Annotated in this window: 47 protein-coding genes (1 of these 47 running past the window's edge); 16 read left to right on the top strand and 31 right to left on the bottom strand. The window is 67.2% G+C overall.

Translation table 11 applies throughout. The annotated features are described in order from the left end of the window. Positions 1 to 57 precede the first annotated feature (57 nt). The 8 genes from purL to ABIE57_RS02205 form a co-directional block, all read right to left on the bottom strand. Positions 58 to 2,223: a phosphoribosylformylglycinamidine synthase subunit PurL gene (purL, locus tag ABIE57_RS02240; protein ID WP_354537351.1), complete on the bottom strand. Its 2,166-nt coding sequence runs from the start codon at positions 2,221 to 2,223 to the stop codon at positions 58 to 60. A gap of 71 nt (positions 2,224 to 2,294) precedes the next feature. Then, positions 2,295 to 2,804, bottom strand: coding sequence for a hypothetical protein (locus ABIE57_RS02235; protein ID WP_354537350.1), 510 nt, complete (start codon positions 2,802 to 2,804; stop codon positions 2,295 to 2,297). Next, positions 2,801 to 3,886: an ABC transporter ATP-binding protein gene (locus ABIE57_RS02230; RefSeq protein ID WP_354537349.1), complete on the bottom strand. Its 1,086-nt coding sequence runs from the start codon at positions 3,884 to 3,886 to the stop codon at positions 2,801 to 2,803. The genes ABIE57_RS02235 and ABIE57_RS02230 overlap by 4 nt, the downstream gene beginning before the upstream one ends. A gap of 82 nt (positions 3,887 to 3,968) precedes the next feature. After that, a complete protein-coding gene (gene fabZ, locus ABIE57_RS02225; protein WP_354537348.1) occupies positions 3,969 to 4,433 on the bottom strand; it encodes a 3-hydroxyacyl-ACP dehydratase FabZ in 465 nt (154 codons plus the stop codon). A 64-nt stretch (positions 4,434 to 4,497) separates the two neighbouring features. Beyond that, on the bottom strand, positions 4,498 to 5,088 hold the full coding sequence (locus tag ABIE57_RS02220) for an OmpH/Skp family outer membrane protein (RefSeq protein WP_354537347.1): 591 nt from the start codon (positions 5,086 to 5,088) through the stop codon (positions 4,498 to 4,500). Position 5,089: 1 nt separating this feature from the next. Further along, on the bottom strand, positions 5,090 to 7,426 hold the full coding sequence (bamA, locus tag ABIE57_RS02215) for an outer membrane protein assembly factor BamA (protein WP_454283697.1): 2,337 nt from the start codon (positions 7,424 to 7,426) through the stop codon (positions 5,090 to 5,092). An 82-nt stretch (positions 7,427 to 7,508) separates the two neighbouring features. Continuing rightward, positions 7,509 to 7,634 carry a hypothetical protein gene (locus tag ABIE57_RS02210; protein ID WP_354537345.1) on the bottom strand — a complete coding sequence of 42 codons (126 nt, stop codon included), beginning with the start codon at positions 7,632 to 7,634 and terminating at the stop codon, positions 7,509 to 7,511. Between the two features lie 95 nt (positions 7,635 to 7,729). Then, positions 7,730 to 8,875 (bottom strand): pyridoxal phosphate-dependent aminotransferase, encoded by a 1,146-nt coding sequence (locus tag ABIE57_RS02205; RefSeq protein ID WP_354537344.1) that lies wholly within the window; start codon positions 8,873 to 8,875, stop codon positions 7,730 to 7,732. 61 nt (positions 8,876 to 8,936) lie between these two features. On the opposite strand from ABIE57_RS02205, the gene ABIE57_RS02200 reads away from it, so the two are divergent. After that, positions 8,937 to 10,271, top strand: a complete 1,335-nt coding sequence (locus tag ABIE57_RS02200; protein ID WP_354537343.1) for a M48 family metalloprotease — start codon at positions 8,937 to 8,939, stop codon at positions 10,269 to 10,271. A 5-nt stretch (positions 10,272 to 10,276) separates the two neighbouring features. Further along, positions 10,277 to 11,023, top strand: coding sequence for a DsbA family protein (locus ABIE57_RS02195; protein WP_354537342.1), 747 nt, complete (start codon positions 10,277 to 10,279; stop codon positions 11,021 to 11,023). 6 nt (positions 11,024 to 11,029) lie between these two features. Here ABIE57_RS02195 and ABIE57_RS02190 read toward each other — a convergent pair whose 3' ends face one another. Genes ABIE57_RS02190 through ABIE57_RS02175 form a run of 4 tightly spaced genes read right to left on the bottom strand, consistent with a single transcriptional unit; the run spans position 11,030 to position 14,973 of the window. Continuing rightward, the gene (locus ABIE57_RS02190) at positions 11,030 to 12,337 is read right to left on the bottom strand and encodes an HlyC/CorC family transporter (RefSeq protein WP_354537341.1); all 1,308 of its coding nucleotides are present in this window, start codon (positions 12,335 to 12,337) and stop codon (positions 11,030 to 11,032) included. 53 nt (positions 12,338 to 12,390) lie between these two features. Further along, positions 12,391 to 13,323 carry a site-specific tyrosine recombinase XerD gene (locus tag ABIE57_RS02185; RefSeq protein ID WP_354537340.1) on the bottom strand — a complete coding sequence of 311 codons (933 nt, stop codon included), beginning with the start codon at positions 13,321 to 13,323 and terminating at the stop codon, positions 12,391 to 12,393. After that, entirely contained in the window at positions 13,320 to 14,837 is a 1,518-nt protein-coding gene (locus ABIE57_RS02180) for a hypothetical protein (protein ID WP_354537339.1), read from the bottom strand. The genes ABIE57_RS02185 and ABIE57_RS02180 overlap by 4 nt, the downstream gene beginning before the upstream one ends. Further along, positions 14,824 to 14,973 (bottom strand): hypothetical protein, encoded by a 150-nt coding sequence (locus tag ABIE57_RS02175; RefSeq protein WP_354537338.1) that lies wholly within the window; start codon positions 14,971 to 14,973, stop codon positions 14,824 to 14,826. Before ABIE57_RS02175 ends, ABIE57_RS02180 begins: the two co-directional genes overlap by 14 nt. A 111-nt stretch (positions 14,974 to 15,084) precedes the next feature. On the opposite strand from ABIE57_RS02175, the gene ABIE57_RS02170 reads away from it, so the two are divergent. Further along, positions 15,085 to 15,645: a shikimate kinase gene (locus ABIE57_RS02170; RefSeq protein WP_354537337.1), complete on the top strand. Its 561-nt coding sequence runs from the start codon at positions 15,085 to 15,087 to the stop codon at positions 15,643 to 15,645. Beyond that, positions 15,642 to 16,748 (top strand): 3-dehydroquinate synthase, encoded by a 1,107-nt coding sequence (gene aroB / locus ABIE57_RS02165; protein ID WP_354537336.1) that lies wholly within the window; start codon positions 15,642 to 15,644, stop codon positions 16,746 to 16,748. The genes ABIE57_RS02170 and aroB overlap by 4 nt, the downstream gene beginning before the upstream one ends. A 25-nt stretch (positions 16,749 to 16,773) precedes the next feature. On the opposite strand, the gene arsB is transcribed toward aroB, so the two are convergent. Together arsB and tyrS are read right to left on the bottom strand one after the other, a co-directional pair. Further along, positions 16,774 to 17,826, bottom strand: coding sequence for an ACR3 family arsenite efflux transporter (gene arsB / locus ABIE57_RS02160; protein ID WP_354537335.1), 1,053 nt, complete (start codon positions 17,824 to 17,826; stop codon positions 16,774 to 16,776). 126 nt (positions 17,827 to 17,952) lie between these two features. Next, positions 17,953 to 19,200 carry a tyrosine--tRNA ligase gene (gene tyrS / locus ABIE57_RS02155; RefSeq protein ID WP_354537334.1) on the bottom strand — a complete coding sequence of 416 codons (1,248 nt, stop codon included), beginning with the start codon at positions 19,198 to 19,200 and terminating at the stop codon, positions 17,953 to 17,955. A gap of 63 nt (positions 19,201 to 19,263) precedes the next feature. On the opposite strand from tyrS, the gene ABIE57_RS02150 reads away from it, so the two are divergent. The 4 genes from ABIE57_RS02150 (at position 19,264) to ABIE57_RS02135 (ending at position 22,770) form a co-directional block, all read left to right on the top strand. Further along, positions 19,264 to 20,385, top strand: a complete 1,122-nt coding sequence (locus ABIE57_RS02150; protein ID WP_354537333.1) for an anhydro-N-acetylmuramic acid kinase — start codon at positions 19,264 to 19,266, stop codon at positions 20,383 to 20,385. Next, entirely contained in the window at positions 20,369 to 21,109 is a 741-nt protein-coding gene (locus ABIE57_RS02145) for a maleate cis-trans isomerase family protein (RefSeq protein ID WP_354537332.1), read from the top strand. Before ABIE57_RS02150 ends, ABIE57_RS02145 begins: the two co-directional genes overlap by 17 nt. 24 nt (positions 21,110 to 21,133) lie before the next feature. Next, positions 21,134 to 22,276, top strand: coding sequence for a trans-sulfuration enzyme family protein (locus ABIE57_RS02140; protein WP_354537331.1), 1,143 nt, complete (start codon positions 21,134 to 21,136; stop codon positions 22,274 to 22,276). Between the two features lie 158 nt (positions 22,277 to 22,434). Further along, on the top strand, positions 22,435 to 22,770 hold the full coding sequence (locus tag ABIE57_RS02135; protein ID WP_354537330.1) for an aspartate aminotransferase: 336 nt from the start codon (positions 22,435 to 22,437) through the stop codon (positions 22,768 to 22,770). Here ABIE57_RS02135 and ABIE57_RS02130 read toward each other — a convergent pair. From ABIE57_RS02130 to ABIE57_RS02105, 6 genes are all read right to left on the bottom strand, one after another. Continuing rightward, positions 22,764 to 26,999, bottom strand: coding sequence for a translocation/assembly module TamB domain-containing protein (locus ABIE57_RS02130; protein ID WP_354537329.1), 4,236 nt, complete (start codon positions 26,997 to 26,999; stop codon positions 22,764 to 22,766). The genes ABIE57_RS02135 and ABIE57_RS02130 overlap by 7 nt on opposite strands. A 1-nt stretch (position 27,000) precedes the next feature. Beyond that, positions 27,001 to 28,785, bottom strand: coding sequence for an autotransporter assembly complex protein TamA (locus ABIE57_RS02125; protein WP_354537328.1), 1,785 nt, complete (start codon positions 28,783 to 28,785; stop codon positions 27,001 to 27,003). A gap of 105 nt (positions 28,786 to 28,890) precedes the next feature. After that, complete coding sequence (locus tag ABIE57_RS02120) at positions 28,891 to 31,989, bottom strand: efflux RND transporter permease subunit (RefSeq protein WP_354537327.1); 3,099 nt, start codon at positions 31,987 to 31,989, stop codon at positions 28,891 to 28,893. Next, positions 31,986 to 33,095: an efflux RND transporter periplasmic adaptor subunit gene (locus ABIE57_RS02115; protein ID WP_354537326.1), complete on the bottom strand. Its 1,110-nt coding sequence runs from the start codon at positions 33,093 to 33,095 to the stop codon at positions 31,986 to 31,988. The genes ABIE57_RS02120 and ABIE57_RS02115 overlap by 4 nt, the downstream gene beginning before the upstream one ends. 87 nt (positions 33,096 to 33,182) lie before the next feature. Then, positions 33,183 to 35,282 carry an ATP-binding protein gene (locus ABIE57_RS02110; RefSeq protein WP_354537325.1) on the bottom strand — a complete coding sequence of 700 codons (2,100 nt, stop codon included), beginning with the start codon at positions 35,280 to 35,282 and terminating at the stop codon, positions 33,183 to 33,185. Positions 35,283 to 35,292: 10 nt separating this feature from the next. Continuing rightward, positions 35,293 to 35,814 carry a putative pterin-binding protein gene (locus tag ABIE57_RS02105; protein WP_354537324.1) on the bottom strand — a complete coding sequence of 174 codons (522 nt, stop codon included), beginning with the start codon at positions 35,812 to 35,814 and terminating at the stop codon, positions 35,293 to 35,295. A gap of 173 nt (positions 35,815 to 35,987) precedes the next feature. On the opposite strand from ABIE57_RS02105, the gene ABIE57_RS02100 reads away from it, so the two are divergent. The 4 genes from ABIE57_RS02100 (at position 35,988) to eno (ending at position 40,083) form a co-directional block, all read left to right on the top strand. Next, on the top strand, positions 35,988 to 36,599 hold the full coding sequence (locus tag ABIE57_RS02100; RefSeq protein WP_354537323.1) for a response regulator transcription factor: 612 nt from the start codon (positions 35,988 to 35,990) through the stop codon (positions 36,597 to 36,599). A 107-nt stretch (positions 36,600 to 36,706) separates the two neighbouring features. After that, positions 36,707 to 37,579: a DMT family transporter gene (locus ABIE57_RS02095; RefSeq protein WP_354537322.1), complete on the top strand. Its 873-nt coding sequence runs from the start codon at positions 36,707 to 36,709 to the stop codon at positions 37,577 to 37,579. A gap of 94 nt (positions 37,580 to 37,673) precedes the next feature. Continuing rightward, positions 37,674 to 38,462: a hypothetical protein gene (locus ABIE57_RS02090; protein ID WP_354537321.1), complete on the top strand. Its 789-nt coding sequence runs from the start codon at positions 37,674 to 37,676 to the stop codon at positions 38,460 to 38,462. Positions 38,463 to 38,808: 346 nt separating this feature from the next. Continuing rightward, the gene (eno, locus tag ABIE57_RS02085; protein WP_354537320.1) at positions 38,809 to 40,083 is read left to right on the top strand and encodes a phosphopyruvate hydratase; all 1,275 of its coding nucleotides are present in this window, start codon (positions 38,809 to 38,811) and stop codon (positions 40,081 to 40,083) included. A gap of 172 nt (positions 40,084 to 40,255) precedes the next feature. Here the strand turns inward: eno and pgi are convergent, their stop codons facing one another. The 4 genes from pgi to ABIE57_RS02065 form a co-directional block, all read right to left on the bottom strand. Further along, complete coding sequence (gene pgi, locus ABIE57_RS02080; protein ID WP_354537319.1) at positions 40,256 to 41,836, bottom strand: glucose-6-phosphate isomerase; 1,581 nt, start codon at positions 41,834 to 41,836, stop codon at positions 40,256 to 40,258. Between the two features lie 4 nt (positions 41,837 to 41,840). Continuing rightward, positions 41,841 to 42,518: a 6-phosphogluconolactonase gene (gene pgl, locus ABIE57_RS02075; RefSeq protein ID WP_354537318.1), complete on the bottom strand. Its 678-nt coding sequence runs from the start codon at positions 42,516 to 42,518 to the stop codon at positions 41,841 to 41,843. Beyond that, positions 42,515 to 43,969: a glucose-6-phosphate dehydrogenase gene (gene zwf / locus ABIE57_RS02070; protein WP_354537317.1), complete on the bottom strand. Its 1,455-nt coding sequence runs from the start codon at positions 43,967 to 43,969 to the stop codon at positions 42,515 to 42,517. The genes pgl and zwf overlap by 4 nt, the downstream gene beginning before the upstream one ends. Before the next feature lie 73 nt (positions 43,970 to 44,042). Beyond that, positions 44,043 to 44,501, bottom strand: a complete 459-nt coding sequence (locus ABIE57_RS02065; RefSeq protein WP_354537316.1) for an Lrp/AsnC family transcriptional regulator — start codon at positions 44,499 to 44,501, stop codon at positions 44,043 to 44,045. A 128-nt stretch (positions 44,502 to 44,629) separates the two neighbouring features. Here ABIE57_RS02065 and ABIE57_RS02060 point away from each other — a divergent pair, with 128 nt between their 5' ends. Then, positions 44,630 to 44,836, top strand: a complete 207-nt coding sequence (locus ABIE57_RS02060) for a DUF6356 family protein (protein WP_354537315.1) — start codon at positions 44,630 to 44,632, stop codon at positions 44,834 to 44,836. 17 nt (positions 44,837 to 44,853) lie between these two features. Here ABIE57_RS02060 and ABIE57_RS02055 read toward each other — a convergent pair whose 3' ends face one another. Further along, positions 44,854 to 45,519, bottom strand: a complete 666-nt coding sequence (locus tag ABIE57_RS02055) for an HAD-IA family hydrolase (RefSeq protein ID WP_354537314.1) — start codon at positions 45,517 to 45,519, stop codon at positions 44,854 to 44,856. A gap of 138 nt (positions 45,520 to 45,657) precedes the next feature. Here ABIE57_RS02055 and glmU point away from each other — a divergent pair, with 138 nt between their 5' ends. Further along, complete coding sequence (glmU, locus tag ABIE57_RS02050) at positions 45,658 to 47,010, top strand: bifunctional UDP-N-acetylglucosamine diphosphorylase/glucosamine-1-phosphate N-acetyltransferase GlmU (RefSeq protein ID WP_354537313.1); 1,353 nt, start codon at positions 45,658 to 45,660, stop codon at positions 47,008 to 47,010. Between the two features lie 2 nt (positions 47,011 to 47,012). Next, the gene (gene glmS / locus ABIE57_RS02045; protein ID WP_354537312.1) at positions 47,013 to 48,842 is read left to right on the top strand and encodes a glutamine--fructose-6-phosphate transaminase (isomerizing); all 1,830 of its coding nucleotides are present in this window, start codon (positions 47,013 to 47,015) and stop codon (positions 48,840 to 48,842) included. Positions 48,843 to 48,847: 5 nt separating this feature from the next. Here the strand turns inward: glmS and ABIE57_RS02040 are convergent, their stop codons facing one another. Beyond that, the gene (locus ABIE57_RS02040) at positions 48,848 to 49,258 is read right to left on the bottom strand and encodes a hypothetical protein (protein WP_354537311.1); all 411 of its coding nucleotides are present in this window, start codon (positions 49,256 to 49,258) and stop codon (positions 48,848 to 48,850) included. 104 nt (positions 49,259 to 49,362) lie between these two features. Here ABIE57_RS02040 and moaA point away from each other — a divergent pair, with 104 nt between their 5' ends. Then, positions 49,363 to 50,373, top strand: coding sequence for a GTP 3',8-cyclase MoaA (gene moaA / locus ABIE57_RS02035; RefSeq protein ID WP_354537310.1), 1,011 nt, complete (start codon positions 49,363 to 49,365; stop codon positions 50,371 to 50,373). A gap of 373 nt (positions 50,374 to 50,746) precedes the next feature. On the opposite strand, the gene der is transcribed toward moaA, so the two are convergent. From der to ABIE57_RS02010, 5 genes are all read right to left on the bottom strand, one after another. Beyond that, the gene (gene der, locus ABIE57_RS02030) at positions 50,747 to 52,195 is read right to left on the bottom strand and encodes a ribosome biogenesis GTPase Der (protein ID WP_354537309.1); all 1,449 of its coding nucleotides are present in this window, start codon (positions 52,193 to 52,195) and stop codon (positions 50,747 to 50,749) included. A gap of 48 nt (positions 52,196 to 52,243) precedes the next feature. After that, positions 52,244 to 53,587, bottom strand: a complete 1,344-nt coding sequence (locus tag ABIE57_RS02025) for a PQQ-like beta-propeller repeat protein (protein WP_354537308.1) — start codon at positions 53,585 to 53,587, stop codon at positions 52,244 to 52,246. Positions 53,588 to 53,608: 21 nt separating this feature from the next. Continuing rightward, a complete protein-coding gene (locus ABIE57_RS02020) occupies positions 53,609 to 54,295 on the bottom strand; it encodes a tetratricopeptide repeat protein (protein ID WP_354537307.1) in 687 nt (228 codons plus the stop codon). A gap of 69 nt (positions 54,296 to 54,364) precedes the next feature. Beyond that, positions 54,365 to 55,579, bottom strand: a complete 1,215-nt coding sequence (locus ABIE57_RS02015) for an NADP-dependent isocitrate dehydrogenase (RefSeq protein WP_354537306.1) — start codon at positions 55,577 to 55,579, stop codon at positions 54,365 to 54,367. Positions 55,580 to 55,861: 282 nt separating this feature from the next. After that, on the bottom strand, positions 55,862 to 55,898 hold the 3' end of the coding sequence (locus ABIE57_RS02010) for an NADP-dependent isocitrate dehydrogenase (protein WP_354537305.1). The gene runs 2,162 nt beyond the window's last position; the window shows 37 of its 2,199 coding nt (coding positions 2,163–2,199); its start codon lies off the right edge, out of view; it ends in the stop codon at positions 55,862 to 55,864.

Genomic DNA, 55,898 nt, shown 5'->3' with positions numbered 1-55,898 from the left:
TTGACCGGAGGATCTCTTTCGCCAAAGATCACCACCTTCGCAGGGCGGGGCGCGCGCCTAGCCGAATACCGCCCCGAACGTGCCGCGATAAAGCGCCGACAACTCCGCCAGCGGGGCCTCGCTGCGCCCCAGCCGCACGCTGTCGCCGGTAAAGCGGCCCACGGAGGAGAGCGGCACCCCCGCGCGACCTGCCTCGGTCATCAGCGCCTCGGCCTGATCGAAATTGCACGCGATGAGATAGCGGCCCTGATCCTCGCCAAAGAGCGTCGCCATGTCGTCCGCGTCAAGATGGACACCCACACCCGCCGCCTCGGCCATCTCGAAGGCGGCAAGGGCCAGCCCGCCATCGGAAAGGTCGGTGCAGGCGCGAATGAGCGTGTGATGGGCGCGGATGAACTCGCCGTGGCGGCGCTCGGCCTCCAGATCCACCGGCGGCGCGTCTCCCTCGGCGCGGTTGAACACTTCGGCCAGAAGGGCCGATTGTCCCAGATGCCCACGCGTCTCGCCCAAGAGCAGCGCGACATGGCCCTCGCGCGCCTGCCCGAGAATCGCCGTCTCGGGATCGCGGATGATCCCCACCGCGCCGATGGTCGGCGTGGGCAGGATCGCGGCCCCGTCGGTTTCGTTATAGAGCGAGACATTGCCCGACACGATCGGCATGTCGAGCGCCGCGCAGGCCGCCCCTATGCCCCGGATGGCCCCCACGAACTGCCCCATGATCGCGGGCTTTTCGGGATTGCCGAAATTGAGGTTGTCGGTGGTGGCCAGCGGCACCGCGCCGACGGCGGTGAGGTTGCGATAGGCCTCGGCCACCGCCTGTTTGCCGCCTTCTTGCGCGTTGGCGGCCACGTAGCGCGGTGTCACGTCCGAGGTGAAGGCCAGCATCTTGCCCGATCCATGCACCCGGATCATGCCCGCGCCAAGGCCGGGTGTGCGCACCGTGTCGGCCATGACCATCGTGTCATATTGCTCGTAGACCCATTGGCGCGAAGAGTAATTGACCGACCCGATCAGCGCCCGGAGACCGTCGATAGGCTCGATGGCGGGGACGGTGGCCGGATCGAGCGGCGCGGGTGGCGTGGCCTCGACAAAGGGCCGGTCGTATTCGGGCGCGGACGAGGCAAGCTTTGACAGCGGCAGGTCGGCCTTGACCGCATTGCCATGCAGGATCAGGAACCGGTCCTCCGGGATGGTCTCGCCGACGATGGCGAAATCGAGATCCCACTTCTCGAAGACTGCCCGCGCCTCGGCCTCTTTTTCCGGGCGCAGCACCATGAGCATCCGCTCCTGGCTTTCCGACAGCATCATCTCATAGGCGCTCATGCCCGTCTCGCGCTGTGGCACCGAATCAAGCGTGAGCCGAATGCCAAGCCCGCCCTTGTCGCCCATCTCCACCGCCGAACAGGTCAGGCCCGCCGCCCCCATGTCCTGAATCGAGATGACGGCCCCGGTCTGCATCAGCTCGAGGCACGCCTCCATCAGGCGCTTTTCGGTGAAGGGATCGCCGACCTGAACGGTCGGGCGCTTTTCCTCGATCGACTCGTCGAATTCGGCGCTGGCCATGGTGGCACCGCCCACCCCGTCGCGTCCTGTCTTGGCCCCGAGATAGACCACCGGCATGCCGACACCGCTGGCCGCCGAGTAGAAAATCGCATCCGCATCCGCGAGACCCGCGGCAAAGGCGTTGACCAGACAGTTGCCGTTATAGGCCGGATCGAACCGCACCTCGCCGCCCACGGTCGGCACGCCGAAGCAATTGCCATAGCCGCCCACGCCCGCGACCACGCCATGCACAAGCTGGCGCGTCTTGGGGTGGTCGGGCGCGCCGAAGCTCAAGGCGTTCATCGCCGCGATGGGGCGCGCGCCCATGGTGAAGACATCGCGCAGGATGCCGCCGACGCCGGTCGCGGCGCCCTGGTAAGGCTCGATATAGGAGGGGTGGTTGTGGCTCTCCATCTTGAACACCACCGCCTGCCCGTCGCCGATATCGACGACGCCCGCATTCTCGCCCGGTCCGCAAATCACCTGTGGCCCGGTGGTGGGCAGGGTGCGCAGCCATTTCTTGGAGGATTTGTAGGAACAATGCTCGTTCCACATGGCCGAGAAGATGCCAAGTTCGGTGAAGGACGGCTCGCGCCCGATGATTTCGAGGATGCGGTCGTATTCCTCGGGCTTGAGGCCATGCGCGGCGATCAGATCGGGGGTGATGGTCGGGTCCTGCATGGCTGCGCTCCTTCGGGGGGCCTGATGCGCGGGTCTTTAAAGCAAGGCCGGGGCAGGGGGAAGGGGGCCGCTCAGGGGGCGAGGTAACGCTCGAGCACGATGGCGGGCATGGCCCCGCGCAAGAGACGGTCGCGCATGACATAGGACGGGGCCATGTCAAGCCCGAGGCGGGCGGCGAGAGCCGCGTCGCGGTCCATGTCGAAAAGGCTGACCCGCAGGCCAAGCCGCGCGGCCAGCGCGCGCAACTCGGCCTCGGCCTGCCCGCATTCGGGGCAATCGGGCGCGGTGAAGAACGCGATGCGGGGCACACCCCCCTCGGGGCCGAAACCGGGCAGGTCGGGGCCAAACAGGAGCGGCGCTTCGCGCGCCAGAAGGTCGAGATCATCGGCCACAGCCCCGGCGTAGATATCCATCGGTGCGGGGTCTGATGCCACCAGCGGCCCGAGGAGCGCGGGCGTGTCGATCAGCACCTCGCGGATCGCCTCGCCAAGGGGGGCGCGGCTCTGGCGCGGCTCGGCCCCGAGCGGCACGCCTGCCAGCACCCCGATGAGCAAAGCCGCGATGGCTGCGCGCCCGCTCATGCCTTCACGGGAAAGACGAAACAGCGGTCGCGCCGGATCATCAGCCAGAGCACGGTGCCCGGCTTGGGCAGGAACACGTTGGGCACGCTTGCCTTGAGCACCGAGCCGTCGTGATCCATGCGGAATTCCAGCAGGCTCTCGGAGCCCATGAAGCGCGCGCGCTCGACCACGCCGCGCGCGGGCGTGCCGTCAATGGGCGTGGGGTTGGGGCCATGCCCGCTGCGGTCAAAGTCGATGCGGATATGCTGCGGGCGGATGACGATTTCCACCTTCAGACCGTCCGGCGCGCCGGGCACGAGAAACTGACCGAAGGGCGTTTCGGTCAGCGCGTTGCGCACGGTGCCGCGAATTACGTTGATCTCGGAGAAAAACGCCATCGCGCTGCGATCCACCGGCGCGTTGTAGACATTGTAGGGCGCGCCCTGCTGCACGATGCGCCCGTCGCGCATGAGCGCGATCTGATCGGCCATGCGCATCGCCTCGTCGGGCTCGTGCGTGACCAGAAGAACGGCGGTGTCCTCCTCGCGCAGGATATCGAGGGTCTGGTCGCGGATGCCGTCGCGCAGGCGGTTGTCGAGGCCCGAAAACGGCTCGTCCATCAGCATGATGCGCGGGCGCGGGGCCAGTGCGCGCGCCAGCGCCACGCGCTGCTGCTCGCCCCCCGAAAGCTCATGAGGGAAGGCGTCGACATGGTGCGACAGATGCACCCGCTCAAGCAATTCAAGCACCCGCGCGCGTTTTTCGGGCCGCGAGGTGCGCAGGCCAAAGGCCACGTTCTCGGCCACGCTCAGATGCGGGAACAGAGCGAAATCCTGGAACATGAGGCCGATCTGACGCCGCTCGGGCGGGATGCGAAAGACCGTGTCGCAGATCAGCTTGCCATCGACATGGATCTCGCCGCTGTCCTGCATCTCGACGCCTGCGATCATCCGCAGTGTCGTGGATTTGCCACAGCCCGAGGGGCCGAGCAGGCAGGTCACCTGACCGGGCATGACCTTCAGCGAGACGTTGTCCACCACCCGCCTGCCATCATAGCTGCGCTTGAGGTTCCTGATCTCTAACCGGGGGGGCGGGGTCTGCACCGGGGCCTCTTTCCTGATCCGAGCGATTTCGTCGGGTTTTGCCGTCGATAGCAAGCCGCGTGACGTCTTGCAAGCGGATGGCTCAGGCGGCGGGCATGTCCATCATCGCGGTGAATTCCGCCTCTGCCGCCAGCTCGTCGCCGACCATGGCCCGGCCCGCGAATTTCCAGACCTTGCCGCCCGGCTTGCCGCGCCTGGTCTCCATGTGAAGCTCGAGCACGTCGCCGGGCACCACCATGCGGCGGAACTTGGCCGCCTCGATCGCCATGAAATAGACCAGCATGTTGCGATCCGCGAGATCGAGCCCAACCCCCACCATGATTGCCGAGGTCTGCGCCATGGCCTCGACAATGGTCACCCCCGGCATGATCGGCTTGTCCGGGAAATGGCCCTGGAAATGCGGTTCGTTCATCGTCACGCATTTGATCCCGCGCGCGGATTTATAGCCGTCGATATCCACCACGCGATCCACCAGAAGGAACGGATAGCGGTGCGGGATGATCCGTTGGATGAGGTGGATATCGGCGGTTTTCAACGGGTCGGTCATGGCGGCTCCTCTCGGCTTGACGTGGTCCTTGACCTAGCAAGCGGCGCGATGCGCGGCAAGCGCGCTACTGAGGCGGGACGGGGGCAAGGTTGTCCTCGCTCTCGGTCAGTGGCGGAGGCGCCACCGGCCCGGAACCGATTCGCGCGTCGATCCGTGCGATGGCAAGATCGGTGATGTCGGCCACCTCTGCGCGCAGGATGACACTGCGCACATCGAGCAGGACCGCCGCGTCGGCCTCTGTCAGAACCTCGCCCAGAACCGGTTGCACCACGCGCATGAACTGGATGGGCGCGAGATCCCGACGGCGTTCGAGGTCGCGCGAGAGCGTCTCGCTCTCGCGGCGCAATTCGCTCACCTTCTCGTCGAAGGCGTTCGCCATGTCCCGAAAGGCCTCGGGGGCCATTGTGGCACGTTGTTCGGTCAGGGTGCGCTCCTCGGCCTCGAGCTCGGCAGCGACACGCTCATTGCGGGCAATGAGGTTGTCGCGCGCCGCCTCGATATCTGCCTGAAGGCGGCGGCCATAGGCGCTTTCGTTCAGGAGCCGGTCGATGTCGATCACGAGCACATCGCTCTGAACCACACCGAGTTGCTGAGCGTGCCCGCCGGTCCCGCCAAAGATTGCAAGCACCGAAAGCAGGATCACAAGGGCGCGCATATCAGAAATCGGTGCGCGCCGAGAGGTTGAAGCTCTGCTCTACATCGCTCGATTCGGATTTCAGCACGTTGGAAAAGTCCATCCGGATTGGCCCGAAGGGCGAATCCCAGAACAGCGACAGACCGATCACATGGCGCGGCTCGAACCCGGAGGAGGACAGCGTGTTGCCGGGTGCCACCGACCCCTTGTTGTCGATGCCCCAGATCGAGCCGATGTCGTAGAAGGCACCGCCGGTGATGCCGAATTCCGAGGGGAGCCCAAGGGGAAACTCGGCCTCGAATTTCAGTGCGGCGAAGAAGTCGCCGCCGAGTTGTTCGGTGCTGCCGCCGGGGGTCAGTTCGGCCGGACCGAGACCGTTGGTCTCGAAACCGCGGATGATCGGATTGGAAAAGCGGTTGATGAAGCGGCTGCCCTGCCCGCTGTTGAAATGGATCGCTCCGCCCTCGAGAATGGCGCGCAATGTCACCTCCTCGCGGAACACGTCGGTCTCTGCAACGGCGCGCGCGGTGGTCTTGATGAACTCGTTGTCACCGCCGAGACCGGCGAATTCCTGACCGAAGGACAAAAGCACCCCGGCCTTGGGATTGAGCCCCTTGCGGCGGGTGTCGAAGGTAAATTCGTAGCCGACCGAGCTTGTCCACAAGGCCCCCTGGTTGACCTCGTTCTGCAAGATGCCGGAGGTGCCGTTATAGTCGGACATGTCGTTGTAAGACACGTTGTAGAACACGCCAAAACGCGTGTTCTCGCCGGTCGGGAAGGTCAGGCTGGGGCGGAAGATACCGGTCGCGGTATCGAACAGGCTGTTGTCGCTGTTGGTTTCCCGAAAGGCGAAATCGAGACCGAGGGCCACGTCTCTCCCCAGAAAGGCCGGTTCGACGAAGCCGATATTGTAGTTGACGTTATCGGCGGTGCCGAAAATGTTGAAGGTGAGTTGCTGTCCGCGCCCGAGAAAGTTGCGCTCGGAAAATCCGAACTGAAGCCCGAGGCCGTTATCGGTCGAAAAGCTGGCCCCGACCGAGACCGTTCCGGTCGTCGTTTCCTCCACCTCGGCCTTGATGATCACCTGATCCGGGCGCGTGCCTTCGCGGGCGTTCACGTCGACATTCTCGAAGAAGCGCAAGGCGCGGATACGTTCGGCGGCCTGCCGGACCGCGCGGGGGTTGAACGGATCGCCTTCGGCGGTCTGGAACTGACGCCGGATGACACGGTCGAGCGTGGTGGTGTTGCCCTCGATGTCGATACGTTCGACAAAGACGCGCGGCCCGCGTTGCAACACGAATTCCACGTCCAAGGTCAGATCGCGGTCATTGCGGGTGATGCGCGGCTCGATCCGCAGGAAATCGATCCCGTTCTTGACGGCAAGCAACTCCATCCGCGTGATGGAGTTTTCCACAAGCGTGGGCGAATAGACAATGCCGGGGCGGATCTTGAGCGTGTCATGATATTCTTCGGCCTCGACGCCGGCATATTCGCTGACCGTGGTGATCTGTCCAAAGCTGAATTGCTGGCCTTCCTGCACGGTGAAGGTGAGGAAATAGGCGTCGCGCTCGCGGGCAAGCTCTGCATTGACGCCGGTCACGCGGAAATCGACGAAGCCGCGCGAGTTGTAGAAATCGGTCAGCACCTGGCGGTCGAAATTCACCCGGTCCTCGACAAAGCTGTCGCGTTGGATGAAGGCGCGCAAAAGCCCGGTCTGCTTGCTCTGGAGCACCCGCCGGAGGCGACGATCCGAGAATTCGCGGTTGCCGGAAAAGCCGATGCGTTCGATCTCGATTCCGCGCCCCTCGAAGATCTCGAAGACCAGATCGACACGATTGTCGCTGCGGCGGATCACCTTGGGGGTCACGCGCGCCGCAATCCGTCCGTTCTGGGAATAGGCCTCGGAAATCGTCGCCGCGTCACGCTCTGCGAGTGTCGGGCTGAACACCTGCCGCGACCGGCTCTGGATGAAGCCCGAAAGATCCTCGTCCTTTATCTTGTTGTTGCCCTCGAACGCGATGCGGTTGATCGTCGGAAACTCGGTCACCTTGATGACAAGACGGTTGCCGCGCGGCTCGACCTCGACGGTTTCAAAGAGGCCGGAGGCGAGGATGCGCTGCGAGGCGTCGTTGAGTTGTCCCGCGCTCACGGTTTCGCCGCGCTCGATGCCCGCGAAAGACAGGATTGTCGCCCCCTCGATCCGCTGGTTGCCCTCGATGACCACCTCGGTGAAGCGGAAATCCTGCGCCTGTGCGGGTGCTGCGGCACCGAACAGAGCCAGCGAAACCAAAAGCCCCAGGATCGCAGTGAGGCGCGTTGAAAAAGACGCCCGGCAGCGCGCCGCATGAATTCCGTTCATAAGTCAAACCCAGTCAGACATCCCATTGACCGAAGTCACTACCCCGTCTGTCAGGGCTTGTCAAAACGCGAATGCGCGCGGCTCAGAGCGTGCTCAGATAGCCCGCCGCGAGCAGCGCGACGACGAGGGTCGCCACAAAAAGCAGCAGATCGGCATTCAGCCGGAAAAGCACGTGGACCCCGCGATAGCCGTCCTTGATCGTCCGCATGAGTCACTCCTTTCGGTCATGTCTTGGCCAGCCTCACGATAGCGCCGGGAAATGGCACTATTTGGCAAGGCATGTGGCAGGAATGTGGCGGCGGTTCAGCCGCGTGCGGCCATGAAGGCGGCAAGGCGTGCCAGCCCTTCCTCGATATCGGCGGTGCTGCGCGCATAGGAAAAGCGCAGCGTGCCCGCGCCGCGCGCAGGGTCGAAATCAAGCCCCGGCGTCACCGCCACGCCTGCCTTGTCGAGAATCTCGGCGGCCAGCGCGCGGCTGTCATCGGTCAGGTGGCGCACATCCGCATAAACGTAAAACGCCCCGTCGGGTGGCGCGATCCGGTCGAACCCGGCCTTTGGCAGCCCGTCGAGCATAAGCGCGCGATTGGCGCGGTAGACGGCCATGTTGCCCTCCAGCTCTTCGGTGCAGTCCATCGCGGCAAGCGCCGCGATCTGGCTGGCATGGGGCGGGCAGATGAAAAGATTCTGCGCCAGCCGCTCGATGGTGCGGACATGGTCCTCGGGCACCACCATCCAGCCGATGCGCCAGCCGGTCATGGAGAAATACTTGGAGAAGGAATTGATCACGTAACAGTCGTCGGTGATCTCGAGCGCGCTTGTCGCGCGGCCCTCGTAGGTGATGCCGTGATAGATCTCGTCGCTGATGAAGGCCGCGCCCCCGGCTTGCGCGGCACCGATCAGCGCGGCGAGGGCCGCCCGGTCGAGCATCGTGCCGCTCGGGTTGGCGGGGCTGGCCACCAGCAGCCCGGCCAGATCGCGGCCCGTCAGATCGCCTGGCGCGGGTTGCAAGCGGTTTTCCGCCGAGGTCTCGATATCCACCGCCACCAGATCGAGCGCGCGCAGGATCTGGCGATAGCTGGGATAGCCCGGCGCGCCAATGCCGACGCGCGCACCGGCGTCGAACAGGGCCGTGAACGCAAGGATGAACGCCCCCGACGAGCCGGGTGTCACCACCACGCGCGCCGGGTCGAGATCGACGCCATGCCAGTCGCGGTAGTGCTTTGCGATGCGCGCGCGCAACTCGGGCAGGCCAAGCGCCACGGTATAGCCAAGCGCGCCCGCCTCCATCGCAGCGGCCAGCGCCGCGCGCGCGCCTGCGGGCGCGGGCGTGCCGGGCTGGCCCACCTCCATGTGGATGATGCGCCGCCCCGCCTCTTCGGCGCGGCGCGCGGCCTCCATGACATCCATGACGATGAACGGATCAACCTTGGATCGGCGGGCCGGACGCATTACATTCCTCCTCACGGCAGGGGTTGCGACCCCGTTTCACTGGGAAAGGCGGTCAAGGTCAATGCTCAGCCTGCGCATATTTTTTGCGGCCCTCCTGGTTCTGAGCCTGACCGCCGCGGCCCCGGCCCGCGCCATAACCCTGCTGCGCGATCCCGATATCGAGCACGCGATGCGCAATCTTGCGGCCCCTATCCTGCGCGCGGCGGGTCTCAGCCCCGAGCGGGTGAGCATCCTCATCATCGACGCGCCCAGCCTCAATGCCTTCGTGGTCGATGCCGATCATATCTTTCTGCATTCCGGTCTTGTCCAGCGCATGGAGACCCCGGCGATGCTGCAGGCGGTGATTGCGCATGAGGCTGCGCATATCGCCAACGGCCATTTGATGCGCCGCCCGATCCATCTGCGCGATGCCCGCAACGCCGCGGTGCTTGGCACGATCCTGGCCGGGATAGCGGGGGCCGCGACCGGCAATGCCGCGCTTGGGGCCGGGGCGGCGGCGGGGGCGCAGGGGGCGGCGATGCGGGGGTTCTTCGCCCATACCCGCGCCGAGGAGAACGCCGCCGACGAGAGCGGGATGCGCTTCATGTTGCGCGCAGGTGTCGACCCGCGCGGCTCGGTTCAGGTCATGGACCTTTTCGCCGGTCAGGAATCGCTCTCGCTCACGCGGCAGGACGCTTATGCGCAGACGCACCCGCTGTCGCGTGACCGGGTGCGGCGCATCCGGGCGCTGGCCGAGGCGCAGGCCTGGCGCGCCGAACCGGATCGCGAGGCGGACTACTGGTTCGCGCGCGCCAAAGGCAAGCTTTCGGCGTTTCAGCGCGATCCGAAATGGACGCTTGCCCGCGCCGGAGACTCGGGCTTCGAGGATGTCAAGCTGATGCGGCAGGCGGTGGCGCATCACCGGCAGGCCGATCTCAGGCGCGCGCTCGCGGCGATTGACGGGGCCATCGCCCTGCGACCGAAGGACGCCCATTACCACGAATTGCGTGGCCAGATCCTGATCGAGAGCCGCCAGATCAAGCCCGCCGTGGCCGCCTATGCCCGCGCCACCAATCTCGATGCGCGCAATGCGCTCGTTCTCGGGGCCTATGGGCGCGCGCTGCTGGCTGACGGTCAGGTGCGCGAGGCCGCGAAGGTTCTGGAAAGCGCGCGCGCCCGCGACGGGCGGGATTTCCGCGTGTTGCGCGATCTGGCGCAGGCCGAGGCACAGCTTGGCAATAACGGCATGGCCTCTGTCCTCACCGCCGAGCGTTACGCCCTCGCGGGCCGCCTGAAGGACGCGAAAATCCATGCCGAGCGCGCCTCGGGTCTTTTGCCGCAGGGCTCTCCCGGCTGGCGTCGCGCGCAGGATGTGCTACACGCGGCCGAGACCGCAGAGAACGGGAGAAAGAGATAGTGACCATGCGCTTCAGTCTGACCGCCGCCATCGTCGCCCTGGGCACCGCGCTGCCCGCGCAGGCGCTTGATCTGGGAAACCTTGCCGACACCGAGCGCGATGCGCTGCGCGCGGAGATCCGCGCCTACCTGCTGGAAAACCCCGAGGTGATCATGGAGGCCGTCGCCGTGCTCGAAGAGCGGCAGGCCGCCGGTGAGGCCGCCGCCGACGTGGAACTGGTGCGCGCGAATGCCGATGCGCTCTTTGGCGCGCCGGGCGATTGGGTGGGCGGCAACCCCGAGGGCGATATCACGCTGGTCGAATTCATGGATTACCGGTGCAGCTTTTGCCGCCGCGCCCATGACGAGGTGGAGGGGCTTCTGGCGGCGGACGGCAATATCCGGTTCGTTCTCAAGGAATTTCCGATCCTCGGGGAAGAGTCCGTCGCGGCCTCGCGCTTTGCCATTGCCACGAAACGGGTGGCGGGCGACGCGGCCTACAAGTCGGTGCATGATGCGCTCATGAGCTATAACGGCGCGATGAACGCGGCCGGCTTTACCCGGCTGGCCGATGCGCTTGGCCTCGACGCCAACGCGATCATCACCGAGATGGAGACCGACGAAGTGACCGAGGTCATCGCCGCCAATCACGCGCTGGCGCAGCGGTTGCGGATCAACGGCACGCCCGCCTTCGTCATGGATGACCACATGCTGCGCGGTTTCCTGCCGCAGGACCAGATGCAGGCCATTGCCGACGAGATCCGCAACAACTAGCGCCGCTCAGAGCCTGCGGATCTTGAGCCGGGTCAGGCGGTTGTCCTTGCGTGATATCACCTGAAACCGGAAGCCGTGGAAGATGAACACCTGGTCCACCGCCGGGATCATCTGCGCCTCGTGGATCACGAGGCCCGCGACGGTATTGGCCGCCTCATCGGGCAGCGACCAGTCCAGCGCGCGGTTGAGGTCGCGGATCGTCATGGCCCCGTCGATGAGGTAATCGCCCTCGGGCGTGCGTCGCACCATGTGATCGGCGACGGCATCGAACTCGTCGACGATCTCGCCCACGATCTCTTCGAGGATATCCTCCAGCGTGATGAGGCCCTGAAGCGCGCCGTATTCGTCCACCACCAGCGCGAAATGGCTGCGCATCCGCAGGAATTGCCGCATCTGGTCATCGAGGGTGGTGGTTTCGGGCACGAAATAAGGCTCGCGCGCGATGCTGCGGATGTCGAATTCGGCCAGCGCCGCCGCGCCCTTGCCGCTCTCGCTCACCAGCTTGTGCATGGCGCGCAACAGGTCCTTGGCATGAACGACGCCGATGATGTTGTCGGGATCGTCCTGATAAAGCGGCAGACGGGTGTGATTGCTCTTGAGGCATTGGTCGAGGATCGCCTGCGGCTCGTCGCCCGCGTCGATCATCTCGATGCGCGAGCGGTGGAGCATGATCTCCTCGACCGCGCGTTCGCCCAGATCGAGCGCGCCGAGGATGCGGTCGCGGTCCTCCTTTTCCACAACGCCTTCGGATTGGCCAAGATAGAGCGCGCCTGCGATTTCCTCGCGCACGGCAAGGATATGGCTGTCGGGATCGGCCTGCACGCCGAACCCGCGCAGGATGAGGCGCACGAACCAGCGCACCGCGCTCACCATCGGATCAAAGATGCGGATCACCCAGACGATCAGCGGCGCGGTGCGCGCGGCGGCCGTCTCGGCATTGGTGATGGCATAGGTCTTGGGCAGCACCTCGGCGAAGATCAGCACCAGCAGCGTCATCACCAGCGTGGCCAGCGCCACGCCGCTCTCGCCGAAGAGCCGCGTGAAGAGTGCGGTGGCCAGCGATGCGGCGAGGATATTGACCAGATTGTTACCCAACAGAACCGAGCCGATCAGACGCTCGTTATCCTCGGTGATGGTGAGCGCGGTTTCGGCCCCCTTGGAGCCCTTCTCCGCCTGCGCGCGCAGCTTGCCCCGCGAGGCCGCGGTCAGCGCCGTCTCGCTGCCCGAGAAGAACCCCGACAGCACCAGAAGTCCGAGTATCGACCCCACGGTCATCCAGAAAGTGAGGTCAAGCGCCGTGCCGGTCGCATCCATCCGTTGAAATCCTTTGTTTCATGGGGTGGTTATGGGGTGTCTCACGCGCGTGTTCAAGGCTCTGACCTATCGGTTCGGGGGACGCGGGCAAGCGGGTGATGTTCTTCCACCAGCGCGCGCAGGCGGGCGTCGAGCACATGGGTGTAGATTTCGGTGGTGGCGACATCGGCATGGCCCAGAAGCGTCTGGATCACCCGCAGATCGGCCCCGCCCGCCAGAAGATGCGTGGCGAAGGCGTGGCGCAACCGGTGCGGTGTGACCTGCGCGGGATCGACCCCGGCGGCTACTGCGATTTCCTTGATCAGCCCGTAAAAGCGGTGGCGCGTGAGATGCCCCGCCTTGCCGCCCGAGGGGAAAAGATGGGGTGAGGCCGTGCGCGCCTTGTCGGTATCGCGCGCGCGCAACCAGTCATCGAGCGCGGCGCGGGCAGGCGGCGACAAGGGCACCAGCCGCTCCTTGCCGCCCTTGCCGCGCACCAAGAGCATCTCGGGGCGGCCGCGCGCCGCCGCGACCGGCAGTTCCACCAGCTCGCTCACCCGCATCCCGGTGGCATAAAGCAGGCTGACAAGGGCCGCGTTGCGCGCCCGCTCCGCAGCACCACGTCCCACCGTCGGCGCACAGGCCAGCAGCCGCTCGACCTCGGCCACGCTCAGCGTGCCGGGCAGGCGACGCATACGGCCCGGCCCCCTGAGCCGGATGGCCGGGTTGTCGGCGCGCCAGCCCTCCTCGACGGCGAAGCGGTAGAATTGCCGGACAGAGGACAGCCGCCGCGCCCGTGTCGATTTCGCCAGCCCCTCGGCATCGCAGGCGACGAGGTAGGATTCCACATCCTCTTGCCTGGCCGTCAGGAGCGCGCCGCCCCGCCGCGCGAGCCAGCCCGCATAATCCTTGAGGTCGCGGCCATAGGCCAGAAGGGTGTTGCGCGCCGCCCCAAGGTCGGCGGCCTGTGCCTCGAGGAACGTGGCGATTCGGGTTTCGTCGGTCATCTGGACGGGCCAAGGAGCAACAGCTGAAGGGCGGCGCGGCGCGCGGTGTCCTCCAGCCCCACGGCGCGCAGCGTGGCAAGGGCCGCGCGCGTGGCCGAAGGGGCCGTGCGGACGGCGGCGGCGTCAAGCTGCGTGGCGGCGGCAAGGATTGCCTCGCCCAGTCGCCCGCCGTCGATCAGGGCGCGGTGTTCGGGGGCGGGGGCGGTGCTGGCAAAGGCGTCTACAATCGCGCTTTCGAGCGGGGTCACGGCGTCGCCTGCCTGTGGTTTGCCGCGGGCCAGTCCGGCCAGCAGCCTCTGGCGTGGCGTGGAGGGGGGCAGGATGTCTGTCGCGCGCTCGTAACGGGCCGACAGCGCCACGATTTCAGAGGCGAGGGGACGCGTGGCCGTGGCAAGGGGGGCGGCAAGCAGGCGCTCGGCGAAAATCTCGCCCAGCACGGCTTGCAGCCGCACCTCCTGCGCGGCGGCCCATGCCGCGGGCAGGGCGCGGGCCAGCGTCTCGGGCTGGCCCGCGTCAAGCGCCGCATCGAGCGCCTGAATGGCACCGACCCGCTCCCACACACCGCCCGAGGCGGCGCGTTTGCGCGCGGTATAAAGCCCGAAAAGCCGCGCCCCGGCGACGGCCCCGGTCTCGGCCAGCCGTTCGGCGGCCTCGATCTCGGCCTTCCAGCCCGCCGTGCCGCGCAGATCGGCCATGGCGAAGGCGCGTGGCAGATCGCGCGTGCCAAGCGGCGCGCCGATCGCCTCGAAAAGGCGGAAACGCAGCGGCGTCATCGGGTTGGGCGGCTCTGGCGGATCGATGTCGTCGATCAGCTCCGGCTCGAGGAAAAGCGCCAGCAGGGTCACGTCCGCCTCATCAAGCGTGCCCGTCGCCTCGGCCCCGTGCAAAATCAGGGCCGCCGTCTCCCAATCCCCCGCGCGCGCGAGGCAGTAGATACGCTTGCCCGCGTCGCGGCTCAGATGGGGGGCGCGGGCGAGGGCTGCGCAGGCCGGATCCTCGCCGCCTTCCAGCAGCGCCAGATCGAGCCAGGCATCAAAAAGCGCGGGCGTGTTGCCACCCGCGCGTTCTACCAGTGCGAGCGCGGGTTCCACCGCCCCGAACCGGCGCAGCGCGGCAAGGCGCGCATTGAGAAAGCGCGCTTGCGGTCCGGTGTCGGGGGGCGGGTCCGCCTCGGTCAGCAAAAGCGTGTAATAGAGCGCCTGAAGCGCCGGCAAAGGGCGTTCCGGCAACCGGTTCAGATACCCGGTCAGGGCCGCGGTCGTGCTGTTTTGCCAAAGCGTTGTCGGCAAGCCGGTGACCGCGGCCGGCAACAGGCCGACAGCATCGGCGCGCGGCGCATCGAGTGCCGTGACGGAGACATCGGGCACGTCTGCCCCCTCGGACACGGGCGGCCCTTGCGGGGTCACGGTCACGGTCGGGGCTTCTGTCAGCCAGTCGATGGCCGAGAGCGGCGCTTGCGCCATGGCCATGCCGCCCCAGAGCACGGCGGCAAGCGCGCTGCTACTTTGCCTCAAGGGTGACATCTTGCCGGATCTCGGTCTGCGATGGTGCGAAATCCGCCCCGAAGAAAGGGCCGATATAGGCATAGGCCGTGAGTGCGATCACAGCCAGAACCGCGAGGTAAATCAGCCATTTGATGAGCCGAAACATAAGGTATCCTGCCTGTTTGCCCTGTGATTTTCGCTCACATATAACTGGCATTCCCGACAATATCACGCCATTGAGGAAAAAACTTCGCAAACAGGCAGGGGAGCGCCGAGCGTGGCGGCTTGCACGGGCTGGAAACTGAAAAAATCCGTGGTCCTTGTCGGGATGATGGGCGCGGGCAAGACTGCCGTGGGCAAGGCGCTGGCGGCCCGCCTTGGGGTTCCCTTCATCGATTCCGATGCCGAGATCGAGAAGGCCGCGAACATGACGATCGCCGAGATATTCCAACGCGATGGCGAGGAGTTCTTTCGCCGCCGCGAGACCGAGGTGATCGACCGGTTGCTGGAGGCCCATTGCGGGATCCTCTCCACGGGGGGCGGTGCGTTTCTGGCCGAGCGCAACCGGCGGCTGATGTCGCAAAAGGGCGTATCGGTCTGGCTCGACGCCGATCTCAATTTGCTGTGGTCGCGCGTGAAGGGCAAGAATACCAGGCCTTTGCTGCGCACGCCTCAACCACAAGAGACGCTGCGCGAGATTTACGAGGCACGCGCGCCGATCTATGCGCAGGCCGATCTGCGCGTCGAGGCGCATCCCGATTACACGATCGAGGCGATGGCGGCGCGGGTCGCCGAGGCATTGGCCACGCGGCCCGACATTCTGGAGAAGGTGACATGATCGAAACGGTGCATGTGGGGCTGGGCGAACGGGCCTATGATGTGGTGATCGGGCCGGGCCTTCTGGGGCAGGCCGGGGCACGTATCGCGCCGCTTCTGCGGCGGCCCCGCGTGGCGGTGGTCAGTGATGAGACGGTGGCGAAGCTGCATTTAGGTTCGTTCATTAATGGACTGAAAAATAATGATATATCATGTTCGTGCCTGACGCTGCCACCCGGCGAGGCTACGAAATCCTGGCCGCATCTGGAACGGGTCGTGGCGTGGCTTCTGGACGAGAAGATCGAGCGCGGCGACATGGTCGTGGCGCTTGGCGGCGGGGTGATCGGCGATCTTGTGGGGTTTGCTGCCGCGATCCTGCGGCGAGGGGTGCGCTTCGTGCAGGTGCCGACGAGCCTTCTGGCGCAGGTGGACAGTTCCGTTGGCGGCAAGACCGGGATCAATGCGCCACAGGGCAAGAACCTCATCGGGGCGTTTCATCAGCCGTCGCTCGTTCTGGCCGATACCGAGGTGTTGGGAACGCTGAGCGAACGGGACTATCTGGCGGGTTACGGCGAGGTGGTGAAATACGGACTTTTGGGCGACCGTCAATTTTTTCAATGGCTTGAAAGCAATGGATCACGCGCCGCCGCGGGCGATATGGCGGCGCGCATCCATCTTGTGAAACGCTCGGTCGAGATGAAGGCCGAGATCGTCGTGCGCGACGAGACCGAACAGGGCGACCGCGCGCTTCTCAACCTCGGCCATACATTCTGTCATGCGCTGGAGGCCGCCACACACTACGACGGGGCGCGGCTCTTGCATGGTGAGGGGGTGGCGATCGGGTGTGCGCTGGCGTTCTCGCTCTCGGCGCGGTTGGGGCTTTGCTCTCAGGAAGAGCCGAGCCGGGTGCGCGCCCATCTGTGCGACATGAAGATGAAGGTTGATCTGTCTGATATCGAAGGAGAGTTGCCGGATAATGACCATCTGGTCCGCCTTATGGGCCAGGACAAGAAGGTGGTGGACGGGACACTGCGATTCGTGCTGGCGCGCGGGATCGGCGCGGCTTTCGTGACCTCGGACGTGCCCATCGAGGCGGTGCGAGAGGTGCTGGAGGCGGCGCGCTGACAGGGCGGCACGGGCGCGCTTCCGCTCAGCCCGGAAACCAGTGCCGCGTGCGGTTGGCGAAGGCCACGAGCGAGAGCATGACCGGCACCTCCACCAGCACGCCGACCACGGTGGCCAGCGCGGCACCCGATCCGAGACCGAAAAGGCTGATGGCGACGGCGACCGCGAGTTCAAAGAAATTCGACGTGCCGATGAGCGCGCAGGGCGCGGCGACGTTGAAGGGCACGCGCCATGCGCGGGCAAGACCGTAGGCGACAAAGAAAATGCCGTAACTCTGCAGGAGCAGCGGCACGGCGATGAGCACGATGACAAGGGGCCGGTCGAGGATCACTTGACCCTGAAAGCCGAAGAGCAGCACCACGGTCACAAGCAGGCCGATGACGGTGACGGGCTTGACGCGCGCGCGAAATGCCTCGACGGCCGGTTCGCCGCCCTGCTGCATCAGCCGGTTGCGGATGGCAATGCCGGCGGCGAGCGGAATGAGTATGTAGAGCAGCACCGACAAGAGCAGTGTCTCCCACGGCACGGCGATATCGCTCACGCCAAGCAACAGCGCCACGATGGGCGCGAAGGCAAAGACCATGATCACGTCGTTCACGCTGACCTGCACCAGCGTATAGGTGGCATCGCCGCGCGTAAGCTGCGACCAGACGAAAACCATGGCGGTACAGGGCGCGGCTCCCAGCAGGATGAGGCCCGCGAGATAGGCCTGCGCCTCCTCGGGCGGAATCAACCCGGCAAAGACATGCCGGAAGAAGAGCACGCCGAGTGCTGCCATGGTGAAGGGCTTGATCAGCCAGTTGACGGCGAGCGTGATGACAAGGCCCTTGGGCCGCTCGCCCACCTGCCGCAGCGCGCCGAAATCAACGCCCACCATCATCGGAAAGACCATCGCCCAAATGAGCAGCGCCACGGGCAGGTTGACGCGGGCGATCTCGGCAGCGGCGAGGGTCTGAAAGAGGCCGGGAACAAGATTGCCGAGCGCCACCCCCGCCGCGATGGCCAGCGCCACCCAGAGCGAGAGCCAACGCTCGAAGGCTCCCATGCCGCCGGGGGTATCCGAGGTGTGATCGGTCATGGCAAGAGGGATATGCCCGCAAGGCGGGGGCTGCAAGCGGGAGACTGCGACGTTTCGGTGACGGGAGCCGAAGTCTTGAAAAGACTTCGGTCCGATTTCTTTGGAAGAAATCGGCGTGCGCGCGGGTCAGTGGGCGCGCTTCACCAGCGCGTGGCGCTTCTTGCCCGCCGAGAGCTTGATCGGTGTGGCGAGGGCTGCGGCGTCGAGGATCAGGCCCGCATCGGTAAGCGGCGAATCGTCGAGCCGCGCGCCGTTCTCGGCAATGAGGCGCTTGGCCTCCTTGCCGGTTTTGGCCAGCCCCGCGCGCACGATGAGTTGCACGATGGAGAGGCCGGCCGCGAGCTCTTCGGGTGTGATCTCGACGGTGGGCAGGTCATCGCCCACGCCGCCCTTCTCGAACACCTCGCGCGCTGTGGCCTCGGCGGCCTTCGCGGCCTCGGTGCCGTGCAAAAGCGTTGTCACCTCGTTGGCCAGAATGATCTTGGCTGCGTTGATCTCGGACCCTTCAAGCGCGCCAAGACGCTCGCACTCCTCGACCGGCAATTCGGTGTAGAGCTTGAGGAAGCGACCGGTATCGGCATCGGTCGTGTTGCGCCAGAACTGCCAGAATTCGTAAGGGCTGAGCAACTCGGCGTCGAGCCAGACGGCCCCGCCTGCCGATTTGCCCATCTTGCGCCCGTCCGATGTGGTCAAAAGCGGCGAGGTCAGCCCGTAGACCCCGGCGTCGAGCACGCGACGGGTGAGGTCGATGCCGTTGACGATATTGCCCCATTGATCCGAGCCGCCCATCTGGAGCACGCAGCCGTGGCGGCGGTAAAGCTCCAGAAAATCGTAGGCTTGCAGGATCATGTAGTTGAATTCGAGAAAGCTCAGCGATTGTTCGCGGTCGAGGCGGGACTTGACCGACTCAAAGGACAGCATCCGGTTGACGGAGAAATGCCGCCCGATGTCACGCAGGAAATCGAGGTAGTTCAGCCCGTCAAGCCATTCGGCATTGTTGAGCATGAGCGCGCCGTCCGCCCCGTAGGAGAGATAGCGGGCAAAGACGCGGTTCATGCCCGCGATATTGGCGTCGATCTGGTCCGGGCTGAGCAGCGGGCGTTCGTCCGAGCGGAACGAGGGATCGCCCACCTTGGTGGTGCCCCCGCCCATCAGCGTGATCGGGCGGTGCCCGGTCTTTTGCAGCCAACGCAGCATCATGATGTTGAGAAGATGCCCGACATGGAGCGATTTCGCCGTCGCATCATAGCCGATATAGGCCGTCACCGTGCCTGCGCGCAGCGCCGTATCGAGGGCTTCGAGATCGGTGCAATCGGCGAGATAGCCGCGCGCCTGCATGATATGCAGGAAATCCGATTTCGGGCGATAGGTCATGGTGCTTGTCCTGTCTGCGATTGCGCGGCATGTATAGGCAGTCGTGGGGCGAAGGAAAAGGCCATGTTGAAGGTGGGGCGGGCGTGGGCCTTGGGGGCGATGTCGGGGACGTCGCTGGACGGGGTGGACGCGGCCATGATCGAGACCGACGGGCACGAGATCTTCGCCTTTGGCCCCGCCGCCTATCGCGCCTATGCGCCCGAGGAGGCGGAGGTCTTGCACAGAGCGCGCGGGTGCTGGCCCGGCGCGCCCGAGGTGGCCCGCGCGGCGGCGGTGGTGGAGGCCGCGCATATCGAGGTCTTGCGGGAGTTCACCGGCGCGGCGCTGGTGGGATTTCACGGCCAGACGCTGGCGCATGAGCCGCAGGGGCGCGGCACGCACCAGGCCGGGGACGGTGCGCGGCTGGCGGCGGCGCTCGGCCTGCCGGTGGTCTGGGATTTCCGCAGCGCCGATGTGCGGCTGGGGGGCGAGGGCGCGCCCCTGGCGCCGTTTTACCATTTCGCCTGTGCGCGGTGGATCGGGGCCACGCGACCGCTGGCCTTTCTCAACCTCGGCGGTGTCGGCAACCTGACATGGGTCGATCCGCGTTGCACCCGGCCCGAGGACGACGGTGCGCTGCTGGCTTTTGATACCGGGCCGGCCAATGCGCCGATCAACGACCTCATGCGCGCGCGCTGCGGCGAGGGGTATGACCGCGACGGCGCGCTGGCGCGGCGGGGCCGGGTTGCGCAAGGCGCGCTGGAGCTGTTTCTGGACGAGCCGTATTTCATGCGGATACCCCCCAAATCGCTTGACCGCGATGCGTTTGCCGAGATGATCGCATTGGTGGGGGAGCTGAGCGATGCGGATGCGGCGGCGACGCTGACGGCGATGGCGGCTTCGGCGGTCATGCGCGGGATCGAGCATTGCCCCGAGCCGCCGGAGCGGGTGCTGGTCTGTGGCGGCGGGCGCAGGAACCCGGTGATGATGGCGATGGTGGGCGCGGCGCTTGATTGTCCGGTGGGGCCGGTCGAGGATGTGGGGCTTGATGGCGACATGCTCGAGGCGCAGGCCTTTGCGCATCTCGCGGTGCGGGTGGCGCGGGGGCTGCCCACGTCCTGCCCCGGCACAACGGGGGTGCGGGCGGCGGTCTCGGGCGGGATCATCAGCAGGCCGGAGGGGGGGCACCATGACGTTCGCGCTTGACGACGGGCCGGGGGAGGGGCTTCAACTGGGTCTCATCGTGCTGAGCACCGATACAGGGCTTGAATGGGAGGCGCGGACGGTCTTTGCCGGACGCCCCGCCCATGTGCTGCACACGCGCATTCCGGCGCGTGATCACGTCACGCCCGAGGATCTGGGCCAGATGGCACCCGAGCTGACGCGCACGGCGGCGCTGTTGCCGCAGGGGCTGCGCGCCGTGGGCTATGGCTGCACTTCGGGCGCGACGGTGATCGGACCAACGGAGGTTGCGGCCCGCGTGTCAAAGGCGCATCCCGGCACGCCGGTGACCGATCCGCTCAGCGCCGTGATCGCGGCGCTCGGTGCGCTCGGGGTGCGCCGGATCGGCATGGTATCGCCCTATGTCGCGCAGGTCACGGCACCGATGGAGGCGGCCCTGGCGGCGGCGGGGATCGAGGTGGTGGCCGCCAAAAGCTTTGGCGAGAGCGAGGACCGGATCGTGGGGCGCATCCCCGAGGCCGCCACGCTGGCGGCGATCGGCGAGGTCGGGCGCGAGACGGGCGTCGAGGCGGTCTTTGCCAGTTGCACCAATCTGCGCAGCATGGGCGTGATCGACGAAGGCGAGGCGATGTTGGGCCGTCCGGTGATCAGCTCGAACCAGGCACTGTTCTGGCACATGCTGCGATTGGCCGGTATGGGCGAGAGAGCGGCGGGCTGGGGGCCGGGGCGGCTCTTTTCCATGACATAACAACAAGAAAAGGACCGGGACGGGATGACTGGCGAGAATTGGAGACCCGCGACCATCGCGGCGCAGGCGGCAGGGGCGACCGAGGCCGAAACGGGGGGCGTGGTGCCGGGGATCAGCCTTGCCACCACCTATCTGCGGGGCGAGGATTACGGGCTGCTGCGCCCCGAGAATGTCTATGGCCGCGACCACAACGCCACGGTGCGGCAGGCCGAGGAGGTGATCCGGCGGCTTGAGGGCGCGGCGGCGAGCCTGCTCTTTCCGAGCGGAATGGCCGCGGTGGCGGCGGTGTTCCGGGCGCTGCCCTCGGGCGCGCGGGTGGTGATGCAGACCGGCATCTACTGGGGCACGCTGAAATGGGTGCGCGATTATTGCGTGCGGCGCGCGATCCTGCTCGACGAGGTGGAGGCAAGCGATGCGGGCGCGCTGGCCGAGGCGTGCCGGTCCTCGGCCGACATGGTCTGGATCGAGACGCCGTCGAATCCCTGGCTGCGCACGGTCGATATCGCGGCGGCGGCGGGCATGGCGCACAAGGCGGGTGCCGTGCTGGTTGTGGATGGCACGGCGGCGACGCCGGTGCTCACGCGCGCGCTCGATCTCGGCGCGGATATTTCGATGCATTCGGGCACCAAGGCGCTGAATGGTCATTCGGACGTGCTGGCAGGTGTTCTGTCGTGCCGTGAGCCGTCGCTGCCGATGTGGGCCGAGATTGCCACGGACCGGCACGACGCGGGGAGCATCATCGGGCCGTTCGAGGCGTGGCTGTTGATGCGGGGGATGCGGACCCTGCCTTTGCGGGTGGAGCGGATGTGCGCAAGCGCGCTGGCGCTGGCCGCCTGGCTCGAGGCGCATGACGGCGTGGAGGCGGTTCTGTATCCCGGCCTCGCGCGTCACGCCGGGCATGACGTGGCGGCCCGGCAGATGACGGGCGGCTTTGGCTATCTGATGTCTTTCCTGGTCCGGGGCGACCGGGCGCGCGCGCTGGAGGTGGTGGGGCGGCTGAGGCTCTTTCACCGGGCCACCTCGCTGGGCGGGGTCGAGAGCCTGGTCGAGCATCGCCACACGATCGAGCCGCATACCGGGATCCCGGAAAACCTGATCCGGCTGTCGGTGGGGATCGAGGACATGAGCGATCTGCGCGAGGATCTGGCACAGGCGCTGGCGGGGTAGCGAGGAGATACCGCGCCCGGTGGCGGGGTCACACGACGGGGGGTGGCGAGGGGGTGGGGCACCCACCACCCCCGACGCATCCGCAGTGCCGTCGAAATCCGGTATTTCCCCGACGTCTGTTAACTTCGAATTCACTCTTCCCCGGTCATGCGGGCTCCATGCAAAACCGCAACTCACCCCTCTCTCCCGAAGTCTGGTTGCACGACCTGTTCACGTCCAGGGCGGTTCAGCAGGGCGGTGTGATCCGGCGCAAGGCCCGCGTTATCGAGCGGTTCGTCGGCATGGCGCGCTTCATGGCCGAGATCCGTCGGCGTGGCTATCAGGTGGCGGAGAACTCGGGGCAGATCGTGATCTTCTGCAACCGCGCGCCGGTGCGGTGGCTCACGCCGGGGGCGGCGCCGATTTCTTCAAAAGAAATCGGTCCGAAATCTTTTCAAGATTTCGGGGGCCGGCGCGCGCAGATCGGTGAGGGCCGCAGCGGTGAACCTCAGTAATCGCGTTCGAAGAAGATGCCGATGCCGCCGTCGCCATCGTTGGAGGCGCCGCCCTTCACGGTAAGCGAGCCGGTGAGGTCGAGGTTGAGGTTGATGCGCTGCTTGCCCGCGCTGTCGGCGGTCACCTCGGTATAGACCTTCTCGGAGATATAGGCCCCCGCGCTCACTTGTGTGTCGCCATCGGCGGTCTGGCTCACGTCGAGATCGGCCAGCCCCAGCCCGCCGCGCAGCCGCCCCACCAGATCGCCACCGCCGCCCGAGAGCGTGGCCACCGCCGAGGCGAGCTGCGCCGCCTGCAAGGGCGAGATATCGTCAAGCCCGCGTCCGAAGATGAGCCGCGCGACGATTTCTTCCTGCGGCAGGTCCGGATTTGAGGCGAACGTCACGTCGGGGGCGCTGGCCAGCCCCTCGATGATCACCTGCACATCGGTGCTGTCGATCTCTGTCTCGGCCACGAAGCGGAGCCACGGATCGAGCGAGCCTTGCATGGTCACGCGCCCCTCGGTCAGCGTGAGGCGCTTGCCGAGAATGTCGAGGCGACCGCGGCGCAGTTCGAAAAAGCCCGCAGGCGAGACATCGGCCGAGGTGCCGCCGATGCGCAGCCGCCCGCCAAGCTCGGCATCGAGGCCACGCCCGCGCACGAAGATGCGCGCGGGCGCGTTGATCGCAAGATCAAGCGGGAAGGCCCGGCGCGGGGTGCCGGCGGTTGCGTCTTGCAGCAGGCCCGCGCGTTCGCGCGTGAGCCGGGAGGCGGCACTTTCGTTGACATGGCGCAGGTCGGGCAGCGAGACAGAGGCGGGTCCAAGCCCCGAGGGGATGCGGATATTGGTTTCCTCCAGCGTGATCTCGCCGCCGATGCGCGCGCCGCCGGTCAACGGGCCGTTGAGCGTCACCGTGCCATTTGCCGTTGTGGTGTAAATCAGCCGGTCGCTGAGCACCGTGCCAAGAAGCGCCACGGTCAGATCGCCCGTGTATTCGGGGACAAGCGAGACCGGGCCGGTGATGCGCACCGCGCCGCCGTCGCGCAGGCGGGCCGTGATATCGGTGATGGCGCGGGACTGGCCGAGCGAGGCGCTGCCGCTCAGATCGTCGATGGCCAGCCCCGCATCGGGGAGCGAGACCTGTGTGCCCGAGGTCCGCACCGTGCCCGAAAGTGCGGCGAGCGCGGGCGCGCCCTGCGCGCGGAGGTCAAACTCGGCGGTGCCCGAAAGGGCATTGGGCTGGATGAACCGGTTGACGAGGGCAAGCGGCAGGCGCCCCGAGGTGGCAAGGTCGAGCCGCGCGCCATGGTCGAGCACATCGCCCGAGACGCGCGCGGTGGTGCCGGCCGGCCCCGTGGCGTCGAACGCGAGGGTGACGCGGCGCGCCTCGGGACCCGCAAGCGTGGCCGTGCCGCGCGCGGCGAGGGGGCCGGGAAACTCGGGCAGGAAAAGCCCGAGATCGGCCAGGCGTGCGTCAATCGTCACCGGCCCGCCCGCGCCATCGCCGCGCGCATCGAGCGTCAGTTGCGGCGTGGCAAGGCGGATCTCGGTGATCTCGATGCGCTCGGGCGTGCGGCCCGCATCGGCGCTCAGGTCAAGCTGACCGGCGATGAGGCGGTCGAGATCGGCGATGCCGGTGGCAAGGTCGCGCCCCGCGAGGGTGGTCTTCACGCGCAGGCTCTCGCCGTCGCCGGAGCCTTCGGCCTGCACATCAAGCCTGCCGCGCAGACGCTGACCCGAGAGGGCGTTGAAGCGGGCAAGATCGGCCACGCGCGCGGTGAGCGTGCCGGTGGCGGCGGGTGTCTCGGGGTTGACGGTGCCGGTGGCGGCGAGGGTGGCACCCATGGCCTCGGCCTCAAGGGCCGTCAGGGTGATCGTGCCGTCGGCGTCGCGGGCAACGGTGCCCTTGGCGCTGCCCGCGCCCGAGAGGCGCGCATCGAGCGGGGAGAGGTCCGTGAGGGCCGCATCGAAGGTGACTTCGCCGGTCTGCGCTGCGATCCCGCCCGCACCCGAGGCGGTCAGGCGGATCTTGTCATAGCTGAGACGCAGCGCGTGCAGCGTCGTCGTCGTGCCGTCATGGGCGGCGTCGACCGAAAGCGCACCGGCGCTGGCGATGAGCGGGTCAAGCTGGGCGATGCCGAGGGCAAGGCCGGTGCTGCGCGCGTCGAGCGTGATCGCGCCGGTCCGATCCTCGATCACGCCTTGTCCTGCAAGCGTGGCGTCGATTCGGCCCTTGAGCGGCTGGCCGGTCAGCGCGGCGAAGCGCGCAAGATCGGCCACCTCCGCCGTGAGGCGCCCCGCAACGGGCAGGCCGGGCACCTCGGGCGAGAGCGTGCCGGTCAGATCGAGCGCGGCCCCCATGGCCGTGACCTTGAGGCCCGAGAGCGTCACATCGCCCCCGGCCTGCCAGCCCACATCCCCCGCCACGCGCGCAGGCCCGTCAAGCCGACGGTCAGCAAGGCCGAGATCGCGCAGCGCGGCGCTGATGCCGAGTGCGCCGCTCTGGCCCGAAAGGCGGCCCTCGGCAGTGCCGGTAAACTCGGCGTTCTCGATGCGCAACCGGTCGAGCGTCGTGCCGGTGGTGTCGCGCCGCGCGGCAAGCGAAAGGGTGCCGGGCGGCGCGATGAGCGGGTCAAGCTGCGGGATGCCAAGCGCAAGGCGGTCTGTCTCGGCGGTGATCGTGAGGTCGAAATCGCCGCCCAGAAGCGAGCCGGAGCCGACAATTGCCGCGCTGGCGCGGCCTTCGAGCGGCTGGCCCGAGAGCGGGGCAAAGCGCGCGAGGTCCTCGGCGCTGAGGGCCACACGGCCCTTGACCGGAAATCCCTCCGACAGGGCGGCAAATTCGGCGGAGCCGGACAGCGTGGCGTCGCCCGCGCTGGCGCGGAAGGCGCGCAGGATGAGCGGGTGGTTCTCGCGCCAGTCCACCGTGGCATGGCCGGTGAGGGTGGAGCCTATCGCTTCGGCCAGCGCCGGGTCGGCGGGGATGAGGCCGTCAAGCGTGATCTCGGTGAGCGCGGTGACGCCGCGTGGCGGTGTGCGCGTGAGCGCGCCACGCGCGCGCAAGGTGGCGGTCTCAAGGCGCAGATCGGGTTGGCTGAGGCCCGAAATCATCGCCTCGGCGCGCCAGCGGTCGCCGCGCGCGGCGTCATAGCGCGCGGTGAGGGTCGCGCCGGTGATCTCTGTGGGCGGGTCGGTCACGGGCAGGCGCACGGGCGCTTGGCCATTGCCGATTTCGCCTGTGAGGTCAAACCGTTCGGGCCAGTTCGCCGCGTCGAGGGCAAGCTTGCCCTCAAGCTCGAATTGCGCCGCCGAGAGCGACAGGCGCTCGATTTCCGTGCGGCCCGTGGCGGAGCGGCTGCCGGTGAGCACCAGCGCGCTCTGCGGCCCGAAGAAGGGGCGGAACTCTGCGGGCAGGAGCGGGGTGAGATCGCCGTCAATCGTGGCGGAAAAGCGTGCGTCGGCCTCTGCGGGCGCGGTCACGGCGACGCGGCCGGTCAGGCGGTCGGTGCCATCCGTGGCCAGACGGATATCGGCGGCGTAGTCGTCGAGCGGTGCGGTGCCCGTAATGCTCAGCGAGAGGGCGGGTGCGCCGGGCAGGGAGAGGAGTGTGGCGGCGATACCGCCCGGGGCCTCGTCCACCGCCAGATCGAGCGCGAGCACACGGGTCGCGTTGGCAAAGCCCGCCTCCAGCGTGACCGCGCCGCGCCCGTCAAGGCGGCGGGCCTCCAGCGTGGCACTGCCTTCACCGGAGCCGAGCGAGAGCGCGCCGGTAACCGAGAGGCGGATGTCCTCGCCCAGAAGGGGCGCGCCGAGGATCACGGTCCCGGCGGTCAACTCGCCGATATTGATCGAGACGGGGAGTTCGGGCAGCGAGAACGGCCGCGCCTCGGCGATCTCGGGTGTGATCTCCGGACCCGGCAGCGGGGCGCGCGCGATCTCGATTTCCTCCGCCGTGAGGCGGTTGACCTCCACCCGCCCGCGCAGGAGCGCCGCGCGCGACCAGTCGAGGGTGACGCCCGAGAGGCGCAGCCAGACGCCTTCGGCGTCGGACATGGTCATTTCGGCCATCGTGGCCTGCGACGAGAGCGCCCCGGCAAAGCCCCGGATGCGCACATCGCGTCCGGCGGAGGAGAGGTTGTCCTCCAGAAGCCGCTCGAGAAAGCCGCCGCTGTCCTCGTCGCTCTGCTGCGCGGCAAGGGGGCCGGCGAAGAGCGTCAGGAGAAGCGAAACAATGAGGAGCGCGCGCATGTCAGAACGCCTGCCCGATGCCGATATAGATCTCGAACTGAGAGCCTGCATCGCCGTCAAGCGGCGTGGCCAGATCGACGCGGATCGGCCCCACGGCGGTGAGATAGCGCGCGCCGAACCCCGCGCCGCCCTGCCATTCGCCGCGCCCGTTGCCCGCCGCCTCCTCGCCGATGAACCCGGCGTCCGCGAAGGCCACGGCCTGAATGCTCTCGGTCACCATGGTGCGGACCTCTCCCGAAAACCCGAGGAAAGAGCGCCCGCCCACGGTGATGTTGGGTGCCAGATCGACGCCGAGATTCTGATAGCCCTGACCGCGCACCGTGCCCGCGCCCCCCGACCAGAACAGCATGTCGGCGGGCAGGTCGAGGAAATCGCCGCCCGCCACACTGCCCAGTTGCGCGCGCCCCGCCAGTGTCACGCGCCGGGCCTCGCCGAAGGTCAGGTAATCGCGCAGATCGACGAAAAAGCGGCTCCCGGCGCTGCCTTTGTCGGGGCTGACGAAGGGGGTGGCGGACAGATCGAGATAGAGGCCGCGTGACGGGTTGAGCGGATCGTCGCGCCGGTCCCAGGTCAGCCGCGCGGGCAAAAGGATGTGCGAAAGCGTTCGCGTGCCCAGATCGTCGCTGATTTCCGAATACCGAAAGGTGATCCCCGCCTCACCCGAGAGCGTGTCCGAGAAGATATGTGTGAGGCCGCCGCCGATCTCGGCCTTGCGCTCGCTGTAATCGGGCTCGTTGTTGTCCTCGAGATTGAACAGCAGGAAGGCCCCGGTATCGGGCGTGAAGGTGGCGGGCCGGTCGAGCCGCGCGCCAAGGCGGAAATCCTCGCCCCCCGAATCGCCGCCGATCCCGCCGATGAGCGCGTCGATACGCAGCCGCTCGGCCCCGCCCAGAAGGTTGCGGTGCAGCCAGAAGCCCGAGAGCGTGATGCCTTCGGAGGAGGAAAGCTCTGCGCCCACGCCGATGCGGCGGGGTTCTGCGTCGCTCACGCGGGTCTCGATGTCGAGCGTGCCGTCGGGGTTGGGCGCGTCGGCCTCGGTCAGGCGGACCGATCGGAACGCCCCGGTGCGGCGCAGCCGGTTGGCGGATTTGTCCAGCAACGCGGGCGAAAAGGTCTCGCCCGTGGGCAGGCCCGCGATGGCGCGGATGCGCTCCTCGCGCACGCGGCTGGGGGTCTGCCCGCGCCGGATTTGCAGATCGCCGAAGCGCAGGCGCGGGCCGGGGGCAAGGGCGATGGCCGCATCGAGCGTGGCGCGGGCATGGTCGGCCACGATGTCCTGACCGGCCACGGCGGCCTTGGCATGGCCCGCATCGCGCCAGCCGGTGACGCCCGCGCGCGCCGCCGAACCGATGAGCGTGCCGCGCGCATCCGCGCCGGGGCGGAACTCGGGCGGCAGCGTGGTGGCGGGGGCGAGGGGGGCGACCTCGGCGCGGCCGAAAGTGAAGCGCGGGCCTCGCTCGATGGCGATCTCGATGCGCTGGATCTCGGTCGGGGCGGCGAGGGGCGGAATGCCGGCCGCTTCGCGACCGTCGACGCGGATCGAGATGGTGCTGCTATAAAACCCTTCGCCGTAAAGCACGCCCAGAAGCCGCGCATAGTCGGCCTGCGCGGCGGCAAGCAGGTCCTGCGCGGTGGCGTCCTCCTGAGCGGCGGTGGCAATGCTGAGCGAGCCGCTGCGCAGGGTGGTGTTGAACGCCTTGGAGGCGCCGGGCACCCCGAGGCGCACCTCGGCGGGGAACGCGGGCAGGACGGCAAGGCCGAGCATTGCCGCTGCTAGAACACCCATTCGCGCGAGAAAGACCCGCATGACACACCCCCCGGCAGACCCCGTCAGTCTATCGCATCCGGGCGCGGAAATGGCCAGAGCGGGGACGGCACAACCGGCGGAAAATCACTCTGCCGGATGGGCAGTGGCGGAAAGCTCGGCCTCGAGCGCCTTTTCGATTGCGCCGCGCGGACGGGTGAAGCGCGCAAGCAGATCGTAGAGGATCGGCGTGACAAAGAGCATCAGCAGCGACGCAAGCCCCAGCCCGGCGATGATCACCGTGCCGACGGCGATGCGGCTCTCGGCCCCCGCGCCGGTCGCAAGCACCAGGGGCAGCGCCCCGAGGATGGTGGAAATGGCTGTCATCATGATGGGACGCAGGCGCAGCACCGAGGCCTCGATCACCGCGTCGCGCACCGATTGCCCCTCGTCGCGCAACTGATTTGCAAACTCGACGATCAGGATGCCGTTCTTGGCGATGAGGCCGATCAGCAGGATGATCCCGATCTGGCTGTAGACATTGAGAGACTGTCCGCCGAGCGCCATGGCATAGATCGCGCCCGCGATGCCGATGGGCACGGTGAGCATGATCACCACCGGGTGCACAAAGCTCTCGAATTGCGCGGCCAGCACCAGATAGACGATGATCAGCGCCAGCACGAACACGACCCCGACCCCGCCCGAGGTATCCTTGTAGGTGCGTGACTGCCCGTCATAGCCAAGCTTTGCCTCCGGTGGCAGGATCTCGGTGGCGATCTCCTCCAGCCGGTCGAGCACCGAGCCCAGTTCGGCATCCGGCGCAAGCGCGCCGGAAAGCTGGATCGAGGGAAGGCGGTCAAAACGCTGGAGCGAGGGGGCGGCGGCGTTCTCGGTCAGCGTCACCAGCGCGCCCAAGGGCACCAGCGTCTCGCCATCGCCTGCGCGCACGAAGATGTTCTCGATATCCGTGGGCGTGCGGCGGTCAGCGATGTCCGCCTGCACCAGAACGGGATATTCGCGGCCGCGGCTGACGAAGGTGGTCACCTCGCGCGAGGCGAGCATGGTTTGCAGCGTGGCCGCGATCACCTCGGCGGATATGCCCAGATCGTCGGCGCGGGCGCGGTCGATGCTGATATCGAGTTGCGGCAGGTTCTGCTCGAAGTTGATCTCGGGGTTCACCAGACCCTCGACCTCTTCGGCGCGGCGCAGCAATTCGCCGGCCCATTCCTTGACGCTGTCGAAATCGGGACCGCCGATCACCACGCGCACGGGCGTGGAGTTGCCGCGCAGGCCCAGCCCGGCGGGCGTCACCGGAAATCCGCGGGCGATCGTGACCCGGCCCATCAGCGGGGCCAGTTCGCCGACGATGGCCGAAACCGGGCGGTCGCGCTCTTCCCAGGGCGCAAGGCGGAACACGACGAAAGAGCGCCAGGGCCGCCCGCCCCAGCCGGTGAAGGAAAACACCGTCTCGACCTCGCCGCTGTCCAGATAGGGTTGCAGCAGGTCCTCGACCTGTTTCGCGGCCATGTCGGAATGCGAGATGGTCGAGCCTTGCGGGGCCGTGAGCGGCACGAAGCCAACGCCGCGATCCTCTCGCGGAGCCAGTTCTCGCGGCAGGCTGTCATAAAAGAAGGCAGCCCCCCCCGTGATGGCGACCGACACCGCCAGCACGACAAGCGGCATGGCGATGGCACGGGTCAGAAGCGCGCGATAGGCGCGCTGGATGAAGGGCGCGCGGCGCGGCGCGGTATCGGCGGCGTCGCGCACGGCGCGCGCGCTCAGCACCTTGGAGGCAAGCGCCGGACAGGCGGTCAGGGCGACGAAGGTGGAGATTGCCACCGTGCCCGCCATGACCCAGCCGAATTCCACGAAGAGCCGCCCGACCTGTCCGGGCATGAACGACAGCGGCACGAAGACCGCGATCAGCGTGAGCGAGGTGGCGATGACCGCGAATGTCACCTGCCGCGATCCCTTGAGGCTGGCCACGATGACCGATTCGCCGTCCTCGATCCGGCGCTGGATATTCTCCAGAACCACGATGGCGTCATCGACCACGAGGCCGATGGCCAGAAGCAACGCCAGCAGCGTCAGCGTATTGAGCGAGAACCCCCACAGCCCGATCAGAAGGAATGTGCCGATGAGCGCCACGGGAATGGTGATCGCGGGAATGAGCGTGGCGCGGAGGCTGCGCAGGAAGAGGACGATCACCCCGATGACGAGGGCCAGCGAGATGAAGAGCGCGGTCACGACCTCGCGGATGGAGGCCCCCACGAAAAGCGCGTCATCAGAGCCCACGATGATCCTCATGCCTTCGGGAAGCGTCGGGGCGAGGGTCGCGATCTCGGCGCGCACGGCATTGGAGATGGCCAGCGTGTTCGATTGGCTCTGGCGCAGCACCCACAGGCCCACGGCGTCGGTGCCGTTGGTGCGCACGATGGTGGAGTCGTCTGCCACGCCCGGCTCGACCCGCGCCACGTCACCGAGGCGCACCGGATAGCCCGCCACCCGGTCAAGCACCACCTCGCGGAAATCATCGACGCTGCGCAGACGGCTGTTGAGCCGCACGGTGAGTTGCCGGTTGAAGGATTCCACCTCGCCTGCGGGCAGTTCGATGTTGGCGCGCCGGAGCGCCGCCTCGACATCGGCGACGGTCAGGTTGCGCGCGGCCAGCGCGCGCCGGTCAAGCCAGATGCGCACGGCAAAGGGCCGGTCGCCCGCGATATCGACATTGGCCACCCCGTCGAGTGTGGCGATACGGTCGGCGATGAAACGGTCGATATAGTCCGTGATCTCGGCGGTGGTCATCCGGTCCGAGGTGACGGCAAGCCGCATCACCGGATCGGCGTCGGCATCGCTCTTGACGACCTGCGGCTCGTCCGCCTCGTCGGGCAGGTCGCCGCGCACACGCCCCACGGCGTCGCGCACATCGTTGGCGGCCACGTCGATATCCACGCCCGTCTCGAATTCGATGGTCACCCGGCTGCGGCCCTGACGGCTCTCGGATGTGATGGTGCGGATGCCGGAAATGGAGGCGACGGCCCCCTCCACCGTCTCGGTGATGTCGGTGTCGATCACCTCGGGCGCGGCCCCGCGATAGGTGGTGGTGACGGTGACCACGGAATTGTCCACGTCCGGCAGTTCGCGCACCGGCAGGTCACGCAAGGCGGCGATGCCGAAAATGATGATCAGAAGGCTTGCTACGGCGGCCAGCACCGGGCGGCGCACGGAGATGTCCGAGAGGGTCATGTCGGTTGCTCCGGCGGGTTGGCGCTGCTTTCGGCGGTGGCGTCGCGGTCGCGGGCGACGATGTTGAGAAGCGCGCCGTCGCGCACCCGCGTGAGCCCGCGCACGACCACGTCCTCTCCGGCAACGAGGCCCGAGGTGATCGCGATCACCCCGTCGCCGCGTTGTCCGGTGATCACGGTGCGCCGCCTTGCCACGCCCTCTTCGGCGACGAAGACATAGGTTTGCGCGGCCTCGAACACGATCGCCTCTTCGGGCACGACGGTGTTCTCGGTCTCGGCAAGGACAAGCGTGAGCGACAGGAACATGCCCGCAGGCAGGGTGCTGTCGGGGTTGGGGATCACGGCGCGGGTGCGAAAGGCGCGCCCCACCGGGTCGATGCGGCTGTCGACGGCGGTGATCGTGCCGGTAAAGCTGCGCTCGGGGAAGGCGGCGGCGCGGGCCACGGCGGTCTGGCCTGTGCGGACCTGCGCGAAAACCGTCTCGGGGAGAGAGAATTCCACCTCCACATCGCTCAGGTCGTCAAGTCGGGCAAGCACCTCGCCCTCCGAGACACGCGCGCCGACATCATAGCTCGTCAGCCCCACAACGCCCCCGAACGGCGCAGTGATCACGCGATCGGCAAGACGGCGACGGGCGCGGTCGGCGGCGGCCTCGGCCTCGGCCACGCGGGCGGTGGTCTCCTCGAGTGCCGCCTGCGAGACGGCATTGGTCTGGCGCAATTGGCGGATACGGTCCAGCGACTGGCTGCGCTCGGTCAAAACCGCCTCGGCCTGCGCGAGATCGGCGCGTTCGATGGTGTCATCGAGCCGGGCGAGGATCTGGCCTTCGGTCACGCGGGTGCCGGGGGTGATGTTCAATTCCACGAGGCGGCCATCGACCTCGGGGACAATCTCGATCGAGCGCAGTGCGCGGGTGGTGCCGACGGCCTCGATGGTGCGCTGCATGATGCGCGCCTCGGCGCGGGCGAGTTCCACACTGACCGGGCGCGGCCCGTCCTGCGCCGCGGCTTCGGGTTCTGCGGCGTAATGCGTGCGCCAGTAGTCGTAACCGCCATAGCCCGCCCCGGCGAGGAGCATCAGGATCAGGAGTTGCTTGAAGAGGGACATTTCCGGATGGTCCTTCGCGCGCGGTGTGCCAGGCCTGCTTAGAGTTAACGTAGGATTTGCGAAAGGCAAATCCCTGTGAGCCTGCGCTCAGGCGGCTGTTCGGTGGGGCCGGAGCGCGGCATCGGTGGCCCGCCAGAGCGCGGGCAGGTCGGCGCGCAGCGCGCGGAGGCCCTCTGTGTCACCCGCCCCGAGTGCGGCCTCCATCCGCGAAAGATGGGCGTGGAGCGCGATGGCGCCGCAGGTGGCGGCGATACCGGCAAGGCGATGGGTGCCGGTGTGCAGGCCGTCGGGCGGGGTGTCCTCGGGCAGCGCGAGAAGGGCCGTTGCCTCGGCGCGAAGCCCGTCGAGCGCGCGGTCAAGCTGGGCCGGGGGCAGGGTCCCGGACAGTTGCGCGACATGGGCCATGTCGATCAGCGGCGGCGCGGCCCCGAGGCGGCCCAGCAACGCGCGCAGTCGCTCGCGCGTGAGCGGCTTGGTCTCGGTGGCATCGACCCCGGCGGCGCGGAGCCGCGCGGCCGCCGCCGCGCCGTAATGGGCGGTGAGCGCGACGATGGGGGTCCGGGTGTTCGGCCCCGGTTCGGAGCGGATGCGGCGGGTGGCCTCGATCCCGTCGAGATGCGGCATGTCGAGATCCATCAGGATCAGATCGACCGGGGCGCGGCCCGCCTTGCGCACGCCGTCAAGGCCGTCATGGGCAAGCATCACCTCGTGCCCGTCCCGTGCGAGCATCGCGGCAAGGACCATGCGGCTTGCGGGCGTATCCTCGACCACGAGCACGCGCTGCGGGCGTATCGGCACGGGCAGGGCGTCTGGCGGGTCGGCCTCGGGCAGGGCAAGCCGGACGGTGAACCGGCTGCCGTCGCCGGGGCGGCTTTCGACCTCGATTCGCCCGCCCATCATCGTGACAAGCTGGCGCGCGATGCCAAGCCCAAGCCCGCTGCCCTCGCGCTCGATGCCGTCGGGCGGGGGCAGGCGGACGAAATCCTCGAACACATGCGGCAGGTCGGCGGCGGGGATGCCGATACCGGTATCGGTCACGCGAAACGCGGTGCAGGTGCCGGTGAAGCGGTCCACCGACAGGGTGACGGTGCCGTGGGAGGTGAACTTGATGGCATTGGACAGAAGGTTGAGCAACACCTGCGAAAGCCGCTGGCGGTCGCCCGTGACATGACCCATGCCGCCCTCGGGCACGCTGAGCACGAGCCGGTTGCCGCGCCTGTCGGCGGCGGCGCGCTGGCCCTCCATCAACTCCTTGAGAAGCTCATCGAGATCGAAGGGCGCGGGGCGCAGGGCGATCCCGCCCGCCTCGGCCTGAAGCCCGTCGAGTGCCTCGTCGATATGGGTGCGCAACGCCGCGCCCGAGGCGCGCATGATCCGTGTGAACCGCGACTGTTCGTCAGAGAGCGGGCTGTCCTCCAGCAATTCGAGCGCGCCCAGAAGACCGTTCAGGGGCGTGCGCATCTCGTGGCTGATCACGGCGAGAAAGCGCGCGCGCGCCTCCACGGCCCGCAGTTCGCGCTCGCGGGCGACGGCGGCCTCGGCCTCGGCGGCGAGGCGGTCGCGATAGAGGTTCCAGAGCAGCACGAGAAGCGCCACGAGCGCCAGAAGCATGGCAAGGCTGAGGGCGGTGAGCGTGACGATCTGGGCCGTGAGCGCCGCGCGCTCGGCCCCGGCCTGACGCGCGTCAATGGCCACGGCCTGAAAGCCGAGCGCGCGAATGGGGGCGGTCATGCGCGCGGCCAGCGCGGTGAGCCGGGCGCGCCCGTTCAGAATGGCCGCGTCGGTGCTGTCGATCACGGGGAGCATCTCGCCCAGAAGGTCGATGATCGCGCGCGTATCCGTCCGTGCCGGTTCGGTCGCCAGCACGTCGCGATAGGTGGGGCTGGTGCGCAGCGTCATGGCGCGGCTGTAGAGCAGATCGAAGCTTCGGCGTGCGGCCTCCGGTGCCGCGGGATCGGCAGGATCCAGTTGCCCCAGTGCAAGGCGAAAGCGCATCTGGTCCACCTCAAGCTGCGAGAGGGTCCATTGCAGGTTGTCGGTGTCGGCGGTGCCGTAGGCCTCGAGCCGGATCAGGACCTGCACGGTGATCGCCGCCGCCGCGATCATGCAGGCAAGAGCGAGCGCCCCGAGAAGTGCGAGCGCCGCGCGATTGCGTCGAAGCGGGAAAAAACGCAGCGGGGCGCGCATCGGGGTCCTCTCAGGGCTGCGGCGCGGGGACGGTGATCCGTGCAAGTTGCCAGATCGAGCGGGCATAGATCAATTCCGTCTGGAACTCCGGGTTTGCGTCGTAATTGTAAACCAGCCAGAACGGTCCCATGTCGCGCAGGCTCATCGCCGCTCCATTGCGGGTGAGGGCGATGATCGGGTTGTCGGGACCGATCTCGGCGACAGGCAGGGAGACACGGTAATTGTTCACGGCCTCGAGGTCGATATGGGCGGCGCTGATGTCCAGATGCGCAAGCAAGGTCGCGAGCGCCACGCCACGAAACTGTTGCGGCCCGTCGGTCCAGACCGTATGGGTTTCGAACTCGGTCTGTGGAAGGGCCGACAGGGCCGCCCGATCAAGCGGAATGCTCTTGAAAAGGCTGCCCTCGGCACCGCGCGTCTCGATCAGGAGAACGGCATGCCCGTCGGCACGCGGGGAGCTGCCCATGACCGCAAGGGCGATCATGAGGACCGACAGAAGAAAAGCGGCGGCAGGATGGGGGCGGGCGGGCATGGCCTCTCCTTTGCTGCGATGGTGGGTAGTGTGACGCGTCCGACCGGATTTGCCAGACCTCCTATGCGTTTGCGCGCAAGAAAAATCGGATATCTGGGTCACGGATTTGTCATTTTCGTTGCAGATGCGTATGATCGCCCACGGGCTGGCGTTGTGAGGGAGGACGATTCTTGATGACCCGGCTCATTCTGGCCGACGATCACGATCTTGTGCGCGAGACAATCGCCGCCTACCTGCGCGCGGCGGGCGGGTTCGAGGTGGCGGTGGCCGAAAGCTTCGAGGCCGCCATGGCGCTCGTGCCCGGCCCCGGTCATGCCGATCTGGTGCTGCTGGATTTTTCCATGCCGGGCATGGAGGCGCTTGACGGGCTGACGCGCATGCGCGCGCGCGCGGGCTGCCCGGTGGCGATTCTCTCGGGCACTGCGCCGCCCGATGTGGCCCGGCGCGCGCTGCGCGCGGGCGCGGCGGGGTTCTTGCCCAAGACACTCGCGCCACAGGCCCTCATCGCGGCGGTTCGGCAGATGCTGGCCGGAGAGACCTATTTGCCATGCGATTTCCTGCGCTCGGACGTGGATGCCGGGGCGCAGTCACGGCTTGGCCTGACGGCGCGCGAGCGTCAGGTGCTGCGGGGCGTGGCGGAGGGCAAATCCAACAAGGAAATCGCCCGGGACCTCGAGATTCAGGAGGTCACCGTCAAGCTGCATCTCAAATCGGTCAGCCGCAAGCTGGGGGCGAAGAACCGCACGCAGGCGGCGATGATGGCGCGCGATCTGGGGCTGGCCTGAGCGTTCACGAATGGCAGGCGGCTATGCGCGGGGCGCTTGGCGCGGCGTCTTTTCCCGGCACAGGGAACAGGGTAGGAGGGGGATAGCCCTCACGAAAGCCCAAGAGAATGGAAAACCTGCGCGGCAGCGTCCTGATGGTTCTGGCGATGGCCGGTTTCGCGCTCGAGGACATGTTCATCAAGCGCCTGACCGCCGATCTGCCGGTGGGACAGATCGTGATCATGATCGGCCTGGGCGGCGCGCTGGTGTTCGGGGCGATCACGCGGGCGCAGGGGCGCAGGCTCTGGTCGCGCGACCTGCTGGCGCGCTCGGTGCTCTTGCGCAATTTCGGCGAGTTGACGGGCACCATGGGTTTTGTGCTGGCCATCGCGCTGACGCCGCTGTCCTCGGCCTCGGCGATCTTGCAGGCAACGCCGCTCGCGGTGACGTTGGGGGCTGCGGTCTTTCTTGGCGCGCAGGTCGGCTGGCGGCGCTGGAGCGCGATCCTCGTGGGATTCGCGGGCGTGCTGATGGTGATTCGGCCAGGGGTGGCGGGCTTTGAGCCGGCCTCGCTTTTCGCTGTCATGGCCGTGATCGGGCTGGCGACGCGCGATCTGGCGACGCGGGCCGTGCCGCGGGCGATCTCGTCGATGCAGCTTTCGACCTATGCCTTTGCCACGCTGGTGCCGACGGGCGCGCTGCTTCTGCCCTTCGGCGTGGCGCCGGTCATGCCTGCGGGGACCGAGATCCGCGATCTGGCGCTGGCGCTGGTCTGCGCGGTGGCGGCCTATTACGCCATCGTCGCGGCGATGCGGGTGGGCGAGGTCGCGGTCGTCACACCGTTTCGCTACACGCGGCTGATCTTTGCGCTGATCATCGGGGTCACGGTCTTTGGCGAGCGCCCCGATCTCTGGACGCTGATCGGTGCGGGGGTGATCGTGGCCTCGGGCCTTTATACCCTGATGCGCGAGGCGCGGGTGCGACATCGGCACAGGAAATGAGACTGCCCCGCATTTTTGAGTTGATCGCCGCGCTGCCGGTCCGGATAGTTCTGCCAGAGATGATAAAAACAGGCAGAGATCGGGCAGAGATTGAATGGATGTTCAGGATCCTTTTGCAGGCTATATCGCGGCGGAACAGGCGGCCTATGAGGCCGCCGCGGTCTTGCATCCGCGGGTAGCCGCACGCCGCTTTGCCCCCGGCAAGCAGGCGATCTGGTATCGGCGCATGACGCGGCTGATGGCGTGGCACCGCGAACGGGGGCTGGACGTGCCCGGCGCGTTGATGCGCCCCTACGGCCTTGGCGTGGTGGAGCGCGCGCGTGCGGGCATTCCGCTCAAGTATCAGTATCGCGGCCTCAACGCGCTGCGCGAACTGGGGCGCGCGCATGTGATGTTTCCCGAGATGATGGTGGCGGATGTGCCGCTCTCGGTGCTTGATCTCTCGGCGGGCGGCTGCGGGATCGCCGACGTCTATGGACATTTCGGACACGCGGTCTGCGTCAACGACTATTTCGTGCCGGACAAGGACGGCATCCCGCGCAGCCCCTATGCGGCGATCCATGCCGATCTTGGGCTGGACTGCCACCATTTCGACGGGCGCGACCGGCCTTACCGCTTCGACAGTGCCGCGTTCGACATCGTGCTCTGCCATCAGGCAATCGACGCTTATGGCCCGGTCGAGGCATGGCCCGAGGCGCTCGACGAGATGTTGCGCATTGCCCGGCGCGCAGTCGGTTTCGTGCTCAACCCGCCCGCGCCGCGCACGCCCGAGACAGAGGCGCAGGCGGCCGAATTCGTCGCCGATTCCTGCACGCGGCTGGGTGCGGAGCGGGGCGAATGCCCCGAAACCGGCATGGTCACGCTGCGTATCGACAAGGGCTGAGCGGCGCGCGCCGTCTCAAGCGGGCCTGGCCTTGTGGTGCAGCCCCGCTTTCAGGCGGGTGGCGTCCGGGTCGTGCATGCCGGTCCTGACGGAGATGCGTTCGACGGGCTCTGGCACGCAGGATCACCGGGCGTCCGACCGAGGTGCCGCCACAGCACAGTATGCGGTGATCCATGATGCCGGTCATATGGGGCGCTGGTGCAGGCGCTGACACAAGACGGCTTTCGTCCGGTCGAGAGAGAATGGAGGTCTTCGCCGCATGACCGGGCAACACGGATGCCGCGTTTGCATCCCGACGGTTTCTTGCTATGGGGCGGGCAGGTTTTTCAGTCCGGGACATGACATCATGAGCAGCATCATCGACATTCACGCGCGCGAGATCCTCGATAGCCGGGGCAACCCGACGGTAGAGGTGGAGGTCACGCTGGAGGACGGCACCATGGGCCGCGCGGCGGTGCCGTCGGGGGCCTCCACCGGCGCGCATGAGGCGGTGGAGCGGCGCGACGGCGACGCGGGTCGCTATGGCGGCAAGGGCGTGCTCGAGGCCTGCGCGGCCGTCAATGGCGAGATTGCCGAGACGCTGATCGGCTTTGACGCCACCGAACAGGTGGCCATCGACATGGCGATGATCGAACTGGACGGCACGCCCAACAAGGCACGCCTCGGGGCCAATGCGATCCTCGGTGTGTCGCTCGCCACCGCCAAGGCCGCCGCCGATTACAGCGCGGTGCCGCTCTATCGCTATGTGGGCGGGACGGCGGCGCGGGTGCTGCCGGTGCCGATGATGAACATCATCAATGGCGGCGAACATGCCGACAACCCCATCGACATTCAGGAATTCATGATCATGCCGGTCAGCGCCGAGACTATCCGCGACGCGGTGCGCATGGGTTCGGAGGTGTTTCACACCCTGAAGAAGGAGTTGTCGGCGGCGGGGCTGGCCACCGGCGTGGGCGACGAGGGCGGCTTTGCGCCGAACCTCTCGAGCACGCGCGATGCGCTCGATTTCATCCTCAAATCCATCGAGAAGGCGGGGTATGCGCCGGGCGAGGATATCTGGCTTGCGCTCGATTGCGCGGCGACGGAATATTACAAAGGTGGTAAATATGAAATTTCCGGCGAGGGCCTGAGCCTTTCCAGTGAAGAAAATGTCGCCTATCTGCAAGCGCTCTGCGCCGATTATCCGATCCTCTCGATCGAGGACGGCATGGCCGAGGACGATTGGGAGGGCTGGAAGATGCTCACCGACACGCTCGGGCAGAAGGTGCAGCTTGTCGGCGACGATCTCTTCGTGACCAACCCCGCGCGTCTGGCGATGGGGATCGAGCGGGGGTGCGCCAATTCCATGCTGGTCAAGGTCAACCAGATCGGCACGCTGACCGAAACGCTTCAGGCCGTGGAAATGGCGCATCGCGCGCGCATGACCAACGTGATGAGCCACCGCTCGGGCGAGACCGAGGACGCCACCATCGCCGATCTGGCCGTCGCCACCAATTGCGGGCAGATCAAGACAGGCTCGCTCGCCCGGTCGGACCGGCTGGCCAAGTATAACCAGTTGATCCGCATCGAGGAAATGCTCGACGAGACGGCGATCTACGCGGGCCGGTCGATCCTGCGCTGACGCAAGGCCGAGACCCTCGGATCAAGTCCGAGGGTGACGGGCTCTCGGGTTTCGGGCGTCATCCTCGGGCTTGACCCGAGGATCTCTTGCGGGGGAGATCCCCGCTTTCGCGGGGATGACGGTCGCGCGGGGATGACGGCGGCGCGGGGATGATGACGGCGGCGCAGGGGGCTCAGCCTTCCGCGCCCCTGACAAAATCCACCAGCGCGCGGGTGGAGCCGTCCTTGCCCGAGGCATCCGCGCCATCGAGCAGGGGGGCCAGCGCCAGCGCCAGTTCCTTGCCCAGTTCCACCCCCCATTGATCGAATGAATTGATCCCGAGCGCCACGCCCTCGACGAAAACGCGGTGTTCGTATAGCGCGATCATTGCGCCCAGACGGCGCGGCGTGAGCCGGTCATAGATCAGCGTGGTCGAGGGGCGGTTGCCGGGAAAGACCCGGTGCGCGGCCTGCCGGTCGAGATCAGCGCCCGTCACGCCCTTGGCGGCAAGCCTCGCGCGCGCCTCATGCAGCGTGCGCCCGCGCATCAGCGCCTCGGATTGCGCAAGGCAATTGGCCACCAAAAGCCGATGATGATGCGCAAGATCCGGCTCATGGCCTTGCGCAGCCACAAGAAATTCGCACGGGATCACATCGGTGCCCTGATGGATAAGCTGGTAAAAGGCGTGTTGGCCATTGGTCCCCGGCTCGCCCCAGACCACGGGGCCGGTGGGCACCGGTGGCGCGTCGCCCGCCAGCGTCACGCGCTTGCCGTTGCTCTCCATTTCGAGCTGCTGAAGATAGGCGGGCAGGCGGGCAAGGCGCTGATCATAGGGCAGCACGGCGCGGGTGGTGAACCCGAGCGCCTGCCGATGCCAGAGGCCGGTCAGTGCCAGCATGACGGGCATGTTGGCCGTGAGGGGCGCGTCGCGGAAATGGCGGTCCATCGCCTCGGCCCCGGCCAGAAACCTGGTGAACCGTTCCGGCCCGATGGCGATCATCAGCGGCAGCCCGATCGGCCCCCAGACCGAATAGCGCCCGCCCACATAATCGCCGAACCCAAAGACGCGGGCAGGGTCGATGCCCCAATCGGCGGTCTTGTCGGTCGCCGAAGAGACGGCGGCCAGATGCGCGCCCGGATCGCGGCCATGCGAGATCAGCCAATCGCGCGCGGTGGCGGCATTGGTCATGGTCTCGATGGTTGTAAAGGTCTTGGAGGCGATGATGACAAGCGTGCGCGCGGGATCGAGACCTGCCAGAGTGTCGGCGATATCGGCCCCGTCCACGTTCGAGACGAAATGACAGCGCGGCCCGTCTTGATAGGGCGAGAGCGCGCGCGTGGCCATCTCGGGGCCGAGATGCGAGCCGCCGATGCCGATATTGACCACGTCGCGCCAGCCGTCTTCGCGGATCTGGGCGGCAAACCCGGCCATGCGCGCGCGGGTTTCGCGGATGTCACGCAGAATGTCGGTGCCGTCGAGCCTCAGCGCGTCGGAGGTCAGATCGCGCAAGGCGGTATGGAGCACGGCGCGCCCCTCGGTCTCATTGATCGCCTCGCCCGCGAACATCGCGGCGCGGCGCGCCTCCAGTCCCTGCGCGCGGATGAGATCAAGCAACGCCGCGCGGGCGCTTTCGGTCAGCGTGGTCTTGGCATAGTCGAAGAGCATCCCGTCATGGTGCACGGAAAAGCTGTCGGCGCGACCGGGGTCGTCGAAGAGCGGCAGGATGGCGCGGCCCCGTGCGGCCTCGGCCTCGGATTTGACCTTTTCCCACATCGGCTCAGTCCTCTGGCGACCAGTGCACCGTGGCACCCGGCAGGACCGCGGCCACGGGGGCCTCGACGGGCCGCAGGTGGCGCGCGCGCTCCAGCGCCGCGCGCTTGGCGTCGCCGGTGATGACGATATGGGTGCAGACAGCCCCCGCCAGAACGCGCGCCGAGAGCGTGACGCGCGCCTCGTCCTCGCCCGGCACACGAACGGGCACGACGATTGGCGCGCGCTCATCAAGCGCGGCCCCGAGCCCCTCGGCCCCCGGAAAGAGCGAGGCGGTGTGCATGTCCGCCCCCATGCCCAGAAGGCAGATGTCGATGGGCAGGGCGGGGGCGATATTGGCCTCTAGCTCGGCCAGCACCGCCTCGGGGGCATCAGATCGGGCATAGAGCGGCAGGTAGCGCGCCGCCGCCGCGCGGCCCGTGAGCAGACGCTCGCGGATGAGCCGGGTGTTGGAGCGGATGTGCACCTCGGGGCGCCACCGCTCGTCCGAGAGCAGGATATCGACACGGTCCCAGTCGAGATCGGCATCGCAGAGCGCGTCAAAGACCGGTCCCGGCGTGCTCCCGCCCGGCACCACGAAGAGCGCGCGCTCCTTGTGGCCGAGCACCATGCGCAACTCGCTCGACAGCGCATCAGCAAGGCCAAGCGCCAGCAATTCGGTATCGGGATAGGTGATCAGGGTCATGGGCGTATCTCCCGCCAGCGGCGGCCGTCGCGGTGCATCAGCATGAGCGCATCATCCGGGCCGGAGGAGCCGGTAGCATAGGGCAGGGGGGCGGTGTCCCCGGCCTGCCACGCGGCGATGATCGGATCGGTCCAGGCCCAGGCCGCCTCGACCTCGTCGCCGCGCATGAAGAGGGTCTGGTTGCCCCGGATCACATCCATGATGAGCCGCTCGTAGGCGTCGGGGAAATCGGCCTCTTCGGGCCCCAGCGCCTCGGCGAAGGTCATGTCGAGCGGCACGTCGATCAGGCGCATCCCCCCCGGCCCCGGTTCCTTGATGGTCACGCCAAGCTCGATCCCCTCATTGGGTTGCAGCCGGATCGTGAGGATGTTGCGGTGCCGTCCGGCCTCGGGGCCAAAGATCGAATGGGGCGCGTCCTTGAACACCACGGCAATCTCGCTGGCGCGCTCGCGCAGGCGCTTGCCGGTGCGCAGATAGAAGGGCGTGCCGGCCCATCTCCAGTTGGAGACATGCAGTTTCAGCGCGACAAAGCTTTCGGTCGTGCTCTCGGGGTTTTCGGCCTGCGTGCGGTAATCGGGCTGGCTCTCGCTGCCCTCATACTGGCCGCGCACCACGTTTTCCGGGGCGACGGGATCAAGGGCGCGGATCACCTTGAGCTTTTCGTCGCGCACGGCACCGGGGTCGAACTTGGCGGGCGGCTCCATGGCGATGAGGCACAAAAGCTGCATCAGGTGGTTCTGCACCATGTCGCGCATCGCGCCCGCGCGGTCATAATACTCGCCGCGCCCGCCCACGCCCACGCTTTCGGCCACGGTGATCTGGATGTGATCGACATATTGGCTGTTCCACAAGGGCTCGAAGAGGACATTGCCGAAGCGGATCGCCATCAGGTTCTGCACGGTTTCCTTGCCGAGATAATGGTCGATCCGGTAGATCTGCCCTTCGTCGAAATGCCGCGCCAGCGTGCGGTTGAGGGCGCGCGCGCTTTCCAGATCGTGCCCAAAGGGCTTTTCCACCACGATGCGCGCATCGCCCTCGGCCAGCCCGTGCTTGTGCAGCCGCTTGGCCAGATCGCCGAAAAGCGACGGGCCGACGGAAAAGTAATAGGCGCGGATGCGGTCCTTGCGGGTCTTTTGGGCAAGCGCGTCCCAGCCTGCCTCGCCGCGCGCGTCGAGAGTGACGTAATCGATGAGGTCGAGAAAGGCCGCGAGCGGTTTCTTGCGGGTGGCCTCGTCAGGGGCGAACTCGGTCAGCGCCTCGCGCACGAAGGCGCTGTAGGCGCTTGCGTCCATCTCGGAGCGGGCGGCACCGATCAGGCGCGTATCTTCGGCGAACTGACCGGCGACAAAGCGACGATAGAGTGCCGGCAGGATCTTGCGCCGCGCCAGATCGCCGGTGCCGCCGAAAACCACCAGATCGAAGGAATCGACCGGAATCACCCGAGAGGCCATGGCGCATCTCTCCTGCTTACGTCTGGCGGACCTTACCACGGATGGCGGGGGCGACAATGGCGGAAGGGCGCGCTCAGGCGTGATCGAGGGGCAATTCGGTGGTGGCGCGGATCTCTTCCATCACGAAGCTGGCCGAGACGTCGCCCATCGGCACCCGCGCGATGAGGCTGCGGTAAAGCCGGTCGTAATCGGCCATGTCCGCCACCTGCGCGCGGATGAGGTAGTCAAGATCGCCGGTCATCCGCCACGCGCCCTGCACCTGCGGCAGGCCGCTAATCGCGCGGGCGAAGGCGTCGAGCCAGTCGGCGTCATGGGCGGCCGCGCGGCACTGCATGAACACCGTGAGCGGCAGGCCAATGCGCGCGGGATCGAGCAACGTCACGCGGGCGCGGATCACACCCGCGGCCTCAAGCGTGCGGATGCGCCGCCAGCAGGCGTTGCGCGACAGGCCCACCCTCTGCCCGAGCGCATCGAGCGCGATGTCGGCGTCGCGCTGCACTTCGATAAGGATCTTGCGGTCCAGATCGTCCATTTTTGCGATATTCAGCCAGTTTGGTGGACAGGTTCTCAATATTTTGAATTTATCAGGGAAAAATGGGAAAATGTCACGCGATGTTTCGGTTAGCCTGCGGGAGCGAACCGAACAGGAGGACACCGGTCATGCTGAGCAAGCTTTTTCTCGATCATCCGCGCAGCGTGGAGGAAAGCTATTTTGAACACGCCCTTTTTGCCGGCCGCTTTGCGCTGTGGCTCTTCGCGGCGGGCGGTGCGGCGCTGGTTCATGCGCTCATACCTTGCGTTTTTGAGAAGACGGCCAGCCGGATGATCGCGCAAATGTATGCAAAAACGCAAAACCGGGGACGGTGAAGGCCAAAGGGGCCGGCTTAGCCGATGAGCCGCGCGACCACGTTGGGCAATTCATTGTAATGGCCGATGATCGCGTCGGGTTCCAGCGCCGCCATATCCGCCCCCGAAGGCCCGAAGCCCACCAGAACCGAGGGCACGCCTGCCGCGCGCGCGGTCTCTCGGTCGGTGTCCGAATCGCCCACCAGAAGTGCGCGGCCCGGATCGCCCCCCGCGCGGCGCACCGTCTCGTTGAGGTGTTCGGGATCGGGCTTGCGCACCGCCAGCGTATCGGCGCCGGTGAGCGCGTGAAACGCCTCCAGCACACCCAGCCGGTTCAGCAGGAGCCGCGCCAGCGCCTCGGGCTTGTTGGTGCAGATCGCCACGCGGTATCCCGCGCCTCGCAAGATCCCGACCGCCTCCATCGCGCCGGGATAAAGCCGGGTATGGGTGTCGATCGCGCGTGCATAGGCCTCCAGCAGGACCGGATATTGCCGGTCGATCTCGGCCTCGTCCTGCCCGCGCCCGATCCGCTCCATCCCCAGCCGCAGCATCGCCCGGCCGCCGCGTAGGGCCACGCCCGCGTCGCGCGCGGCGCAAAGCTGGTCGCCCACGCCCATGCCTCGAAAACAGGCGTTGGCGGCGGCGACAAGATCGCCGCTCGTATCGGCGAGCGTGCCGTCGAGATCGAAAACCACGGTGCGCATGCAAAGCCCTCCTGTTGCCCGGCAGGGCCCGCTTAGCCCTGTCATGGAAAGGTCACAAGGATTTCCCGGTCTGCCCCTTGCGTATAGGTGCAAAACCGATAGAACGGCGGTGATTTACCCCGTGAAAGAGCGTGTTCCATGTCTGTTGCCCTCATCGTGCTTGCCGCCGGCAAGGGAACCCGCATGAACTCGGATCTGCCGAAGGTGCTGCATCCCATCGCGGGCGAGGCGATGTTGGTTCATGCCATCGCCGCCGGGGGCGCGCTTGATCCCGCGCGCGTGGTGGTGGTGGCTGGCCACGGGGCCGACGCCGTGCGCAAGGCGGCGCTGGATTTTGACCCTGCGGTGCAGGTGGTGCTTCAGGCCGAGCAGTTGGGCACCGCGCACGCCGTGGCGCAGGCCGCGCCCGCGCTGGAGGGTTTTACCGGCGACGCGGTGGTTCTCTATGGCGACACGCCCCTGATCCGCCCCGAGACGCTGGAGCGCATGGCCGAGGCGCGGGCGCATCATGACATCGTCGTGCTGGGTTTCAACGCCGCCGATCCGGGCCGCTACGGGCGGCTGGTGATGGCGGGCGAGGCGCTGGAGCGGATCGTCGAGTTCAAGGACGCAACCGAGGCCCAGCGCGCGATTGCCCTGTGCAACAGCGGCGTGGTGATGGCCGCGGCACCGGTGCTGTTCGATCTGGTCGGCGCGGTCGGCAACGAGAATGCGGCGGGCGAATATTACCTCACCGATATCGTGGCGCTGGCGCGCGCGCGCGGCCTTTCGGCCACCGCCGTCGCCTGCGACGAGGGTGAGACACTCGGCGTCAATTCCCGCGCGGAACTGAGCCGTGCCGAGGCCGCCTTTCAGGACCGCGCGCGCGCCGAGGCGCTGGAGACGGGCGTCACCCTGCAAGCCCCCGAGACGGTGCATTTCGCCCGCGACACATGGGTGGGGCGCGATGCGGTGATCGAGCCTTTCGTCGTCTTCGGCCCCGGCGTGACGGTGGAAAGCGGCGCGCATATCCGGGCATTCTCGCATCTTGAGGGCTGCCATGTCTCGCGCGGCGCGGTGGTGGGGCCCTATGCCCGGCTGCGCCCCGGCACGGAGTTGTCGGAGGATGTGCGCATCGGCAATTTCGTCGAGGTCAAGAACGCGCTGATCGCCGAAGGGGCCAAGGTCAACCACCTGAGCTATATCGGCGATGCCGAGATCGGCGAGGGCAGCAATATCGGCGCGGGCACGATCACCTGCAACTATGACGGCGTGATGAAGCACCGCACCACCATCGGGCGAGGCGTGTTCATCGGCTCGGACACCATGCTTGTCGCGCCTGTCACCGTGGGCGACGGGGCGATGACCGCCTCTGGCTCGGTCATCACCCGCGATGTCGAGGCGGGCGCGCTGGCGGTGGCACGCGCGCGGCAGGACAACAAGCCCGGCTTTGCCACGCGGTTTTTCGAGAAGCTGCGCGCGCTCAAGGCGCAAAACACCAAGGGAGAGTAGCCATGTGCGGAATCGTCGGAGTTCTGGGCAATCACGAGGCCGCGCCGGTGCTGGTCGAGGCGCTCAAGCGGCTGGAATACCGTGGCTATGACAGTGCCGGGATCGCCACGATCAATGACGGGGTGCTCGACCGCCGCCGCGCCGTGGGCAAGCTCGTCAATCTTTCGGACCTGCTGGTGCATCACCCGCTCGCGGGCAAGGCCGGGATCGGGCATACCCGCTGGGCCACCCATGGCGCGCCGACAGAGCGCAACGCCCACCCCCACAAGGCCGGGCCGGTCGCCGTGGTGCATAACGGCATCATCGAGAATTTCCGCGAGCTGCGCGCCGAACTGGCCGAGGCCGGGTTCGGCCACGAGACCGACACCGATACCGAAACCGTGGCACTGCTGACACAGCACCACATGGCGCAGGGCATGGAGCCAGAGGCCGCCGCCCGCGCCACCATCGCGCGGCTGCGCGGGGCCTACGCGCTTTTGTTCCTGTTCGATGGCGAGGGCGATCTGATGATCGCCGCGCGCGCGGGCAGCCCGCTGGCGATCGGCCATGGCGAGGACGAGGGCGAGATGTATGTCGGCTCGGACGCCATCGCGCTCGCGCCCATGACCGACCGGATCACCTATCTGGAAGAGGGCGATATCGCCGTGGTGACGCGCGCGGGCGTTTCCATCACCGATGCCGGGGGGCGGCTGGCCAACCGCGCGGTCACGAAGATCGCCATCGACAGCGCGCGCGTGGACAAGGGCGGGCACCGGCATTTCATGGCCAAGGAAATCGCCGAACAGCCCATGGTGATCGGCAACGCGCTTCGTCATTACCTCAGCGATGATGGCAACGAGATCGTCCTGCCCGAGGGCGCACCGGATTTCACGGGCGTGGAGCGGATCGTGCTGGTGGCCTGCGGCACGGGCTATTACGCCTGCCTGACGGCGAAATACTGGTTCGAGCAACTGGCGCGGATCCCCGTCGAGGTCGATATCGCCTCGGAATTTCGCTACCGCGAACCGCCGATTGCCCCCGGCACGCTGGCCATCTTCGTCAGCCAGTCGGGCGAGACCGCCGATACGCTCGCCGCGCTGCGCTATTGCCGCCACCGCGCCGACAGCATCCTTGCGGTGATCAATGTCGAGACCAGTTCCATCGCGCGCGAGAGCGATGTCGCCCTGCCGATCCTCGCCGGGGCGGAAATCGGCGTGGCCTCGACCAAGGCGTTTACCTGTCAGTTGACGGTGCTCCTGTTGCTTGCGCTCAAGGCGGCGCGGATGCGCGGCGAAATGAGCGTCGAGCGGCTGGCCGATCTGCTTTCGAAACTGCGCGGCCTGCCCGCCACGCTCAACACCGCGATGGAGATCGACGGGTCCATCCGCGAGGTGGCGCGAGAGCTTGCGGGGGCGCAGAGCGCGCTTTTCCTCGGGCGTGGGCTGATGTATCCGCTGGCGCTGGAGGGGGCGCTGAAATTAAAGGAAATCAGCTACATCCATGCCGAAGCCTATGCCTCGGGCGAGTTGAAGCACGGCCCCATCGCGCTCATCGACGAGACCATGCCGGTCATAGTCATGGCCCCCTGCGATGCGCTCTTCGAGAAGACCGTGTCGAACATGCAGGAGGTGATGGCGCGCGGCGGGCGGATCGTGCTCATCTCGGACGCGGCCGGCGTGGCGGCGGCGGGCGAGGGCACGTTTCAGGTGGTCACGATGCCGACGGTCGATCCGGTGCTGGCACCAATCCTCTATGCATTGCCTGCGCAGCTCATCGCCTATCACACTGCCATCGCCAAGGGCACGGACGTGGATCAGCCGCGCAATCTGGCGAAATCGGTGACGGTGGAATAACCCCCTCAGCCCCCTGCGGAGACGCGCAGTTCCGGCAGCGCCGTGAGCGAAAGCCCGAGCGCCTGATAGGCACCAAGCGACAGGCGGCTGCCCGCGCCCGGCGCGCCCGCGATGGGAATGAGATCGAGCGTGACCGAACGCCCCGTGGCCGGGTCGCGCACCGTGCCGCGCATCGGGACCGATACGAGCGGCGTGCGCATCCAGAGCCCCGGCTCGCGCACATTGCCAAGCGAAGCGATTGTGGTTGCGGGCAGGCTGGCGCGGGGCGGCTGCGGGGGAACGGACGCCTCATCGCGCTCGATCACACCTTCGTCAGGCGGCGGGGCAGCGGGAGGGGCAGGCGTGGGGCGCGGTTCGGTCAGGGAACAGCCGCCGAGAACGATGAACAGAAGAGAAAACCGCAAGATATAAGCCATGATGCCAGACTAGGGCCGCGCGACCCGGCCCGCAACGACCAAGACGGCCGCGCCCTGTGCGCATCCCCCTTGTCGCCGCGCCCGTGCGGGAATAGGTTTGCGCCATGACACATGCCCCGCTCATCGACCCGTTTCAGCGCGCCATCTCCTATCTGCGCGTCTCCGTCACCGACCGCTGCGATTTCCGCTGCGTCTATTGCATGTCGGAGAACATGACCTTTCTGCCGAAGAAAGAGCTTCTGACGCTGGAGGAACTTGACCGCATGTGTTCCACCTTCATCGGGCTGGGGGTGGAGAAGCTGCGCATCACCGGCGGAGAGCCGCTTGTGCGCAAGGGAATCATGACGTTTTTCAACGCGATGACCCGGCATCTGGAGGCGGGCCGCCTCAAGGAGTTGACGCTGACCACCAACGGCAGCCAACTCGAACGCTTCGCGGCGGACCTTCATGCGGCCGGGGTGCGGCGGGTCAATGTGTCGCTCGACACGCTCGATGAGGCGAAATTCGCCGAGATCACCCGCTGGGGCCGTCTGCCGCAGGTAATGCGGGGGATCGACGCGGCACAGGCGGCCGGGCTTCGCGTCAAGATCAACACCGTGGCGCTCAAGGGCTTCAACGAGGACGAGCTGTTCTCGCTGGTCGAGTGGTGCAAGTCGCGCGACATGGACCTGACCTTTATCGAGGTCATGCCGATGGGCGATATCGGCAATGAGGACCGGCTGGGCCAATACTGGAAGCTCAGCGATCTGCGCGCGCGTCTGGCCGAGCACTATACGCTGACCGACCTGACCGAGCGCACCGGTGGGCCCGCGCGATACGTGCGGCTTGAGGAAACGGGGCAGAAAATCGGCTTCATCACACCGCTCACGCATAATTTCTGCGAAAGCTGCAATCGTGTGCGCCTGACCTGCACGGGCGAGCTTTACATGTGCCTCGGACAGGAGGACATGGCCGACCTGCGCGCGCCGCTGCGCAACCACCCGCGCGACGACGCGCCGCTGGAGGCCGCGATCCGCGCCGCGATCGCGCTGAAGCCCAAGGGCCACGATTTCGACTATTCCCGCCAGTCGGTCGATGGCCGCGTCTCGCGTCACATGAGCCATACCGGGGGCTGAGGGGCGGGGGCGCACGGCCGCCGGAGCGGGAGGGTGGTTGATATCTGACGCGGGCGCCGCGCACTGGGGATCCGGCGCGCCATGGGGTGGGCGTCGTTAATGGCCTGTTGCCGACATTGGTGGAGCCGCGCGAGGGCCCGACCGCGGGTGGGCGCTGCAACAGCGTTGGTGAGCGCTTTATGGTGCCAAATACTGGAACGATTGAAGGGGTTTCAACGTCGAAAAAGCGCCCGCCCGGGGGGCGGTCGGGCGCTCGCGCGGCGGCGTGCGGGGCACGCCTTGATTCCGCGCGGGGGAGAGGGGGCGAATGTCCCCTTCAGGCCAGGAGCTGCCCCCGGCACAGCCGCGCGCGGTTCGTGTCAGGGTTTGAGCCTCAGAGATGCTTGCGCAGGCGGGACGGCCCCGGCTTCTTGCGGTCCTTGTAGGGGTTCTTGTCGGACTGCCCCCGCACATAGAGGCGAATGGGCGTGCCCGGCATGTCGAAGCTCTCGCGCAGCCCGTTCACGAGATAGCGCGTATAGCTTTCGGGCAGCTTGTCGGGATGGCTGCACATCACCACGAAACCGGGGGGCCGCGTCTTGGCCTGCGTCATGTAGCGCAGCTTGACGCGGCGGCCGCCGGGGGCGGGGGGCGGGTGCTGTTCCAGCATCCCCACCAGCCAGCGGTTGAGCTGTGCCGTGGGCACGCGGCGGTTCCAGACCTCATGCGCCTTTTCCACCGCGTCGCGCAGGCGGTCCAGCCCCTTGCCGGTCTTGGCCGAGACCGTGACCAGCGGCGCGCCGCGCAATTGCGGCAAGAGACGGTCAAACGCCTCCTTGAGGGCGCGCAGCTTGCCCTGCCGGTCCTCTTCCACGTCCCATTTGTTGACCGCGACCACCACGGCGCGGCCCTCGCGCTCGGCCAGGTCGGCGATGCGCAGGTCCTGTTGCTCGAACGGGATGGCGGCATCGAGCAAGACCACCACAACTTCGGCGAACTTGACCGCGCGCAGCCCGTCGGAGACCGACAGCTTTTCCAGCTTGTCCTGAACCTTGGCCTTCTTGCGCATTCCGGCCGTGTCGAATATGCGCACAGGCATCCCGTCCCAGTCGAGCCGGAGCGAGATCGCATCGCGGGTGATCCCGGCCTCGGGGCCGGTCAGCAGGCGCTCCTCGCCGAGGATCTTGTTGATGAGCGTGGACTTTCCGGCATTGGGCCGCCCCACCACCGCGACCTGAAGCGGGCGCGCGGGCGTGGGGCGCCATTCGGGGGCCTCGGCCTCGTCATCGACATCGGCGTCGATCAGAACATCGGTTTCCGGCGCCTCGGCCTCGGCGCGCGCGGCAAAAGCGTCCGAGAGGGGCATCAGGCGCTCGTACAGCTCGTTCATGCCCTCGCCATGCTCTGCCGAAAGGCGTATGGGATCGCCAAGGCCCAACCCATACGACTCGAACAGGCCCGCATCGGCGGCGGAGCCTTCGGACTTGTTGGCGGCAAGGATGACATGGGCCGACCGCTTGCGCAGGATGTCGGCAAAGACCTCGTCGGTGGGGGTGACACCTGCGCGCGCGTCGATCACGAAAAGGCAGATATCGGCCATCTCCACGGCGCGTTCGGTCAGCTTGCGCATCCGGCCCTGAAGGCTCTCGTCGGTGGCCTCTTCGAGGCCTGCCGTGTCGATCACGGTAAAGCGCAGATCGCCGAGACGCGCGGCACCTTCGCGCAGGTCGCGCGTCACGCCGGGGCGGTCATCGACCAACGCAAGGCGTTTGCCCACAAGGCGGTTGAAGAGCGTGGACTTGCCCACATTGGGCCGTCCCACGATAGCGAGGGTAAAGGACATCGGTGCAGGCTCCTGCCGGTCAGGCAGCGGTCATAGCCGATCGCGCGCTCAACGGAAAGCGAGAAGCTGTCCCTTTTTCGAGACCACGTAAAGCACGCCGCCCGACACGACCGGATTGGAGGTTGCGCCGCCGGGCAGATCGATGCTGCGCACCTGCTGGCCGGAGACCGGATCGAACAGGCGCAACTTGCCATCCGCCGAGGCGATGATGAGTTGCCCGCCCGCGATCACCGGGCCGTAATGGCCGACGATCTCCGCCTGTCGCTTGGGCTTGCGATCGGTAAAGAGCGGCAGGGCATGGCCCCAGATGCGGCTGCCATCCTCGGCCGACAGGCGCACAAGCTCGTTGCGATCGCTCACGAGAAAGAGCGATCCGCCCGCAGGCCAGACCGGGTGAAGCGGGCCCTCTTCGGCGGTCCAGAGCCTGCGACCGCTGCCGAGGTTGAGCGCGACCATGCGGCCAGAATGGTTGCCGACATAGACGCGGTCGCCCACCACGACCGGGTCGCCGGTGATGTCGCGCACGCGCCCGCTTGCCAGCCCGCGCCGCTCGCCCGCGATTTGCGCATCCCAGAGCCGCAGGCCGCCCTGACGGAATGCGCCCTGCACCTCGCCCGCGCCGAAGGGCAGGACAACATAGGTTTCGGTGATGGCAGGCGCGGGGCCGCCCAGAACGTTATGGATGTCGGGCGTGCCGGACAATTGCCAGCGCACCCGGCCCGTGTCGGTCTCTATCGCCCAGGCGACCTCTCCGCCCGCGACCACGTAGACAAGCCCGTCATGCACCGATGGCGACGCGGTTGTGGGCGCGTCAAGCCGTTGCTGCCAGATCACCCCGCCGGTGGCCGGATCAAGCGCGGAGATCGTGCCGAAATTCGACACCACGAAGAGCTTGCCGTCGCCAAAGGCCAGCCCGCCGCCGCTTATGGCCTTGCCGCTCTGGCCCGGCGGGGTCAGGTCGCGGGTCCACAGAACCTGGCCCGCGGTCGAGACCGCCGTCACCCGTGCCAGCGCGTCAAGCGTGAAGATGCGCCCGCCTGCCACCACCGGATCGGCGGTGATGCGCACGCGCCGCCCGTCACCCGCGCCGATATTGGCGGACCAGAGAAGCGCGGGCGCGCTCGATAGCGCCGGATGCGCGGTGCGTCCGATGGGCGTGCCGTGGCGCTGGCGCCATTCGGGGTTGGCCTGCGCTGCGGGCAGCGAGAGAGGCAGGGCGCGGTTCACGGGCGTCTCGGCGGCCTGCGCACGCCGCGCCTCGGTCTGAAGCACGTCGCGGATGTTTTCCCTCGGGCCGGGAAGGACCGGGTCCTTCTTGGCGCATCCCACAAGGGCAAGGGCCGCAAGCGCCCCGATCAGAACCGATTTTGCCGCCACCACTGCCGCCCCCATTCGTCCTTTAAGCTGCGCGCCTTATTGACCGGCGGGCAGATCGTCCCCGAGGCCCCGCATCTCGGGCAGGTCCTCACCCAGGGCCACAATCACCTGTGTCGCACGGCGGCGCAAGGCTGCTGTTGCCTCGGCATCCATGGCGAGTGCCGTCAGCCGTTCCAGAGCCGCGCCGCGCGCCCCGGTCTCGATGTCGATGAGCGCAAGCTGTTCCTCGGCCAGAAGCCGCAACAGGCCGGTGCCCCCTGCAAAGGGGGCAAGCCGCGCGCGGCGATCCTCGGTGCTCAGTCCCGAGCCGGGCAGCGCCACTGCCTTGAGCGTGGCGATCTGCTGATAGACCTGCGGCACGCCCGAACGGTCAGCCACGGCCAGAAGCCGCGTCGCCGCGCCTGCCGGGTCGGTATCGGTGATCTCGGACGCGGCCAGAAGATCGCGCAGCGCAGCACCGCCGGGGCCGGGGGCCTCGATGGCGTCAAGATCCGACACGCGCCCCTCCCCCTCGGGGGTGGCAAGCGCCGCGAGGACCGCATCGCCGAACGCCTCGGCGCGGGCCTGTGCCTGCGCCTTGCGCCACTCGTTCCACGCCGCCCCGCCGACGAGAAGCAGGATTGCCAGAACCGCGATCCAGCCATAGCGGCGCAACAGCGCATAAAGCCTGTCGCGGCGCACCTCTTCGGTGACTTCCTCGATGAAACTGTCGCTGTTGCTCACGCCGCACCCCTTGCCGGATTTCGCCCCTCTTAACGCGAAGCCCCGGCCCTGCCAAGGGGCGCGTGGCCCTCAGCCCGCCAGCGCCGCGTTGAGGTTCGTGTCGATCTTCTCGAGAAAGCCCATGGTCGTGAGCCAGCCCTGATCGGGTCCGACCAGAAGGGCCAGATCCTTGGTCATATGGCCGGATTCCACGGTCTCCACCACGACCCGCTCCAGCGTTTCGGCGAAATGGCGCAAGGGATCGTTGCCGTCGAGCTTGGCGCGGTGTTTCAGCGCGCCGGTCCAGGCGTAGATCGAGGCGATGGAATTCGTGGATGTCGCCTCGCCGCGCTGGTGCTGGCGGTAATGGCGGGTGACGGTGCCATGGGCGGCCTCGGCCTCCATGATCTTGCCATCGGGGGTCAAAAGTTGGCTTGTCATCAGTCCAAGCGAGCCAAAGCCCTGCGCCACGGTGTCGGATTGCACGTCGCCGTCATAGTTCTTGCAGGCCCAGACGAACCCGCCGTTCCACTTCATCGCGCAGGCCACCATGTCGTCGATCAGGCGATGCTGATACTCAATGCCCTTGGCAGCGAACCGATCCGCGAATTCCTCCTCATAGACCTTCTGGAAGATCTGCATGAACTGCCCGTCATATTGCTTGAGGATGGTGTTTTTCGTGCTGAGATAGAGCGGCCAGCCAAGATCAAGCGCGTAATTCATGCTGGCGCGGGCAAAATCGATGATCGAGGCGTCAAGGTTATACATGCCCATGTAGACGCCCGAGGAGGGGGCGCGGAACACCTCTTCCTCGATCACGGTGCCGTCCTCGCCCATGAATTTCATGCTGAGCGTGCCGGGGCCGGGGAATTTCATGTCCGTGGCCTTGTATTGGTCGCCAAAGGCATGGCGGCCGATGACGATAGGCTTGGTCCAGCCCGGAACGAGGCGCGGCACGTTGCGGCAGATGATCGGCGCGCGGAACACCACGCCGCCAAGGATGTTGCGGATCGTGCCGTTGGGCGATTTCCACATCTTCTTGAGGCCGAATTCCTCGACGCGGCCCTCATCAGGGGTGATGGTGGCGCATTTGACGGCGACGCCCACCTCTTTCGTCTTTTCCGCCGCGTCGATGGTGATCCGGTCCTCGGTGCGGTCGCGCTCCTCGATGCCCAGATCGTAATAGAGCAGGTCGAGATCGAGATAGGGCAGGATGAGTTTCTGCTTGATGAAATCCCAGATGATGCGTGTCATCTCGTCGCCATCCATCTCGACGATGGGGTTGTCTACCTTGATCTTTGTCATGCTGCGCTCCGGGGGTGTTTGGGTGTTGGGCTTTTGCTGCCATTCGATGTGATGCGATGAGCCGCGCGGGTGCCTGTCCGCCGGGTGGGCGCTACAACGGTTTTGGTTGGCGTTTTATGGTGCCAAATACTTGAACGATTGCACGGGTATGCGACGTTGCGAAAGCGCCCGCCCGAGGGGGCGGACGGGCGCTCGCGCGGCGGCGCGCAAGCGCGCCTTGATTCCGCGCGGGGGGCAGGAGGCCATGGGCAGAAACAGCCAAAACCGTCTCCCCCGCCCCGATCATCCGATGATCGCGTTGAACGTGGCCGATGGCCGC

Origin of the sequence: Roseovarius sp. MBR-6 (assembly GCF_040547525.1) — a bacterium.
Classification (GTDB): domain Bacteria; phylum Pseudomonadota; class Alphaproteobacteria; order Rhodobacterales; family Rhodobacteraceae; genus Roseovarius.
This window is presented reverse-complemented; position numbering and strand designations above follow the sequence as displayed.

Excerpts from the sequence above, each read along its gene's own strand:
- purL (WP_354537351.1), bottom strand. The coding sequence starts at position 2,223 with ATGCAGGACCCGACCATCACCCCCGATCTGATCGCCGCGCATGGCCTC.
- ABIE57_RS02235 (WP_354537350.1), bottom strand. The coding sequence starts at position 2,804 with ATGAGCGGGCGCGCAGCCATCGCGGCTTTGCTCATCGGGGTGCTGGCA.
- fabZ (WP_354537348.1), bottom strand. The coding sequence starts at position 4,433 with ATGACCGACCCGTTGAAAACCGCCGATATCCACCTCATCCAACGGATC.
- ABIE57_RS02220 (WP_354537347.1), bottom strand. The coding sequence starts at position 5,088 with ATGCGCGCCCTTGTGATCCTGCTTTCGGTGCTTGCAATCTTTGGCGGG.
- bamA (WP_454283697.1), bottom strand. The coding sequence starts at position 7,426 with ATGAACGGAATTCATGCGGCGCGCTGCCGGGCGTCTTTTTCAACGCGC.
- ABIE57_RS02210 (WP_354537345.1), bottom strand. The coding sequence starts at position 7,634 with ATGCGGACGATCAAGGACGGCTATCGCGGGGTCCACGTGCTTTTCCGG.
- ABIE57_RS02205 (WP_354537344.1), bottom strand. The coding sequence starts at position 8,875 with ATGCGTCCGGCCCGCCGATCCAAGGTTGATCCGTTCATCGTCATGGAT.
- ABIE57_RS02200 (WP_354537343.1), top strand. The coding sequence starts at position 8,937 with ATGCTCAGCCTGCGCATATTTTTTGCGGCCCTCCTGGTTCTGAGCCTG.
- ABIE57_RS02195 (WP_354537342.1), top strand. The coding sequence starts at position 10,277 with ATGCGCTTCAGTCTGACCGCCGCCATCGTCGCCCTGGGCACCGCGCTG.
- ABIE57_RS02190 (WP_354537341.1), bottom strand. The coding sequence starts at position 12,337 with ATGGATGCGACCGGCACGGCGCTTGACCTCACTTTCTGGATGACCGTG.
- ABIE57_RS02185 (WP_354537340.1), bottom strand. The coding sequence starts at position 13,323 with ATGACCGACGAAACCCGAATCGCCACGTTCCTCGAGGCACAGGCCGCC.
- ABIE57_RS02175 (WP_354537338.1), bottom strand. The coding sequence starts at position 14,973 with ATGTTTCGGCTCATCAAATGGCTGATTTACCTCGCGGTTCTGGCTGTG.
- aroB (WP_354537336.1), top strand. The coding sequence starts at position 15,642 with ATGATCGAAACGGTGCATGTGGGGCTGGGCGAACGGGCCTATGATGTG.
- arsB (WP_354537335.1), bottom strand. The coding sequence starts at position 17,826 with ATGACCGATCACACCTCGGATACCCCCGGCGGCATGGGAGCCTTCGAG.
- tyrS (WP_354537334.1), bottom strand. The coding sequence starts at position 19,200 with ATGACCTATCGCCCGAAATCGGATTTCCTGCATATCATGCAGGCGCGC.
- ABIE57_RS02150 (WP_354537333.1), top strand. The coding sequence starts at position 19,264 with ATGTTGAAGGTGGGGCGGGCGTGGGCCTTGGGGGCGATGTCGGGGACG.
- ABIE57_RS02145 (WP_354537332.1), top strand. The coding sequence starts at position 20,369 with ATGACGTTCGCGCTTGACGACGGGCCGGGGGAGGGGCTTCAACTGGGT.
- ABIE57_RS02140 (WP_354537331.1), top strand. The coding sequence starts at position 21,134 with ATGACTGGCGAGAATTGGAGACCCGCGACCATCGCGGCGCAGGCGGCA.
- ABIE57_RS02135 (WP_354537330.1), top strand. The coding sequence starts at position 22,435 with ATGCAAAACCGCAACTCACCCCTCTCTCCCGAAGTCTGGTTGCACGAC.
- ABIE57_RS02130 (WP_354537329.1), bottom strand. The coding sequence starts at position 26,999 with ATGCGCGCGCTCCTCATTGTTTCGCTTCTCCTGACGCTCTTCGCCGGC.
- ABIE57_RS02125 (WP_354537328.1), bottom strand. The coding sequence starts at position 28,785 with ATGGGTGTTCTAGCAGCGGCAATGCTCGGCCTTGCCGTCCTGCCCGCG.
- ABIE57_RS02120 (WP_354537327.1), bottom strand. The coding sequence starts at position 31,989 with ATGACCCTCTCGGACATCTCCGTGCGCCGCCCGGTGCTGGCCGCCGTA.
- ABIE57_RS02115 (WP_354537326.1), bottom strand. The coding sequence starts at position 33,095 with ATGTCCCTCTTCAAGCAACTCCTGATCCTGATGCTCCTCGCCGGGGCG.
- ABIE57_RS02110 (WP_354537325.1), bottom strand. The coding sequence starts at position 35,282 with ATGCGCGCCCCGCTGCGTTTTTTCCCGCTTCGACGCAATCGCGCGGCG.
- ABIE57_RS02105 (WP_354537324.1), bottom strand. The coding sequence starts at position 35,814 with ATGCCCGCCCGCCCCCATCCTGCCGCCGCTTTTCTTCTGTCGGTCCTC.
- ABIE57_RS02100 (WP_354537323.1), top strand. The coding sequence starts at position 35,988 with ATGACCCGGCTCATTCTGGCCGACGATCACGATCTTGTGCGCGAGACA.
- ABIE57_RS02095 (WP_354537322.1), top strand. The coding sequence starts at position 36,707 with ATGGAAAACCTGCGCGGCAGCGTCCTGATGGTTCTGGCGATGGCCGGT.
- ABIE57_RS02090 (WP_354537321.1), top strand. The coding sequence starts at position 37,674 with ATGGATGTTCAGGATCCTTTTGCAGGCTATATCGCGGCGGAACAGGCG.
- eno (WP_354537320.1), top strand. The coding sequence starts at position 38,809 with ATGAGCAGCATCATCGACATTCACGCGCGCGAGATCCTCGATAGCCGG.
- pgi (WP_354537319.1), bottom strand. The coding sequence starts at position 41,836 with ATGTGGGAAAAGGTCAAATCCGAGGCCGAGGCCGCACGGGGCCGCGCC.
- pgl (WP_354537318.1), bottom strand. The coding sequence starts at position 42,518 with ATGACCCTGATCACCTATCCCGATACCGAATTGCTGGCGCTTGGCCTT.
- zwf (WP_354537317.1), bottom strand. The coding sequence starts at position 43,969 with ATGGCCTCTCGGGTGATTCCGGTCGATTCCTTCGATCTGGTGGTTTTC.
- ABIE57_RS02065 (WP_354537316.1), bottom strand. The coding sequence starts at position 44,501 with ATGGACGATCTGGACCGCAAGATCCTTATCGAAGTGCAGCGCGACGCC.
- ABIE57_RS02060 (WP_354537315.1), top strand. The coding sequence starts at position 44,630 with ATGCTGAGCAAGCTTTTTCTCGATCATCCGCGCAGCGTGGAGGAAAGC.
- ABIE57_RS02055 (WP_354537314.1), bottom strand. The coding sequence starts at position 45,519 with ATGCGCACCGTGGTTTTCGATCTCGACGGCACGCTCGCCGATACGAGC.
- glmU (WP_354537313.1), top strand. The coding sequence starts at position 45,658 with ATGTCTGTTGCCCTCATCGTGCTTGCCGCCGGCAAGGGAACCCGCATG.
- glmS (WP_354537312.1), top strand. The coding sequence starts at position 47,013 with ATGTGCGGAATCGTCGGAGTTCTGGGCAATCACGAGGCCGCGCCGGTG.
- ABIE57_RS02040 (WP_354537311.1), bottom strand. The coding sequence starts at position 49,258 with ATGGCTTATATCTTGCGGTTTTCTCTTCTGTTCATCGTTCTCGGCGGC.
- moaA (WP_354537310.1), top strand. The coding sequence starts at position 49,363 with ATGACACATGCCCCGCTCATCGACCCGTTTCAGCGCGCCATCTCCTAT.
- der (WP_354537309.1), bottom strand. The coding sequence starts at position 52,195 with ATGTCCTTTACCCTCGCTATCGTGGGACGGCCCAATGTGGGCAAGTCC.
- ABIE57_RS02025 (WP_354537308.1), bottom strand. The coding sequence starts at position 53,587 with ATGGGGGCGGCAGTGGTGGCGGCAAAATCGGTTCTGATCGGGGCGCTT.
- ABIE57_RS02015 (WP_354537306.1), bottom strand. The coding sequence starts at position 55,579 with ATGACAAAGATCAAGGTAGACAACCCCATCGTCGAGATGGATGGCGAC.